At 57.5% G+C, this 55,230-nt stretch carries 63 protein-coding genes (2 of these 63 running past the window's edge); 25 read left to right on the top strand and 38 right to left on the bottom strand.

All coding sequences use genetic code 11. The annotated features are described in order from the left end of the window. Positions 1–505, bottom strand: partial view of an enoyl-CoA hydratase gene (locus tag ACR0AD_RS15165; RefSeq protein WP_267363125.1) — the 5' portion only. The gene continues 272 nt to the left of window position 1, outside the view; the window shows 505 of its 777 coding nt (coding positions 1–505); it begins with the start codon at positions 503–505; the stop codon falls past the left edge of the window. Between the two features lie 66 nt (positions 506–571). Beyond that, positions 572–1,423: a bifunctional DNA-formamidopyrimidine glycosylase/DNA-(apurinic or apyrimidinic site) lyase gene (mutM, locus tag ACR0AD_RS15160; protein ID WP_480488106.1), complete on the bottom strand. Its 852-nt coding sequence runs from the start codon at positions 1,421–1,423 to the stop codon at positions 572–574. 86 nt (positions 1,424–1,509) lie between these two features. On the opposite strand from mutM, the gene ubiE reads away from it, so the two are divergent. Then, the gene (ubiE, locus tag ACR0AD_RS15155; RefSeq protein ID WP_480474807.1) at positions 1,510–2,262 is read left to right on the top strand and encodes a bifunctional demethylmenaquinone methyltransferase/2-methoxy-6-polyprenyl-1,4-benzoquinol methylase UbiE; all 753 of its coding nucleotides are present in this window, start codon (positions 1,510–1,512) and stop codon (positions 2,260–2,262) included. Positions 2,263–2,265: 3 nt separating this feature from the next. Then, positions 2,266–3,795, top strand: a complete 1,530-nt coding sequence (gene ubiB, locus ACR0AD_RS15150; RefSeq protein ID WP_480483942.1) for a 2-polyprenylphenol 6-hydroxylase — start codon at positions 2,266–2,268, stop codon at positions 3,793–3,795. A 96-nt stretch (positions 3,796–3,891) separates the two neighbouring features. Here ubiB and ACR0AD_RS15145 read toward each other — a convergent pair whose 3' ends face one another. After that, the gene (locus ACR0AD_RS15145; protein WP_480488107.1) at positions 3,892–5,067 is read right to left on the bottom strand and encodes an acetyl-CoA C-acyltransferase family protein; all 1,176 of its coding nucleotides are present in this window, start codon (positions 5,065–5,067) and stop codon (positions 3,892–3,894) included. 116 nt (positions 5,068–5,183) lie between these two features. Between ACR0AD_RS15145 and ACR0AD_RS15140 the strand changes: the two genes are divergently transcribed. From ACR0AD_RS15140 to ACR0AD_RS15120, 5 genes are all read left to right on the top strand, one after another. Next, positions 5,184–5,747 (top strand): helix-turn-helix domain-containing protein, encoded by a 564-nt coding sequence (locus ACR0AD_RS15140; protein WP_267363118.1) that lies wholly within the window; start codon positions 5,184–5,186, stop codon positions 5,745–5,747. Between the two features lie 110 nt (positions 5,748–5,857). Then, a complete protein-coding gene (locus ACR0AD_RS15135) occupies positions 5,858–7,042 on the top strand; it encodes a glycine C-acetyltransferase (protein WP_480483939.1) in 1,185 nt (394 codons plus the stop codon). Between the two features lie 14 nt (positions 7,043–7,056). Beyond that, entirely contained in the window at positions 7,057–8,085 is a 1,029-nt protein-coding gene (gene tdh / locus ACR0AD_RS15130) for an L-threonine 3-dehydrogenase (protein ID WP_480488190.1), read from the top strand. A 64-nt stretch (positions 8,086–8,149) separates the two neighbouring features. Further along, positions 8,150–9,034: a tryptophan 2,3-dioxygenase gene (locus tag ACR0AD_RS15125; RefSeq protein WP_480483938.1), complete on the top strand. Its 885-nt coding sequence runs from the start codon at positions 8,150–8,152 to the stop codon at positions 9,032–9,034. Positions 9,035–9,094: 60 nt separating this feature from the next. Beyond that, positions 9,095–9,865, top strand: coding sequence for an alpha/beta hydrolase (locus tag ACR0AD_RS15120; RefSeq protein WP_480488109.1), 771 nt, complete (start codon positions 9,095–9,097; stop codon positions 9,863–9,865). 66 nt (positions 9,866–9,931) lie between these two features. On the opposite strand, the gene infB is transcribed toward ACR0AD_RS15120, so the two are convergent. The 6 genes from infB to pip form a co-directional block, all read right to left on the bottom strand. After that, the gene (gene infB, locus ACR0AD_RS15115) at positions 9,932–12,418 is read right to left on the bottom strand and encodes a translation initiation factor IF-2 (RefSeq protein ID WP_480488111.1); all 2,487 of its coding nucleotides are present in this window, start codon (positions 12,416–12,418) and stop codon (positions 9,932–9,934) included. A gap of 8 nt (positions 12,419–12,426) precedes the next feature. Continuing rightward, positions 12,427–13,050: an RNA-binding protein gene (locus ACR0AD_RS15110; RefSeq protein WP_480488113.1), complete on the bottom strand. Its 624-nt coding sequence runs from the start codon at positions 13,048–13,050 to the stop codon at positions 12,427–12,429. A 22-nt stretch (positions 13,051–13,072) separates the two neighbouring features. Then, positions 13,073–14,692 (bottom strand): transcription termination factor NusA, encoded by a 1,620-nt coding sequence (gene nusA / locus ACR0AD_RS15105; RefSeq protein WP_480488115.1) that lies wholly within the window; start codon positions 14,690–14,692, stop codon positions 13,073–13,075. Continuing rightward, a complete protein-coding gene (gene rimP, locus ACR0AD_RS15100; protein ID WP_267363111.1) occupies positions 14,692–15,282 on the bottom strand; it encodes a ribosome maturation factor RimP in 591 nt (196 codons plus the stop codon). Before rimP ends, nusA begins: the two co-directional genes overlap by 1 nt. 160 nt (positions 15,283–15,442) lie before the next feature. Next, positions 15,443–16,264, bottom strand: coding sequence for an ABC transporter substrate-binding protein (locus tag ACR0AD_RS15095; protein ID WP_267363110.1), 822 nt, complete (start codon positions 16,262–16,264; stop codon positions 15,443–15,445). Further along, entirely contained in the window at positions 16,261–17,238 is a 978-nt protein-coding gene (gene pip, locus ACR0AD_RS15090; RefSeq protein WP_267363109.1) for a prolyl aminopeptidase, read from the bottom strand. The genes ACR0AD_RS15095 and pip overlap by 4 nt, the downstream gene beginning before the upstream one ends. A 48-nt stretch (positions 17,239–17,286) precedes the next feature. On the opposite strand from pip, the gene ubiG reads away from it, so the two are divergent. Beyond that, positions 17,287–18,033, top strand: a complete 747-nt coding sequence (ubiG, locus tag ACR0AD_RS15085; protein WP_480488117.1) for a bifunctional 2-polyprenyl-6-hydroxyphenol methylase/3-demethylubiquinol 3-O-methyltransferase UbiG — start codon at positions 17,287–17,289, stop codon at positions 18,031–18,033. Between the two features lie 3 nt (positions 18,034–18,036). Here ubiG and ACR0AD_RS15080 read toward each other — a convergent pair whose 3' ends face one another. The 4 genes from ACR0AD_RS15080 to ACR0AD_RS15065 are packed head-to-tail and all read right to left on the bottom strand — an operon-like array spanning position 18,037 to position 20,380. Next, entirely contained in the window at positions 18,037–18,477 is a 441-nt protein-coding gene (locus tag ACR0AD_RS15080; RefSeq protein ID WP_267363106.1) for a MarR family winged helix-turn-helix transcriptional regulator, read from the bottom strand. 12 nt (positions 18,478–18,489) lie between these two features. Further along, the gene (locus tag ACR0AD_RS15075; RefSeq protein ID WP_480488119.1) at positions 18,490–19,320 is read right to left on the bottom strand and encodes a carbon-nitrogen hydrolase family protein; all 831 of its coding nucleotides are present in this window, start codon (positions 19,318–19,320) and stop codon (positions 18,490–18,492) included. After that, the gene (gene grxC / locus ACR0AD_RS15070; RefSeq protein WP_480483930.1) at positions 19,320–19,577 is read right to left on the bottom strand and encodes a glutaredoxin 3; all 258 of its coding nucleotides are present in this window, start codon (positions 19,575–19,577) and stop codon (positions 19,320–19,322) included. Before grxC ends, ACR0AD_RS15075 begins: the two co-directional genes overlap by 1 nt. A 38-nt stretch (positions 19,578–19,615) precedes the next feature. Further along, positions 19,616–20,380, bottom strand: coding sequence for a double zinc ribbon domain-containing protein (locus ACR0AD_RS15065; RefSeq protein WP_480488121.1), 765 nt, complete (start codon positions 20,378–20,380; stop codon positions 19,616–19,618). On the opposite strand from ACR0AD_RS15065, the gene ACR0AD_RS15060 reads away from it, so the two are divergent. Next, the gene (locus ACR0AD_RS15060; protein WP_480488123.1) at positions 20,361–21,191 is read left to right on the top strand and encodes a methyltransferase domain-containing protein; all 831 of its coding nucleotides are present in this window, start codon (positions 20,361–20,363) and stop codon (positions 21,189–21,191) included. The two genes, ACR0AD_RS15065 and ACR0AD_RS15060, sit on opposite strands and share 20 nt — an antisense overlap. Before the next feature lie 57 nt (positions 21,192–21,248). Then, positions 21,249–22,298 carry a ferrochelatase gene (hemH, locus tag ACR0AD_RS15055; protein WP_480488125.1) on the top strand — a complete coding sequence of 350 codons (1,050 nt, stop codon included), beginning with the start codon at positions 21,249–21,251 and terminating at the stop codon, positions 22,296–22,298. A 160-nt stretch (positions 22,299–22,458) separates the two neighbouring features. On the opposite strand, the gene ACR0AD_RS15050 is transcribed toward hemH, so the two are convergent. Continuing rightward, positions 22,459–22,641 carry a hypothetical protein gene (locus ACR0AD_RS15050; protein ID WP_117870963.1) on the bottom strand — a complete coding sequence of 61 codons (183 nt, stop codon included), beginning with the start codon at positions 22,639–22,641 and terminating at the stop codon, positions 22,459–22,461. A 139-nt stretch (positions 22,642–22,780) separates the two neighbouring features. After that, positions 22,781–23,380, bottom strand: a complete 600-nt coding sequence (locus ACR0AD_RS15045) for a L,D-transpeptidase (protein ID WP_267363097.1) — start codon at positions 23,378–23,380, stop codon at positions 22,781–22,783. Positions 23,381–23,549: 169 nt separating this feature from the next. Here ACR0AD_RS15045 and dalA point away from each other — a divergent pair, with 169 nt between their 5' ends. Beyond that, positions 23,550–24,065, top strand: a complete 516-nt coding sequence (dalA, locus tag ACR0AD_RS15040) for a divisome-associated lipoprotein DalA (protein ID WP_267363096.1) — start codon at positions 23,550–23,552, stop codon at positions 24,063–24,065. Between the two features lie 54 nt (positions 24,066–24,119). Here dalA and ACR0AD_RS15035 read toward each other — a convergent pair whose 3' ends face one another. From ACR0AD_RS15035 to ACR0AD_RS15005, 7 genes are all read right to left on the bottom strand, one after another. Further along, complete coding sequence (locus tag ACR0AD_RS15035) at positions 24,120–24,584, bottom strand: PTS sugar transporter subunit IIA (RefSeq protein ID WP_267363095.1); 465 nt, start codon at positions 24,582–24,584, stop codon at positions 24,120–24,122. Positions 24,585–24,641: 57 nt separating this feature from the next. Next, complete coding sequence (gene hpf, locus ACR0AD_RS15030) at positions 24,642–25,205, bottom strand: ribosome hibernation-promoting factor, HPF/YfiA family (RefSeq protein WP_480483926.1); 564 nt, start codon at positions 25,203–25,205, stop codon at positions 24,642–24,644. 252 nt (positions 25,206–25,457) lie between these two features. Further along, on the bottom strand, positions 25,458–26,216 hold the full coding sequence (gene lptB / locus ACR0AD_RS15025) for an LPS export ABC transporter ATP-binding protein (RefSeq protein ID WP_480474775.1): 759 nt from the start codon (positions 26,214–26,216) through the stop codon (positions 25,458–25,460). Further along, a complete protein-coding gene (locus ACR0AD_RS15020) occupies positions 26,216–26,707 on the bottom strand; it encodes an LptA/OstA family protein (RefSeq protein WP_480483925.1) in 492 nt (163 codons plus the stop codon). Before ACR0AD_RS15020 ends, lptB begins: the two co-directional genes overlap by 1 nt. Before the next feature lie 3 nt (positions 26,708–26,710). Then, positions 26,711–27,310 carry an LPS export ABC transporter periplasmic protein LptC gene (gene lptC / locus ACR0AD_RS15015; protein WP_267363092.1) on the bottom strand — a complete coding sequence of 200 codons (600 nt, stop codon included), beginning with the start codon at positions 27,308–27,310 and terminating at the stop codon, positions 26,711–26,713. Between the two features lie 11 nt (positions 27,311–27,321). Beyond that, complete coding sequence (locus tag ACR0AD_RS15010) at positions 27,322–28,290, bottom strand: KpsF/GutQ family sugar-phosphate isomerase (RefSeq protein ID WP_480488127.1); 969 nt, start codon at positions 28,288–28,290, stop codon at positions 27,322–27,324. Beyond that, positions 28,287–28,901, bottom strand: a complete 615-nt coding sequence (locus ACR0AD_RS15005) for a ribonuclease D (protein ID WP_480488129.1) — start codon at positions 28,899–28,901, stop codon at positions 28,287–28,289. The genes ACR0AD_RS15010 and ACR0AD_RS15005 overlap by 4 nt, the downstream gene beginning before the upstream one ends. Positions 28,902–29,034: 133 nt before the next feature. On the opposite strand from ACR0AD_RS15005, the gene ACR0AD_RS15000 reads away from it, so the two are divergent. The 8 genes from ACR0AD_RS15000 (at position 29,035) to ACR0AD_RS14965 (ending at position 36,199) form a co-directional block, all read left to right on the top strand. After that, positions 29,035–29,292: a metal-sensing transcriptional repressor gene (locus ACR0AD_RS15000; protein WP_480474768.1), complete on the top strand. Its 258-nt coding sequence runs from the start codon at positions 29,035–29,037 to the stop codon at positions 29,290–29,292. Positions 29,293–29,295: 3 nt separating this feature from the next. Continuing rightward, positions 29,296–30,615: an MFS transporter gene (locus ACR0AD_RS14995; RefSeq protein WP_480488131.1), complete on the top strand. Its 1,320-nt coding sequence runs from the start codon at positions 29,296–29,298 to the stop codon at positions 30,613–30,615. A gap of 52 nt (positions 30,616–30,667) precedes the next feature. After that, positions 30,668–31,096 (top strand): Lrp/AsnC family transcriptional regulator, encoded by a 429-nt coding sequence (locus tag ACR0AD_RS14990; protein ID WP_480474766.1) that lies wholly within the window; start codon positions 30,668–30,670, stop codon positions 31,094–31,096. 72 nt (positions 31,097–31,168) lie between these two features. Further along, on the top strand, positions 31,169–31,867 hold the full coding sequence (locus ACR0AD_RS14985) for a transglycosylase SLT domain-containing protein (RefSeq protein ID WP_480483921.1): 699 nt from the start codon (positions 31,169–31,171) through the stop codon (positions 31,865–31,867). Positions 31,868–31,936: 69 nt separating this feature from the next. Beyond that, on the top strand, positions 31,937–33,964 hold the full coding sequence (gene flhA, locus ACR0AD_RS14980) for a flagellar biosynthesis protein FlhA (RefSeq protein WP_480483965.1): 2,028 nt from the start codon (positions 31,937–31,939) through the stop codon (positions 33,962–33,964). After that, the gene (locus ACR0AD_RS14975; protein WP_480483920.1) at positions 33,961–34,734 is read left to right on the top strand and encodes a flagellar biosynthetic protein FliR; all 774 of its coding nucleotides are present in this window, start codon (positions 33,961–33,963) and stop codon (positions 34,732–34,734) included. The genes flhA and ACR0AD_RS14975 overlap by 4 nt, the downstream gene beginning before the upstream one ends. Further along, positions 34,731–35,819: an EscU/YscU/HrcU family type III secretion system export apparatus switch protein gene (locus ACR0AD_RS14970; RefSeq protein ID WP_480488133.1), complete on the top strand. Its 1,089-nt coding sequence runs from the start codon at positions 34,731–34,733 to the stop codon at positions 35,817–35,819. The genes ACR0AD_RS14975 and ACR0AD_RS14970 overlap by 4 nt, the downstream gene beginning before the upstream one ends. Then, positions 35,816–36,199: a hypothetical protein gene (locus tag ACR0AD_RS14965; RefSeq protein ID WP_480488135.1), complete on the top strand. Its 384-nt coding sequence runs from the start codon at positions 35,816–35,818 to the stop codon at positions 36,197–36,199. The genes ACR0AD_RS14970 and ACR0AD_RS14965 overlap by 4 nt, the downstream gene beginning before the upstream one ends. Positions 36,200–36,233: 34 nt before the next feature. On the opposite strand, the gene ACR0AD_RS14960 is transcribed toward ACR0AD_RS14965, so the two are convergent. From ACR0AD_RS14960 to ACR0AD_RS14920, 9 genes are read right to left on the bottom strand one after another with little or no spacing between them, the layout of a single operon-like run. Continuing rightward, positions 36,234–36,734 (bottom strand): flagellar basal body-associated protein FliL, encoded by a 501-nt coding sequence (locus ACR0AD_RS14960; RefSeq protein WP_480488137.1) that lies wholly within the window; start codon positions 36,732–36,734, stop codon positions 36,234–36,236. A 9-nt stretch (positions 36,735–36,743) separates the two neighbouring features. Continuing rightward, complete coding sequence (gene flgH, locus ACR0AD_RS14955) at positions 36,744–37,475, bottom strand: flagellar basal body L-ring protein FlgH (protein ID WP_480488139.1); 732 nt, start codon at positions 37,473–37,475, stop codon at positions 36,744–36,746. Further along, the gene (gene flgA / locus ACR0AD_RS14950; protein WP_480488191.1) at positions 37,475–37,891 is read right to left on the bottom strand and encodes a flagellar basal body P-ring formation chaperone FlgA; all 417 of its coding nucleotides are present in this window, start codon (positions 37,889–37,891) and stop codon (positions 37,475–37,477) included. Before flgA ends, flgH begins: the two co-directional genes overlap by 1 nt. Next, on the bottom strand, positions 37,891–38,676 hold the full coding sequence (gene flgG / locus ACR0AD_RS14945) for a flagellar basal-body rod protein FlgG (protein ID WP_480483915.1): 786 nt from the start codon (positions 38,674–38,676) through the stop codon (positions 37,891–37,893). The genes flgA and flgG overlap by 1 nt, the downstream gene beginning before the upstream one ends. 21 nt (positions 38,677–38,697) lie before the next feature. Beyond that, positions 38,698–39,408, bottom strand: coding sequence for a flagellar hook-basal body complex protein (locus ACR0AD_RS14940; RefSeq protein ID WP_480483914.1), 711 nt, complete (start codon positions 39,406–39,408; stop codon positions 38,698–38,700). After that, positions 39,408–39,680: a flagellar biosynthetic protein FliQ gene (locus tag ACR0AD_RS14935; protein WP_480488141.1), complete on the bottom strand. Its 273-nt coding sequence runs from the start codon at positions 39,678–39,680 to the stop codon at positions 39,408–39,410. The genes ACR0AD_RS14940 and ACR0AD_RS14935 overlap by 1 nt, the downstream gene beginning before the upstream one ends. A 4-nt stretch (positions 39,681–39,684) precedes the next feature. Continuing rightward, a complete protein-coding gene (gene fliE, locus ACR0AD_RS14930; protein ID WP_480483912.1) occupies positions 39,685–39,975 on the bottom strand; it encodes a flagellar hook-basal body complex protein FliE in 291 nt (96 codons plus the stop codon). A gap of 11 nt (positions 39,976–39,986) precedes the next feature. Further along, positions 39,987–40,373, bottom strand: a complete 387-nt coding sequence (flgC, locus tag ACR0AD_RS14925; protein WP_480488143.1) for a flagellar basal body rod protein FlgC — start codon at positions 40,371–40,373, stop codon at positions 39,987–39,989. 12 nt (positions 40,374–40,385) lie between these two features. Beyond that, positions 40,386–40,772: a FlgB family protein gene (locus tag ACR0AD_RS14920; protein WP_480488145.1), complete on the bottom strand. Its 387-nt coding sequence runs from the start codon at positions 40,770–40,772 to the stop codon at positions 40,386–40,388. An 87-nt stretch (positions 40,773–40,859) separates the two neighbouring features. Here ACR0AD_RS14920 and ACR0AD_RS14915 point away from each other — a divergent pair, with 87 nt between their 5' ends. From ACR0AD_RS14915 to ACR0AD_RS14890, 6 genes are all read left to right on the top strand, one after another. Continuing rightward, positions 40,860–42,197, top strand: coding sequence for a FliI/YscN family ATPase (locus ACR0AD_RS14915; RefSeq protein ID WP_480488147.1), 1,338 nt, complete (start codon positions 40,860–40,862; stop codon positions 42,195–42,197). An 88-nt stretch (positions 42,198–42,285) separates the two neighbouring features. After that, positions 42,286–43,125 (top strand): flagellar motor protein MotB, encoded by an 840-nt coding sequence (locus ACR0AD_RS14910; RefSeq protein ID WP_480483908.1) that lies wholly within the window; start codon positions 42,286–42,288, stop codon positions 43,123–43,125. A 91-nt stretch (positions 43,126–43,216) separates the two neighbouring features. Beyond that, on the top strand, positions 43,217–44,512 hold the full coding sequence (locus ACR0AD_RS14905) for a flagellar hook protein FlgE (RefSeq protein WP_267366907.1): 1,296 nt from the start codon (positions 43,217–43,219) through the stop codon (positions 44,510–44,512). A gap of 33 nt (positions 44,513–44,545) precedes the next feature. Then, positions 44,546–45,997, top strand: a complete 1,452-nt coding sequence (gene flgK, locus ACR0AD_RS14900) for a flagellar hook-associated protein FlgK (protein WP_480483907.1) — start codon at positions 44,546–44,548, stop codon at positions 45,995–45,997. Between the two features lie 2 nt (positions 45,998–45,999). Then, positions 46,000–47,007, top strand: coding sequence for a flagellin (locus tag ACR0AD_RS14895; RefSeq protein ID WP_480483906.1), 1,008 nt, complete (start codon positions 46,000–46,002; stop codon positions 47,005–47,007). Then, complete coding sequence (locus ACR0AD_RS14890) at positions 47,004–48,098, top strand: flagellar basal body P-ring protein FlgI (RefSeq protein ID WP_480488149.1); 1,095 nt, start codon at positions 47,004–47,006, stop codon at positions 48,096–48,098. The genes ACR0AD_RS14895 and ACR0AD_RS14890 overlap by 4 nt, the downstream gene beginning before the upstream one ends. 53 nt (positions 48,099–48,151) lie before the next feature. On the opposite strand, the gene ACR0AD_RS14885 is transcribed toward ACR0AD_RS14890, so the two are convergent. The 7 genes from ACR0AD_RS14885 to ACR0AD_RS14855 all read right to left on the bottom strand — a co-directional run. Next, positions 48,152–48,796 (bottom strand): DUF1523 family protein, encoded by a 645-nt coding sequence (locus ACR0AD_RS14885; RefSeq protein WP_480488151.1) that lies wholly within the window; start codon positions 48,794–48,796, stop codon positions 48,152–48,154. A gap of 10 nt (positions 48,797–48,806) precedes the next feature. Continuing rightward, positions 48,807–49,073, bottom strand: a complete 267-nt coding sequence (locus ACR0AD_RS14880) for a hypothetical protein (protein ID WP_480488153.1) — start codon at positions 49,071–49,073, stop codon at positions 48,807–48,809. A 1-nt stretch (position 49,074) separates the two neighbouring features. Next, entirely contained in the window at positions 49,075–50,412 is a 1,338-nt protein-coding gene (locus ACR0AD_RS14875) for a DUF6638 family protein (RefSeq protein ID WP_480488154.1), read from the bottom strand. Further along, positions 50,409–50,867, bottom strand: coding sequence for a hypothetical protein (locus tag ACR0AD_RS14870; protein ID WP_480488156.1), 459 nt, complete (start codon positions 50,865–50,867; stop codon positions 50,409–50,411). Before ACR0AD_RS14870 ends, ACR0AD_RS14875 begins: the two co-directional genes overlap by 4 nt. Then, positions 50,864–52,795, bottom strand: coding sequence for an AAA family ATPase (locus tag ACR0AD_RS14865; RefSeq protein ID WP_480488158.1), 1,932 nt, complete (start codon positions 52,793–52,795; stop codon positions 50,864–50,866). The genes ACR0AD_RS14870 and ACR0AD_RS14865 overlap by 4 nt, the downstream gene beginning before the upstream one ends. Before the next feature lie 55 nt (positions 52,796–52,850). Continuing rightward, entirely contained in the window at positions 52,851–53,972 is a 1,122-nt protein-coding gene (locus ACR0AD_RS14860; RefSeq protein ID WP_480488160.1) for a hypothetical protein, read from the bottom strand. 414 nt (positions 53,973–54,386) lie between these two features. Continuing rightward, positions 54,387–55,230, bottom strand: the 3' portion of a protein-coding gene (locus ACR0AD_RS14855; RefSeq protein WP_267365200.1) for a coiled-coil domain-containing protein. Its footprint extends 236 nt past the window's final position; only the last 844 of its 1,080 coding nucleotides appear in the window; the start codon falls outside the window, past its right edge; its stop codon occupies positions 54,387–54,389.

Raw genomic sequence — 55,230 nt, 5'->3', positions numbered from 1 at the left:
CCGCGTCCATAAACCGACCAGTCAGGTTCATGTCCATCGCCTTGGACTTGCCGACAAAGCGCGTCAAACGCTGGGTGCCGCCCAACCCGGCTATGACGCCAAGGTTGATTTCAGGCTGGCCGAATTTTGCAGTGTCCGCCGCAATGATGAAATCGCAAAGCATTGCCAACTCGCATCCCCCACCCAGAGCATAGCCCGCAACCGCGGCGATGATCGGTTTGCGAATCGCCAAAACCCGGTTGTTTGCATCAGCAAAAAGGTTGGTGGTGTAGACATCGACAAAGCTCATCTCGGACATTTCCCTGATGTCCGCGCCTGCGGCAAAGGCCTTGTCCGATCCGGTGATGACGATGCAACGCACCTTGTCGTTGCTGTCCGCCTCTTCCAGCGCGGTACACAACTCACCCAGCAACTGGGAGTTCAGCGCATTCAACGCATCCGGTCTGTCGAGTTTGATTAAGGCGACGTGGTCTTCGATTTCGACGATGATCGTCTCAAAAGCCATGAGAAAAAAGCTTCCGGTTGTTCCGTTCAGTTACGAGTCCTTACCACGCGAATTCTCTGGATCAAGCTATCTTTGGCATTGCGCACAGTAGAAGGATGAGCGACCGGACTGGGTGATTCTCTGGATCAGACCAGTGCAACCTTCGGTGCGGCAGGGCTTTCCTTCGCGACCGTAGACATCAAAGCTGTGCTGAAAATATCCAAGTTCTCCATCAGCTTGGCGGAAATCCCGCAGGGATGATCCGCCTGCTTCGATCGCGTCCTGCAACACCCTCCGAATGATGGGAACCAGCGATGCGACACGTGCCGCAGATATTTGCCCTGCTTTGCGACGTGGCGACACCTTGCCGCGATAAAGTGCCTCGCAAACATAGATATTCCCCAATCCGGCAACGATTCCCTGATCCAGCAGAGCTGATTTGACTGGGGTATTCCTGCCTTTGAGCGCCTCAATCAGGTGTTGCTCGTGGAAATCATTGCCCAAGGGCTCTGGTCCCAGAACCGCCAGAAGCTTGTGATCCTCGGCTGTGGCTGTGGGCAGCAGGTCCATCGCTCCGAACCGGCGTGGATCGTTAAAGGTGATACGCGTCCCGTTGGCCATGTGAAAAACAACATGGTCATGTTTCTCAGCGGCAGGATGTTCGCGCAGGAAATGACCTAGTGGATCCCCTGACACCGTCATTCGCCCGGACATCCCCAGATGGATCAACAATGTCTCGCCGCTGCTGAGATCGGCCAGGATATATTTTGATCGCCGCCGTAACCGATCCACGCGCTGCCCGGTCAGCCGTTCTGCCATGCGTTCGGGAAATGGACAGCGCAGATCCGGGCGATTCACATCGGCGCGTTCGATCTCGACCCCCTCCATCGCAAGGCTCAGGCCGCGTCTTACGGTCTCGACCTCGGGCAATTCTGGCATTACAGGGCTCCTATTCCAAAGGGCCGCATTGTGCCCCGCTTCCAGAGCCCTATAACAGAAGCGAAATTCGATAAACGGCAAGGCTTATGTCCGACAACAGCGACAACACCACCCATTTCGGGTTCGAAACCGTACGCGAGGCTGACAAGGCCGGGCGCGTGCAGGGCGTGTTCAACTCGGTCGCCTCGAAATATGACGTGATGAACGACGTCATGTCGATGGGTATCCACCGGGTCTGGAAAGACGCGATGATGGACTGGCTGGCACCACGTCCCGGTCAGCGTTTGCTGGATGTTGCAGGCGGAACCGGTGACATTTCCTTTCGCTTTCTGAAACGTGCAGGCTATGGCCATGCCACGGTTCTTGATCTGACAGAACCTATGCTGGTCGAAGGCCGGCAACGCGCCGAAGCCGACCAGATGGCCGATAGCCTGAACTGGGTGGTGGGCGATGCCATGGCCCTGCCGTTCGAGGACAACACCTTTGACGTCTACACGATTTCTTTCGGCATCCGGAACGTGACCCGCCCGCAAGAGGCCCTGAACGAAGCCTTTCGCGTGCTGAAACCCGGTGGCCGCCTGATGGTACTGGAGTTCAGTCAGCTTCCCAATGACGGGCTGCAGAAGCTCTATGACCTCTACAGCTTCAATGTCATTCCACGCATGGGAAAGCTGATCGCGAATGATTACGACAGCTATCAGTATCTGGTGGAGTCGATCCGCAAGTTCCCCGATCAGGAAACCTTCCTGAACATGGTCCGAACTGCTGGCTTCGAAAACGCCAAATACCGCAATCTCAGCATGGGTATCGCCGCGCTGCATTCCGGCTGGAAGATCTGACGCATGCGTGGTCCCCACAACTTCATCCGCCTGATCCGTACAGGCGCAACGCTTGAGCGCACCGGTGCCATGAACGTGGTCCTCGACGCGTTCGAGGCGCCAAGGGCTATCCGGTTTCTTGCCCACGCTCTAGGCAAACCGTTTTGGTGGCTGGGGTACAAGGGCGACCCGGAAATGCCGCCTGCAACACGTGCACTCACCGCTTTGGGCCCGGCCTACATCAAGTTTGGTCAGGTGCTTTCGACGCGCCCGGATGTAGTAGGCGATGAACTGGCTGTGCAACTTCGTGTTTTGCAGGACAAGCTGCCGCCGTTCTCGAAAGCCGTGGCTTTGGCCGAAGTGGAAAAGGAACTGGGGCAGCCTGTTGCCGAGATATTCTGCGATTTCAGTGAACCCATTGCAGCCGCGTCCATTGCTCAGGTCCACAAAGCCAAACTTGTTAGCACGGGCGAGGATGTCGCCGTCAAAGTTCTGCGCCCAGGGATTGAGCGCGCATTTCGCAAGGACGTGGACGCGTTTTATTTCGCCGCTCGCATAGTCGATTTGTTTGCGCCCGGTGCTCGCCGATTGCGTCCGATGGAGGTCATTGAACATTTCGATGGCGTTGTACGGGGTGAACTGGATCTGCGTCTGGAAAGCGCTGCTGCCTCGGAATATGCGGCCAACACAAAAGACGACAAAGGGTTCTGGCTGCCGCCTATATTGTGGTCACTGTCGGCACGGCGCGTGATGACACTCAGCTGGGCCGACGGTGTTCCATTGGGTGAAAATGACGCACTGGACGCCGCTGGCCACGATCGCCGCGATCTGGCTGAACGTGTGCTGCGCCTGTTCCTTCTTCACGCTCTGCGCGACGGCTATTTCCACGCCGATATGCATCAGGGCAACCTCAAGGTCGCCGCCAACGGTGATATCATCGCTTATGATTACGGTATCATGGGCCATATCGACGAATACACGCGCCGGGTCTACGCCGAGATTCTGTTCGGTTTCATCCGCCGCGACTACAAGCGCGTAGCCGAAGTGCATTTCGAAGCCGGTTACGTTCCTGCACACCAGGACGTCGATGAATTCGCCCGCGCCCTGCGTGCGGTTGGTGAGCCCATCTTCGGTATGGATGCCTCGCATATTTCGATGGGCCGTTTGCTAAGCTATCTGTTCGAAGTGACAGAGCGTTTTGGCATGGAAACCCGAACCGAGCTGATCCTTCTACAGCGCACGATGGTCGTGGTTGAAGGCGTTGCCCGGTCACTGGACGACCACATCAATATCTGGGAAGTTGCCCGCCCCGTGGTCGAAGATTACATCAAACAATCCATCGGCCCGCGCGCCGCGCTTCGTGACTTTGCCAAAACCGCTATGGTTCTGGCACGCTTTGGTCCGCGCCTGCCGACATTGGTCGAAAACGCGTTGATTGCACAGACGCACAAAGAAGAACCGGAAAACTCGGGTCTGTTGCCAAAAATCCTACCCGCCGCTCTCGGTGCGGTTGCCGGCGCAGCCATAGTTCTGTTGATCACTACACTCGGCTGATTGTGATCCGCAGGTTCATCTGGCTAAAAATATCCTCGGGGGGAATCGCGCCTTGCGCGATGGGGGGCAGACAGCCCCCCTTTGCCCAGACCCGGATCAGAGCCGCTCGATGGCAATGGCGATCCCCTGACCACCACCAATACACATGGTGATCAACCCTTTTGATCCGCCTGTGCGCTCCAGCTCATAAAGCGTCTTCATGGTAATGATGGCGCCCGTCGCACCGACAGGATGCCCCAGCGCAATCGCACCTCCATTCGGGTTCACCTTCGCTGCATTCAACCCAAGCTCCTGGTTGACGGCCAGCGCCTGCGCGGCAAATGCTTCGTTGCTTTCGATCACATCAAAGTCTTCCACTGACAAACCCGTCCTCCTGAGCAGGTTTTGCACAGCCGGTACCGGGCCAATACCCATGACTTCGGGGCGCACGCCAGCATGTGCATATCCGATCACGCGCGCTTTTGGCTTCAACCCGGCCTTTTCCGCCGCGTCTGCCGTTGCCAGCACCATCGCCGCCGCACCGTCGTTGATGCCCGAGGCATTGCCCGCCGTCACACGCCCATCTTTCTTGAACACTGGTCGCAACCCGGCCAGCGCATCGGCTGTCGTCGCTTTGGGATGCTCATCAACTTTGAAATCCACCATGTCGCGCTTGACCTTCACCTGAACGGGCACGATCTGGCTTTCGAAATATCCGGCTTCAATTGCGGCTGCCGCGCGGGTCTGGCTGGTCAGGGCGAAGTCGTCCATCTGTTCACGGCTGATCTGGTGTTCATCGGCAACGTTCTCGGCCGTCACACCCATGTGCCCTGTGCCAAAGGGGCAGTTCAACGCACCCAGCATCATGTCCAGCGAAGTGACATCACCCATTTTCGCGCCCCAGCGTGCCTGTGGAACAATGTAAGGGCTGCGCGACATGCTTTCTGCGCCACCTGCCACAGCGAAATCGGCATCGCCAAGCATCAAGGACTGCATCGCCGACACGATCGCCTGTGCGCCCGAGCCACACAGACGGTTTACATTCATCGCAGGGGTGCCATTCGGAATCCCAGCCTGCATCGCGGCAACACGCGACAGGTACATGTCCCGAGGCTCGGTATTGATGACGTGGCCAAATACAACATGCCCGATTTGCGCACCTTCTACCCCTGACCGTTCTAAGGCCGCTTCGGTGACCACCGTCGCCAGATCAATGGGTGCGGTTGACGCAAGTGCGCCACCGAAAGTTCCAATCGCGGTGCGCGCACCATCCAGCAATACGATGTCTGTCATGTCTTTCTCCTCTTGGAATCGTCGTCAGTATGCACATGCAGCATGATCCTGTCCTATAGGACGTGCCGTCACGGATGGAATTGACAAGCCGGGTCCCAACACGCATGGATTCCGTCATGACGGAGAATACAGACGATATCCTGAACCTTTTGCCTGCTCGCCTGAAAGAAGCACGCCGGGCCAAAGGACTGTCGCTGGAAGCAGTCGCAAACCTGAGCGGCGTATCCAGATCCATGGTAAGCCAGATCGAACGCGGTGAAAGCAGCCCGACGATCTCGACCCTCTGGAACCTGACCCGTGCATTACAGGTGGATTTTGCCGGTCTTCTGGAAGGATCAAAAGCCAGTGATCAGATCGAGGTGCTGCGCGCGTCCGAAGTGCCCAGCATCGACAATATGGGGCAGAACTGCCGCATTCGCATCCTGTCCCCACCGGAAGAGGCCGGTGGTCATGAGGTTTATGATATCGAGTTCGACAAAGGCGGGGCCTTGAACAGCCAGCCGCATGCGCGCGGCGCGCGTGAGCAGCTGACCGTGCTGGAAGGCGCCGTCAAAGTTAAATCGGGCAGTGCCGTGTCGGATCTGAGCCAAGGGGACACCGCCCGCTATGCCGCGGATATCGTGCATTCCATCTCAGCCAAAGAACCAGCGCGGGTGTTTTTGATCGTAAAGAACGCCTGACGTCAGCAAATTTCCGCCTTCACGGAAAATTTTCCTGTATATTGAAATTCCCCTATTTGGGAAATTCATCCGCTATGTTAGATGTGCGACTCAGTTGAACGGAGGTCGCCATGGCAGATGCATTCCTGTCCCACATCACGGACACACTCGCACAGATCGAATCCGAGGGGCTGTATAAACGCGAACGAATGATCACCTCGCCTCAGGGCGGTGAGATTACGGTGGGCGGCAAACGGGTGATCAACCTGTGCGCCAACAACTATCTGGGTCTTGCGGATCACCCCGCGCTGATCGAGGCCGCAACAAATGCGATGGGTCCGAAAGGATTCGGCATGGCCTCGGTCCGGTTCATTTGCGGAACGCAGGATATTCACCGTGAACTGGAACAGCGGTTGGCGATATTCCTGAACAAGGATGATGCGATCCTGTTCGCGGCCTGTTTTGATGCCAATGGCGGGTTGTTCGAACCGTTGCTGGGGCCTGAAGATGCCATCATTTCGGACAGTCTGAACCACGCCTCTATCATTGACGGGGTGCGGCTGTGCAAGGCCAAGCGCTATCGCTATCTGAACAATGACATGAACGACCTGGAAGCGTGGCTGAAGCAGGCGCGCGAGGATGGCGCGCGTCATATCATGATCGCAACCGATGGCGTGTTCTCGATGGATGGCTATTTGGCCAACTTGCCGAAAATTCGCGAACTGGCTGATAAATACGATGCCATCGTCATGGTCGATGATTGCCATGCAACCGGCTTCATGGGCCCGCGCGGCGCCGGAACACCGGATCACTTTGGTGTTGATGTCGACATTCTGACAGGAACTTTGGGCAAGGCACTTGGGGGGGCAATCGGCGGCTACATCGCCGGGCCGCAGCCAGTGATCGACCTGCTGCGGCAGCGGGCGCGGCCCTATCTGTTCTCGAACTCGCTGCCGCCATCCATCGTCGCCGCAGGACTTGAGGCAATCCGCCTGGTCGAAGAAGGCGACATTCTACGCGCGCAGTTATTCGGAAACGCAAAGTACTGGCGTGCCGGTCTGGAAAAGCTTGGCTTTGACCTTTTGCCCGGTGAACATCCGATTATCCCTGTCATGCTGGGCGATGCAACGCTGGCACAAGAGATGGCCGCCAAGCTGTTTGACGAGGGCGTGTATGTCTCGGGCTTCTTCTTTCCTGTTGTTCCCCGCGGACAGGCGCGGATCAGAACGCAGATGAACGCCGCCCTGACACGGGACGAACTGGACCGCGCGCTGGCGGCCTTTGGCAAGGTTGGCAAGGAACTGGGGGTGATCTGATGCGACCCAACACGATGAAAGCGCTGGAAAAGTCGAAACCTGAAGAAGGGTTGTGGATGGTACAGGCCCCGGTCCCTGAAATCGGGCCTGATGAGGTACTGATCAAGATCAACAAGACCGGAATTTGCGGTACCGACATTCACATCTGGAACTGGGATGAGTGGGCCTCTCACACCGTTCCGGTTCCGATGATCACTGGTCATGAGTTCGCCGGGGAAATCGTCGAAGTTGGGCGCAACGTCACCGGGCTGGACGTTGGGCAGCGCTGTTCCGGCGAAGGGCATCTGATCGGCACTGAAAGCCGTCAAAGCCGCGCAGGCAAATTTCACCTCGACCCCGGTACGCGCGGGATCGGGGTGAATGAACAGGGCGCGTTTGCGCAATACCTGAAATTGCCTGCCTTCAACGTTGTTCCCCTGCCGGACGATATCCCGGATGAGATCGGGGCAATCCTTGATCCGCTGGGCAATGCTGTACACACCGCGCTAAGCTTTGACCTTCTGGGCGAGGACGTCCTGATCACCGGCGCAGGACCCATCGGCATCATGGCCGCCGCCGTTGCCCGCCATGCAGGCGCCCGCAATGTTGTGATCACAGACATTAACGCCGAACGGTTGAAACTGGCGGAACATGTGGTGCCATCGGTGCGGACCGTTGATGTTTCCAAACAAGATTTGCACGATGTCATCGCACAGCTTGGAATGAAAGAAGGCTTTGATGTGGGGCTTGAAATGTCCGGCTCACAAGCCGCGCTTGACCAGATGGTCGAGGCGCTTGTGATGGGTGGGAAAATCGCCCTGCTGGGGATACCGCCGGGGAAATCTCCGGTCGACTGGTCGCGTATCGTTTTCAAGGCGATCACAATCAAGGGTGTCTATGGTCGCGAGATGTTCGAGACCTGGTACAAGATGATCGCCATGCTGCAAAACGGTTTGGATGTGTCCCGCGTGATCACGCATCGCTTTGAGGTTGATGATTTTGCGGATGGATTTGCCGCGATGAAATCCGGCCTCTCTGGCAAGGTTGTCCTTGACTGGACCTAACCCGCTGGAAAGTTACGAACTCAACGCCTAGACAGGTGCAAGGATCGCACAAGGGAGGCATGAGATGGGCGCGAACAAAGACGATCGTCTGTTGCAAAGAGGTGTCGAAGACACTCTGGTCACTGATTTCGCCGAGACACATCGCAAAAGCTATGGAGATTTTCTGCAACTCAAAACACTGCTGAACCTGCAAAAGACCTTTCAGGACCCCGCGCAGCCGGACGAGATGCTGTTCATTATCATCCATCAGGTTAGCGAACTGTGGCTGAAACTGATGCATCACCAACTGGTCGAGGTGCGCCGTTTTTTGCAACAGGATGAATTTGGCCCAGCGATGAAAAACCTCGACCGCATCAAGGCCATTCAGCGGCAGCTGATTGCGGCCTGGGAAACCCTTCTGACCATGACGCCTGCCGACTATTTAACGTTTCGGCAGGCACTGGGCAGCTCGTCAGGGTTTCAGAGCTACGGGTATCGGCAGATTGAGTTCATTCTTGGCAACAAGGATGCGTCAACACTGAAGGTCCATGCGCATGACCCAGAGGTGATGGAGATGCTGAATGCCGCTCTGACCAAACCGTCGCTTTATGACGAAGTGTTGCACATGCTGGCCCGTCAAGGGTTCGACGTGCCCAAGGATCTGATCGAACGCGATTACGCCCAACCCTATTGCGGCGATTCGCGCGTGGTACAAATCTGGGTGGAGGTATTCCGCAACACTGAAAAATACTGGGATCTTTATGCTTTGGCCGAAAAACTGATGGATGTGGAAAGCCTGTTTCAACGCTGGCGCTTTGATCATGCCACCGCAGTTGAGCGCGTGATCGGGATGCAACCCGGCACTGGTGGCTCAAGCGGCGTGGCCTTTTTGCGAAAGGCGCTAGAGCTGCGGTTTTTCCACGACCTTTACGACGTGCGCACCGAATTGATGTACAGCGGGCAAACCTAAGACATGTTGTATCGAGGATTTTCGCAATCCGAGCTGGAGCGGGAGTACTCCCCCAGCACAATGATCGGCGGCGACCTAAGCCCGTATCTTGCCAGCTATAAGGCGCTAAGCGCTCAGGCGCGGGCCGACTATCCGGTACGGGAAAACCTGGCTTATGGTGACAGCCCCGTACAAGTCCTTGATTTCTTTCCCGCTCGCGATGACAAGGCACCCCTGCACGTCTTCATTCACGGCGGGTACTGGCAGGCGCTCAGCCAGAATGAATCGTCTCTGATGGCACCAGGTCTGGTAGAACACGGGCAAGCTTTTGCGACTGTAAACTACACGCTGGCACCCGATGCCCGGGTTGGCGACATGATCGACGAATGCCGTGACGCGTTGTTGTGGCTGGCGGCCAAGGCGGGGGAGTTGGGGTTCGATCCGTCGCGGATCACCCTGTCAGGTCACAGTGCAGGCGCGCATCTGGCGGCGATGGTGATGGCAACCTCATCAGATGCCCTTGCCAAAGCGGGGCTCCGGGTGCGGGATGTGATTCTGATCAGCGGAATATACGACCTGGAACCGATCAGCCTGATGTCGGTGAACGATCCACTGCAATTGACGCCGGTCGAGGTCAACGATCTGTCACCCATCCGCAATCTGCCCCGGCCCGGTCCTCGATACCATGTTTCGGTAGCCGAACGGGATACAGGTGAGTTCATTCGCCAAAGCCGCGACTATGCTGAAAGGCTGCGAAAGGCCGGACACTCTGTCAGCTTTATGCTCGCGCAAGGAATGCATCATTTCGATATCATCATGCATTCAGATGCGTTTCTGCCCCAGACAAAATAAGCGCTTCGGTAAAAGAAAACAGCGGCCTAAGGGGGCCGCTGTTTTTCGTTTTCATCCTTTGCCGGGCTAGTCCAGCGTGCGGGTGACTTCTTCGCGCTCGAAGATTTCGATCACGTCGCCTGCGCGGATATCGTCGTAGTTTTCGAACGCCATACCGCATTCCTGACCCGACTGAACCTCGGCCACTTCGTCCTTGAAACGCTTCAGCGTCTTCAGCGTGCCTTCGTGAATCACCACGTTGTCGCGCAGCAAGCGGACACCGGCAGAACGACGCGCCACGCCTTCGGTGACCAGACAGCCAGCAACCTTGCCAACGCCAGTAACCTTGAAGACTTCGCGAATCTCGGCGTAGCCAATGAACTTCTCGCGAATTTCGGCGCTCAACAGGCCGGATGCGGCTGCTTTTACGTCGTCTACGAGGTCATAAATCACCGAGTAATAGCGAATCTCGACGCCCTTCTGGTTTGCGGTATTCCGTGCTGAGGCATTGGCCCGCACGTTGAAGCCAAAGATTGGAGCGCCCGACGCTTCAGCCAGACCGACATCCGTTTCAGTAATGGCACCAACACCCGAATGCAGAACGCGCACGCGTACTTCTTCGTTGCCGATCTTCTCCATTGCCTGAACGATGGCTTCCGCCGAACCCTGAACGTCTGCTTTCATCAGAATGGGCAACTCGGTGACGTTTTCGTCTTCCTTTGCCTTCTGCATCAACTGTTCAAGGGTCGTTGCGGCACCAGCGGCAGCGCGTTTGTCCTTGGCGGCCTGTTCACGGTAGGCGGCGATTTCACGGGCTTGTGCTTCGGTCTCGGTCACGTTCAGAACATCGCCTGCTTCAGGCGTACCGTTCAGACCAAGAACCTCAACGGGAACCGACGGGCCAGCTTCCTTGACGCGCTCACCCTTGTCGTTGATCAGAGCACGGACCTTACCATACTGCTCACCCACGACAAAGATATCGCCCTGACGCAATGTACCGTTCTGAACCAGAACCGTAGCGACCGGGCCGCGGCCCACGTCCAGCTGTGCCTCGATCACGGCACCCTGGGCAGCGCGATCAGGGTTGGCTTTCAGTTCCAGAATCTCGGCCTGCAATGCGATGGCTTCCAGCAACTCGTCCAGACCTTGACCGGTGATGGCAGACACTTCTACGTCCTGAACCTCACCCGACATTTTCTCGACGATCACTTCGTGTTGCAGCAGATCGGTGCGCACCTTGTCCGGATTTGCATCATGTTTGTCGATCTTGTTGATCGCCACGATCATCGGCACCTTGGCTGCCTTCGCGTGATTGATCGCCTCAATTGTCTGCGGCATGACCGCGTCATCGGCAGCGACGACCAGAACCACGATGTCGGTCACCTGGGCACCACGCGAGCGCATCGAGGTGAAGGCCGCGTGTCCGGGTGTATCCAGGAAGGTCAGCGTCGAGCCGCCATCGGTTTTCACCTGATAGGCGCCGATATGCTGGGTGATGCCACCGGCCTCACCAGCCACAACACGCGCATCGCGGATTGCATCCAGCAGCGATGTTTTCCCGTGGTCGACGTGACCCATGATGGTGATGACGGGCGGACGAGGCTTCAGATCGGCTTCGCTGTCTTCGACCTCTTTGATGACGTCCTCAACATCCGAATCAGAGACGCGGGTGACCTTATGGCCAAACTCTTCGATAATCAGCTCGGCAGTATCAGCGTCGATGGTCTGGTTCTGCGTGACCATCATGCCCATCTGCATAAGTGATTTGACCACGTCAGCCACGCGCTCGGCCATACGGTTGGCCAGTTCCGAGACCATGATCGCCTCAGGCAGTTGTACGTCGCGGATCACCTTTTCCCGCTCGACCGAACCGCCCATGGCTTTCTGACGGGCGCGTTCCTGCTTGCGCTTCATCGCTGCCATCGACCGCTGGCGGCTGCCTTCGTCACCGGTGGCCTGACCCAGTGTCAGCTTGCCCGAACGACGGTTGTCTTCACGACCCTTGCCACGACCGCGCTGTTCGCGTTCGCGATCCTGCTTGCGAGGTGCGGCAGCAGGCGCAGGTTTGCTGGCCGGGCTGCGTGCAGCTTTGGCTTCTTCAGGGGCCGGCGAAGCGGCAGCAGCAACAGCGGCACGCTTGGCTTCTTCTTCAGCCTCCACGCGCTTGCGCTCTTCATCTTCGGCTTTCTGACGCGCGCGCTCTTCCGCTTCACGCTGCTCGCGTTCTTTCGCTTCCTGTTCCGCGCGGCGGCGCACGCGCTCTTCTTCGCGTGCCTTTTCAGCGGCTTCGCGTTCAGCGGCCTCTTCGACCTCGCGGGCCTTGGCAGCCTGCAAAGCCTTCATACGGCGCGCCATTTCCGCGTCCGAAATACCTGCGGGACGACGCGACGGATCACCCGAAGGGGCGGCACCGCCACCCGGCTTTGCCGCGCCCGGCTTGGGGACCACCACGCGCTTGCGTTTGGTTTCCACCACGACATTCTTGGTGCGTCCGTGGCTGAAACTCTGTTTCACATTTCCGGGGCGTGCCCCGCCACGAAGACCCAATGTCTTTTTGCCGTCACTATCGCTCATAAAGCTTCTTACCCTTCCGCGCGGCCCTTGCCGCCGTCATCCGTTTCGCGCAAGCCACGCAGGCGCTGCGCTTCCTCTACAACACGTTTGGCGAGTCCGCCAGAGGCCAAGGCCGCATGAATCACCGTTTGGCGCCCAAATGCCTGCCCTAATTCGTCTGCCGTCAGCCAACCGATGTATTTTCCGAAGTGCGGCGTACTGAGCTTCGACTTGCCGCGCCCCGATCCATCAGTGGCCTGAATCAGCACCTGAGCCTCTTCCCGGTCCAGCCACGACTTGACCTTTTCATACCCGGCAACCGCGTCGCCGGACTTGCGCGCCAGACTGAGCAACTCAATCACACGGCGCGCGATCTGCTTTTCAACTTCTGTCGCGAGGTTCTGAGGCACAGTCACCTGTGCCTTGAACCCCCGCGCAAACAGTTTCTTACCAATGGCCTTGTCCAGCGCAGCACGATCCGCCGCCACATAAACGCCCCGTCCCGGCAACTTTGCCGCGACATCCGGAAAGACCTGACCGTCCGGGCCCGTCACAAAGCGGATCAAGCCATATTTAGGCTGAACCTCGCCTGTGGCGATGCACTTGCGTTCGGGTCCGTCAGACCGATCCTTATGGACGCCACCGCGACCCATACGCGCCACCCGAGACCTGAGATCAGGCCTCGACCTCCTCGTCTGCTGCGTCGCCGTCGATGTCTTCTTCCGCCTGCTCCAACTCGGCCGGATCAACCCAACCCAACAGGATACGCGCAGTCATGACCATGTCTTGTGCTTCTTCGAGCGTGACGCCAAAGGGCTCCAGCACGCCATCATCCTTGACGCGTTCACCGTCGACCGTGGTCCAGCCACCGGCCAGTTCCCAGTCTGCACAGGTTGCGAAATCTTCCAGCGTCTTTACATCGTCCTTGGCCAGCGCCTCTACCATCTGGGGGGTCAGGCCTTCGAATTCAATGAGGCTGTCCTCGGCACCCAGTGCGCGCGCCGCATCCAGAGCGGCTTTGGCCTGGGCTTCCAGGAACTCGCGCGCCCGGGTCTGAAGTTCCTGCGCAGTGCCTTCGTCGACGCCGTCAATGACCAGAAGTTCATCAATCTCGACATAGGCAACTTCTTCGAGGTTGGTGAAGCCTTCGGAAACCAGCAGTTGCGCAAAGAACTCGTCCAGATCCAGACTGTCCATGAACAGTTTGGTACGAGATTCGAATTCCTTCTGACGACGCGCCGATTCTTCAGCTTCGGTCATGATGTCGATATCCAGCCCGGTCAGTTGGCTTGCCAGACGCACGTTCTGACCGCGACGACCGATTGCAAGAGACAACTGCTCTTCCGGAACGACAACCTCGATCTTGCCTGCTTCTTCGTCCAGAACAACCTTCGAAACCTCGGCAGGTTGCAGCGCGTTCACCAGGAAGGTCGGTTGGTCTTCGTTCCACGGGATGATGTCAATCTTCTCACCCTGCAGTTCGTTCACAACGGCCTGCACGCGGCTGCCGCGCATACCAACGCAGGCGCCAACAGGGTCGATCGAGCCGTCATACGAGATCACGGCGATTTTGGCGCGAGAACCGGGGTCACGGGCCACGGCCTTGACCTCGATGATACCGTCATAGATTTCCGGCACTTCCATCTTGAACAGCTCGGCCATGAACTCTGGCGCGGTACGCGACAGGAAGATCTGGTGGCCACGCACTTCGCGGCGGACTTCCTTGATATACGCGCGCACACGATCATTCGGGCGATAGCTTTCGCGACCGATCTTGTCATTGCGGCGCAGAACAGCCTCAGCACCGCCGAGATCGACGATGACATTGCCGAATTCTTCGCGCTTGACGGCACCGTTGATGATGGTGCCCGCACGATCCTTGAATTCCTCATACTGACGATCACGCTCGGCTTCGCGGACCTTTTGCAGGATCACTTGCTTGGCGGACTGCGCCGCAATCCGGCCCATTTCGACCGGCGGCACTTCTTCAACAAAAACGTCACCGACCTGTGGATCTTCCATGTACTGCTTGGCTTGTTCGACGGTGAACTCGGCCTGATAGTTCTCAAGCTCCTCATCCTCGACCACGGTTCGCACACGGGTGAAAGTCGCCTTGCCGGTCTTGCGGTCGATGGACACGCGGATGTCCATCTCGGCACCGTAGCGGCTCTTGGCAGCGCGGGCGAGCGATTCCTCCATCGCTTCGACAACCAGACCGGGGTCGATCATCTTTTCGCGGGCCACGGCCTCGGCAGTCTGCAGCAGCTCCAGCTGGTTGGCTGAGGTAATTGCCATCAGTTCGTCTCCTCTTCGGACCCTTCGGTCTCAATCTCGTCGAAAGCGTTTTCGTTCAGGGCACCGGCGTCCTTGCGCTGGCGCAGCATTTCCTTGATCAGGTCATCGGTCAGGACCAGCTTGGCATCACTCAGCCAGTCGAATTGCAGGCCGATGGTGATCGTCTCGGACCCTTCGGGGATATTGATCAGAACCTCTTCCCCTTCAATCCCGGCCAGTTCCCCTTTGAACCGGCGGCGGCCATCGATCAGTTCAGAAGTTTCGATCTTGGCCTCATACCCCTCGAAAGTCTCGAAATCCTTGAGGCGGGTCAGGGGGCGGTCGATACCGGGGCTGGACACCTCAAGCGTATAGGCGTCAAGGATCGGGTCCTCGACATCCAGGGTGGCGCTGACCGCATTCGAAATCTCGGCGCAGTCATCCACTTCGATGCCGCCTTCGGGTTTGTCAGCCATGATTTGCAGCGTGGTCTGCTTACCACTCATCAGCCGGACACGGACCAGCTCATACCCCAGATCTTCGATCACCGGGGTGATGATCTCGGCAAGTCGCCGGTCGATGGCAGCTTTGGCTATCAGGTCGTTTGTCATCAGGTTCTCTACCCTGTCAGTCGGGCACAAAAAAACGGGCGCGCGGCCCGTCGAATTTTCCGGTGGAGCCTTGGACCGGAAGTCCAACGCACCGCTGTTGAAACTGCATATACGCAGGATGATCCGAGTCTGCAACCCCCGACAGAAGTGTCACCCGAAATTACACGATCCACCACCGTTCAGCGATACGACCGTCGTCCAGAACCGTGCGTCCGGCAATCTGCCGCGGCAATCCCACCGCCCCAGAGACGGCCAGTGCCATATCGGTCTCGGAAGGATAGTAGCGAAGACCGCGCGTACCGCGGATCTCTGACGAATCGGGGAAGGCGGCGACATCGACATAGCCATCACGCAATGCCTCGGCGCGGACACGGGCATCGGGAATAACGATCACTTCGAATGCATCGACCCAACCGGCCTGACCGTCCTTGTAATGCCCCAAAACACGGCGACCCAGGAAATGCCGCCCGTCTTCGGCGCGTTCGACACGGTAGCAACCCGTGCCATTGGCGTTGTGTAGCGGCGTGACGCCTTCGCCATTGCGGGCAATGATAAAACGACTGTCCGCCAAAAGGAATGGAAGGCCCGGATTTGCCTCGGCCAGTTCCAGCCGCAAACGGTTGGCAGTCAATGCCTCGGTATGCCCGACCTCGGCCAATACGGCCGCAACATCTGCGATGTCCAAAAACGCGCCGTCGTGGAACACCGCATCGTTGCGCAGATCAAAGCTCCAGACCCTCGCATCGGCGTCGGTTTGCCAGCCCGTCGCAAGCTCGCCCCGCAAAGTGCCATCCGGGGCGATCTCGGTCAGCGTGTCGAAAACCGCACCGCGCGCCACCTGCTCAAGACTGTCGTCGCGCGGTACGGCCAATCGCAGCGTGCCGCCTTTCTCAGGTCTGTCCGCCAGGGACGCGCCTGTCGCGGCAAGCAGCGCGGCGGCGGCACCCGAGGCAAACAAGGCACGGCGGTCGATGCGTGTCATGCCAAACCCTCCGCTACGCGATCCATGATCCGGATGAGTTCTGCGCTGATCCCGGGTTCAGAAAGCGCATGACCGGCCTGACGTACCATCTTGATCTCGGCATTCGGCCAGCGTTCGCTCAGCGACCAGGCGGCCTGCGGCGGGCAAATCATGTCGTATCGCCCCTGCACGATGTGACCCGGGATATGAGCGATCCGGTCCATTTGATCTAGGATCTGCCCATCCGTTTCCAGGAACGCCTTATTGTAGAAATAGTGATTCTCGAGCCGGGCAAATGTACGAGCGTATTCGCCGGGGCTTTCGCCCACTGATCCGTTCGTGTGGATCGACGCCAGCGCATTTTCCCAGTGCGACCATGCCCGCGCATACAGGGTCTCGGTCGCGCGGTCCCCCGAGAACAGGCGTTTATTGTAGGCGGTGATGGTGTCCTTCAGCTCCACCTCGGGCAACAGTGAGGTAAATTTCTGCCACTGTTCCGGCCAGAAACGTCCCGCTCCGCCGCCATAAAACCAGTCAAGTTCAGCGTCAGTTGCCAGGAACACACCGCGCAGCACCAATCGGCTGACCCGGTCTGGATGCGACTGCGCATAGATCAACGCAAGGGTCGCGCCCCAGCTGCCGCCAAAAGCAATCCATTCATCAATCTCGAACAGGTCGCGCAACCGTTCAATATCGGCCACCAAATGCCATGTCGTGTTGTTTTCAACCGAAGCCGTGGGGCGAGACCGGCCACACCCACGCTGATCAAATAGAATCACCCTGTAGGCCTGTGGATCAAAATAACGCCGCATTGCGGGGCTACAGCCACCGCCTGGACCGCCATGCAGGATCACCACCGGTATGCCTTCGGGGTTGCCGCATTGTTCCACATAGATACGGTGCCCGTCGCCCATATCGACCATACGCTGATCGAACGGATCGATCGGCGGGTACAGATATTGAACTGCGCGCTTTTGGTCCGGGTACTTGTCCATTATGGCCCTATATAGTCCTTAAGCGTAAAAGAGCATACGGAGACAGGAATGCAAGCGCATCCGAACACGGTGGATCCATCCGAGATCGCAAAATTCGAAGCGATGGCGGCGGAATGGTGGAATCCTCATGGGAAATTCAAACCCTTGCACATGCTGAATCCTTGCCGTTTGGATTATATCACACAGCAGATCGCCGGTGAATTCGACCGCGATCTGAAAGCGCGGAAACCGTTCGAAGGGCTGCGCCTGCTGGATATCGGTTGTGGCGGTGGTCTGCTGAGCGAACCCATGGCACGTCTGGGGGCCGAGGTCGTTGGGGCCGATGCCGCCGGAGGCAACCTGCCTGTTGCGCGTATCCATGCCGAGCAATCCGGTTTGCAGATCGACTATCGCCACACCACAGCCGAAGACATGGCCGCCGCAGGTGAGCAGTTCGACGTGGTCCTGAACATGGAAGTGGTCGAGCATGTGGCCGACCCACAGGGTTTCCTGACCGCCTCGCAACAATTGCTCAAGCCGGGCGGGCTGCTGATCTGCTCAACCATCAACCGCAACCCAAAATCCTATGCCACGGCGATTTTCGGGGCCGAGGTCGTCATGCGCTGGCTGCCGCGCGGCACGCATGAGTGGAACAAGTTTATCACCCCTGATGAGTTGTTCGACCTGCTGCGTCAGGCCGGGATGGACCCGGTGGACCGCAAGGGGTTCGTCTTCAACCCGATCCTCTGGAGTTGGTCGATCTCGGACCGGGATTTAAGCGTGAACTATGTGACGGCGAGTGTGAAGCCGGGCTGAGGGTTATTCCCCTTCCAGCTGTTTTCTCAGATCGCGCAGCACTGGCAATGTCGACCGAACACGGTCGTCCCCCAACTCTCCGACCACGCGGTTGATCAACGGAGCAATCGAGGAAATCGCCTGATCCCGCGCGCGTTTACCGGCGGGGCTGATCGCGACCATCTTGCGGCGGGCATCGTCCCAGTCGGGGCGGATGTGGATGTATCCGGCCCATTCCAGCTTGGCCAAGGTGTTGGTCATCGCCCCTCGGGTCACGTGGAACGTGTTGGCCAGCTGCGCCGGGCTACGCTCATCCGCGACAAAAGCCAGGTGGTTCAGAACCGAGAAATGCGAGATTTCCATGCCCTTGGGCAGCACCCGGCTAAGCCGGTTCCGCAATAGCTGGTCGGCGGTCAGGATCTCGCTGAACAGCGTGACCGCAAGGGCATTGGTGTCGTCTGTCATTGTTCCGTTCTGTCAGGGTCCGTCGAAGGAACGGCGGTGGTGCAGTGAAGGGACACGTCGCCGTGCCTCAGTCACAGAACTATCATCCAAATCGAAAATGTGAATGCCTGGATCGGTCCCTGCGTCGATCAGCACCTTTCCCCACGGGTCGACGACCATGCTGTGACCGTGAGTATAGCGTGTTTTTCCGCCGGTTTTTGGATGTTCGCCTGTTTGGGCCGGGGCCAGCACCCAGCACCCGGTTTCGATTGCACGTGTGCGTAGCAAGGCTTCCCAATGCGCGGCACCTGTGACCGGCGAGAACGCGGCCGGGACGGTCAGAATGCGCGCGCCCGCCTGCGCCAGTGCCGCGTGCAAATATGGAAAGCGGATATCGTAACAGATGGTCAGACCAACCTTGCCGAAATCCGTTTCGGCGATGACCGCTTTTTCGCCTGGGCGGTAATTCTTTGATTCGCGGAACGTCTCGGTCTCGGTGACCTGCACATCGAACATATGGATTTTGTCATACCGCGCCACGATCTGACCTTGCGATCCGATCATAAAGCAACGATTGGCAAAACGACCGTCATTGTCATGAGTCTTGAGCCCCAACGAGCCGATCAGAAGCCAAACACCCAGATCAGCAGCCTGTTCGCGCAGGCCCGTCAAAGTGATGTCATCTTCTTCATGTTGTAAAACCGCGCGCTGCCGTGTGGTGCTGGTCGAAACGCAATTCGTAACCTCTGGCGTCAGAACAAAGCGGGCGCCCTGTTCTGCCGCTTCGGCCATCATGCCTCGGACCATCCCGAGGTTTTCTGCCGGATCGTCCGACGAGGTGATTTGCAGCAGCGCGGTTTTCATCAGGCCGCAAGCAGACGGTCAAGCTTGCCCTGACGCTCCAACTCGTACAAATCATCACAACCGCCGACATGCGTGGCGCCGATGAAAATCTGGGGGACCGTGCGTTTGCCTCCGGCACGTTGAATCATTTCAGGTTTGCGTTTGGGGTGCATCAGCACGTCGATCTCCTTGAACTCGACACCTTTCTGCTTCAGCAGGCGTTTGGCTGCATGACAATACCCGCACAGTGGCGATGTATAGATCTCTACCGACTTCATTTTCCGTTCCCTTCGGATTTCGCGCAATCTTGGGCGAATTAGACATCCTTGGCAACGCGCGCCAGAGCCAACACGAAAATATGATTTGCCCCCGCCGCCTGACAGGCACGAGTGCATGCGGCCAGTGTTGCCCCGGACGTCATCACATCGTCCACCAGCAAAACGTTCCGGCCCGTCAGATGGCGGGCATTTCGGGGGTGAAGGCATATCGCGTCGCCCAAAATCTGTGCCCGCTCGGCAGCTGTTTTGCCGTCCAGTACCGGCGTCTTGTTTTTGCGAATCAACAGATCGGGCACACATTCCAATCCTGTCTCGCGCGCCAGGTTCTGCGCCAACAGCGCTGACTGGTTGTATCGCCTTTTCAGCAATCGAGACCAATGCAAAGGAACCGGAACAATCACCATATCCGGTCGCAACAATGGGCGCCCTGCCTGCACCATCCACTGCGCGGCAGGGCGGGCCAGTTCGGGCCGATCACCATGTTTCAACGCCAGGATCAGTGACCGCGCCTTGCCGTCATACAAAAGCGCGGCGCGGCCTGCCCTCCAGGGGCGCGCGGTCTTCAGGCAATCATCGCACTCGGTCCGAAACTCGTCCTGCCCCCCGATCAGGGGCAGACCGCAACTTTCACAGACCGTGCCGCCAATGAATGGCGTTTCCCGCCAGCATGGACCACACAGGCCAAAATCGGACTCGGTCAGGTCGCCGCACCCCATGCAACGTGGTGGATAAATCAGCGCAAGTGCGGTTTGAATCCGTTGCGCGATGCGATACTTGCCAGCTATGAAACTGCCCGAACCCACTGCACCCTCACTTTTTGACCGTGCCGCCATTCTGCGTCATCGCAGCCGCGTGCAGGATGACGCCCTTTTTCTGCACCGCGCCGCGATGGACGAGGTTCAGGATCGGCTCTCCATGGTTAACAAAACCTTTACGGCGGCAGCGATCGTGACCGCATACCCGCAGCTTTGGACGGACGCGTTTCCCGAAGCCTCGATCATTGCGGATGACGACGTGCTGGCACTGCAACCCGGCGTACATGACCTTGTGATCCACGCCATGACACTGCACTGCGCAAACGATCCGGTGGGCCAGTTGATCCAATGCCACCGCGCGCTGAAACCCGACGGGTTGTTGCTGGTTGTTTGTCTGGGCGGCGAAACGCTGCACGAATTGCGCGCGGCGTTGGGTCAGGCCGAGATTGACGTTACCGGTGGCCTCAGCCCCCGCATCGCCCCGATGGCCGGGTTGCGAGACATGGGCGGTTTGTTGCAGCGGGCAGGTCTGGCCTTGCCAGTCGCAGACTCGGTGCCGCTCACGGCTGAGTACCGTGACATCTGGCACCTGATGCACGATCTGCGGCATATGGGTGAGGCCAATGCGTTATCCGGGCGACTGAAACACCCGACCAAACGCGCAGTATTTGAGGCCGCGCAAAACATCTACGCGTCTCATTTCACCACAGAGTCGGGACGTCTGGCAGCCACGTTCGAACTGATCTGCCTGACCGGATGGTCCCCCCACGACAGTCAACCCAAACCACTGCGTCCTGGGTCGGCGCAAGCACGTTTGGCTGACGCCTTGCGCACGGACGAGGGCAAACTGCCCGATTGACGCGCGACCAAATCCCCTTATTTCAGGCCCTAACGCAAGAAATTCAGGAAGCCTCATATGTTTGATGCCACGCGACCCGCTCACGCTCCTACGGATCACCCCAAGATCAGGATGGGGCGCGTCGGCATATTGCTGGCCAATCTGGGCACGCCGGACGACTACACATATTGGCCGATGCGCCGATATCTGAATGAGTTTTTGTCGGACCAGCGTGTCATCGATTATCCAAAGTGGAAATGGCAACCGATTCTACAGGCGATCATCCTGACCAAGCGACCTTTCAGTTCCGGCGAGGCTTACAAATCGATCTGGAACCAGGAAAAAGGCGAAAGCCCGCTGATGACCATCACCAAGGACCAGACCGCCAAGCTAAGCCAGACGATGCACGCACGATACGGTGATCAGGTCATGGTCGATTTCTGTATGCGTTACGGCAACCCGTCGACCAAATCCAAAGTGCGCGCGATGGTAGCGGCAGGGTGCGATCGCATCTTGTTTTTTCCGCTTTACCCTCAATACGCTGGCGCAACGACGGCCACCGCCAACGACCAGTTCTTTCGCGCACTGATGGACGAAGCCTGGCAGCCCGCGACGCGAACCGTTCCGGCCTATTTCGATGAACCCATATATATCGATGCGCTGGCACAGTCTGTTGAACGCGCATACGAGGCTATGGAGACAAAGCCCGACATTCTTGTCTGCTCATATCACGGGATGCCCGAGCGGTATCTTCAGCAGGGCGATCCCTATCACTGCCAATGCGCTAAAACGACGAGGCTGTTAAAGGAGCGGCTGGGCTGGACAGATGATCAATTGGTATCGACCTTCCAGTCGCGCTTCGGCCCCGAAGAATGGTTGAAACCTTACACGGTGGATCACGTGGCCGACCTGGCGAAGCAAGGCAAAAAGAACATTGCAGTTATTGCCCCGGCGTTTTCTGCTGACTGCATCGAAACGCTTGAAGAGATTAACGAAGAAATCAAAGAAAGCTTCGAAGAAGCAGGCGGGGAGGCGTTTACCTATATATCATGCCTTAACGATGACGACGCCCATATCGCGGCACTTGGAAAAGTGATCGAAGACAATCTGTGCGGGTGGCTGGAGTAAAGCGTTTACAGAACGCAACCCGCATTTCCTATGAGAACGTTAGGCTCGGCTTGATACTGGCCTGTCAGTATCCCCCGGCGCGCAACAGGCTTGAAGACCTGTTGGAATTAAAAAAGGCGGTGGATTGCTCCACCGCCTTTTTCATGAATTCCGTGTCGGATTAGCTTGCAGCAACAGCAGCAGCAACAACGACCAGCAGGATCAGCGGCAGCAGAATGCCCTGCGACGAACCCTGAGTTTCTTCAACAACAACTGGTGCTTCAACAACCGGCTCTTCCAGGTTGCCAGCATATGCAGTCGAAGCTGCTGCAGTCAGAGCTGCGGCGAGAACGAGTTTCTTCATATTAACCTCCAGAATTTGCACGGCTCCAATATCCAGAGCCGCACATCTAAGACTTACCTCGTAGTTTTTTCTAATCAGCATTAGAGCGGGAATGCAATTGCAACTTGACCGGTGAGCGGGTTCGTACACGAAAATGTCGTCAAATTAGCAACACTTGCGTGCCAACCTTCGCCATCGAAAACAGCTCGGCGATGTCTTCGTTGAAAAGGCCGATGCAGCCGTTCGAAGATCTGCGGCCGATTTTGCGTGTATCGTGCGTCCCGTGAATGCGATAATACTTCCAGCTCAGGTATAAAGCGTGTGTTCCCAATGGGTTATCAGGACCCGGAGGAATGTAGTCCGGCCATTCCGGATTTCTCTTCTTCATCGACGGCGTCGGAGACCAGCTTGGGCCTTCGACCTTGCGGATCACACTGGTGCGCCCGCGCCGGGTGAGTTCTTCGGTCAGCGGAACCGACGACGGGTACAATTTATAGACTGTTTGGTCATCCGACCAGTAATGCAGCGCTCTTGAGACGGTGTCGACCAATATGGCGCCATTTCTGGTGTTCGAGAAATACGGTTGCCAATCCAATGCCCGGAACCCGGATACGTTGCGGCGAACCGCCGGTTCGGTTTCGGGTGCAGGGCGCAGCGGGTCGCCCGGGATATATTGCGCCAGTGCCGGTGTAGCCAGAGTGGCGGTAGCCCCTGCCAGAAACCCCCTGCGGGTGGGCGAATGAATGCGCTTCTTGACCATGACGACGGGTCCTGTGTTTAGGTGAGGTCTGAAATCAGAGGCATTCTATTGCCAGAATGCTTCAGTCGCAAACCAAACCGGCAGAATCACGCAAGTTGTGGCCATTGCGCGTTTGCTCAGAACAAGCAGGCGCGCTATGCCCTGTTGAGATACAATAATCAGGTCGAACATGACGCGCATCGTTTCTTTACTGTTGATTTGCTTTGTCGCACTTGCGGCATGTACCAACACTGGCTCAACCACTCTGGGATCTGATGGTCGCCCATTGCCGACCGTGTACAAGATCCGCGGCAATCCGGAAAAGCTGCAGTTCCGCATGCTTGATTCGGTCAATGCTTTGCGTCAGGCTCAGGGGTTGCAGCCCGTACAGCTGAACGCGCAGCTGAACGCAGCGGCAGCGACACATTCGAAGGATATGTCGCGGCAGAACCGGCCCTGGCATTTTGGGTCAGACGGTTCATCACCAATCGACCGGGCAGCGCGTGTCGGCTATTTCGGAACGTTCCTTGGGGAAGCCATTTCCGAAACCTACGAGACCGAGACGGAAACACTTGCCGCATGGATGCAGGAACCTGGACCAAGGTCTGTCATCATGGACGCCAAAGCCACCCAAATGGGATTCGCCTGGCATCAGGAAGGCGGTGGTAAAATCTGGTGGACGCTGGAAATGGGAACCGGTGGTTGATCCGGTCAAATGAAAAGAAAAAAGCCCCCGGTTTTCGGGGGCTTTTTTTGTTAATCAGGCGGCTTGCATAGACTGCGCCTCAGTCAGGATCGCATAGAGCTTTACCGGATCAGGGTTCGCCCGGAGCTTGGTGCAAACCGAAGTATCCCGCAATGTGCGAGACACCAGCGCCAGAGCTTTGAGGTGATCAACACCCGCCTCTTCCGGTGCAAACAGCGCGAAGGCGATGTCCACAGGCTGGCGATCAACTGAACCGAAATCGATGGGCTTCTCAAGCATGACAAAAACACCTGAAACCGAATCAAGATCGGGCAGGCGCGCATGCGGCAGCGCCACACCATGGCCGACACCGGTCGGTCCAAGGCTTTCCCGCTCCAGCAGGAAATCAACTGCTTCCTGAGGATCGATGCCCAGCGTCGCCGCGGCGACGTCACCGATTTCCTGAAACAGCCGCTTCTTGCTGGAAGCCGCGGACAATACACGCACCGCTTCAGGCTTCAGTATGCTCGAAAGCTCCATGATCACGCTCCATGGCACGCACCCGCATCAGCGGGTGCAGCCCCGTATCCTTGCCTGTTACGGATCAATCCAGCCGATATTACCGTCTTCGCGACGATAAACGACATTCAATCCGTCCTTGTTTTCATTTCTGAACACCAGTACTGGCGCACCGGCAAGTTCCATTTGCATAACGGCCTCTCCAACGCTCAAAGATGGGATTTTTGTTTCCATCTCAGCCACAATCATTGGCTGAAGCGATTCGGGTTCTTCGACCGACTCCGATTCATTAGAAGCGAGGATATAAGAGGACGCCCCAAAGAGTTCAACCGGTTCGGCCCGATCCTTGTGGTGGTCCTTCAGGCGGCGCTTGTAACGACGCAACTGTTTTTCCATTTTATCACAGCATGCCTCAAATGCCGCGTAGATCTCGGTTGCATGGGCCTTGGCCTGCGCCGTCAGGCCAGTGGACAGGTGCACCGTTGTTTCGCATACATATTCATGCGCCGAACGGGAAAAGACGACGTTGGCATCCGTAGGCCGCTGCGCATACTTGCCCACGACCTCATTCAGTTCGGTCTGCACGTGTGTCTGCAACGCCGCACCGATGTCGATCTGTTTTCCGCTGATTTGGTAACGCATGTGATCTCCTTCACAATTCACACCCATTCTGACGCCGCGAAACGCGGCGAGCTTGTTTTTATCGGGTGGGGGGTAGAGACATTTTCCGCGGTTGCCTTGTTTCCAGCCCTTCGAAGAAGGGACATCGAGATCCAGACTGGAACCGGGTAAATGCCATAAGCCAATTGAGGCAAGAGACGAGGGAAGAGTCAATCAAAACAGATGTGTATATACGCGATTTCCGCCATGCAATTGGCACAACTCCGCGCAAGGTTATGAAATGCGGAAATTCTCGCCCAGATAGACGCGGCGCACATTCTCGTTTTCGACAACCTCATCAGGTGTGCCGGACATCAAAACCTGACCGTCATGCAGGATATAGGCCCGGTCGACAATTTCCAGCGTTTCCCGGACGTTGTGATCGGTGATCAGCACACCAATACCGCGTTTTTTCAAATCCGCGACCAGATGGCGAATATCCCCAACACTGATCGGGTCAACGCCTGCAAACGGTTCATCCAGCAGCAGGTATTTGGGGTCTGCGGCCAAACAGCGCGCGATCTCAACACGGCGGCGCTCGCCGCCTGACAACGCCAGAGCCGGGGCCCGGCGCAAGTGTTCGATCGAGAAGTCAGACAACAGCTCTTCCAAACGCTCTTTGCGCTTATGCGCATGAGAGACCGTGATATCCAGAACGGCAGCAATGTTGTCCTCGACGCTCATGCCGCGAAAGATCGACATCTCCTGCGGCAAATAGCCGATCCCCATCCGTGCCCGCCGGTACATCGGCAACGTAGTCACATTCTGGCCGTCTATCGTGACTTTTCCCGCCTCTGGGAACACAAGGCCCGCAACTGAATAGAACGTTGTGGTTTTACCAGACCCGTTCGGCCCCAGCAGCGCCACCACTTCGGACCGGCCCAACGTCATCGAAACATCGCGGATCACCGTCTTTTTTTTGTAGGACTTCCGCAGCTTCTCGATGCGCAGCCCGGAACTGCCCTCGGTCAGTTTCAGGTCGGGACGCGCCATCAGTTGTTTCCCTGCTGCAAGATCGTTTTGACCCGCCCGGTCATTGTCGCAGTGCCCGATGTCAGGTTGGCGTTCATCTGATCGCCACTGATGATGCTGGGGCCCTGTGTCAGCAGGACATTGCCCTTCATGACAATCTCACCCGAGCCGATCTTGTATTCAGCCCAGTCGCCTTCCGCTGCATCCGGCGGGCTGACCAGAACCACATTCTCGGTCGCCTCCATTCGCTCGATCGCCGAGCGTTCCTGATTGTAGATAACCAGCACGCGTTCGGCTGTCAGGCGCATTTCACCCTGTACGACGATGACATTCCCGATGAACTCGGCCGATCCGTCCTCTTGATTGACGTTCAGGGTTTCCGATGTCACCTCGACCGGCAGGCTCGGATCGGCATTCGCGGACCCAAAAGCCACCTGCGCCTCTTGCGCAGTCACGGGCGCGGCGCCCGCGATCAAGGCGAGGCACAAAGGAACAAATCGAAAATCGAACACAAGTTATCTTTCTGCTTTTTCAGGCTCGTATACCAGCTTCACACCGTCTGTAAAAACAATATGGACCGGCCCGTCCGTTTTTTCAGTGCCAAAGGTCATACGCCCCGCGGAAAAGTTACCGATCGGACCGGTTCCGTTCACCTGCCCCGGCGTATCGCCCCGGACTTCGTCCAACGAGGTATTGAGCAGATCCGTCGTAACCTTGAGCCCATCCGCCGTGGTGATGACCACGTCACCAACAAAGGTTGCTGTTCCACTATCCGGACGGATCAGGCCGGAATTCGAATCCAGCGTAATTGTGCCGCCATTGAGCAGCCCAAAGCGGCCGCGAAACTCGGACGCGGTCGGAACCGACGCCTCGGTGCCCTGCGTGGCTTGCACCGCCTCGATATGCACGGTCTCTCCCTTGCGGGTCGTTCCGCGGTAATCCGGCCGCGTTACCACCTGTTGTGCCAGTCTCTCATCAATGTCTTTCTGCGCGAAAGGTACGGAAACGTTTGTTTCGATGCTGCGGGACAGCAGGAATACCGTGGACAACATCACAATAGCCGCAAGCGGCAACAGCACCTTCAGGAACTGCACCATGCGGGAATATCTGTCCACTTCAGCCTCCCTCAGCCCAGACCGACGCGCAGGCAGTCGTGGATATGAAGCAGCCCCAAAGCCTGACCTGATGTCGCCTCGTCAACCACGAAGAGCGAGGTGATCTTACGGTCATTCATGATTGCAACCGCTTCTTCCGCCAACGCACCCGGGGATATGGTTGTGGGGTTGGGGGTCATGACCTGCTCGGTCGTTTTGTTCAGCAGCCCATCCATGTGGCGCCGCAAGTCACCGTCCGTAATGATCCCTGCCAATTGACCCTGCGGGTCTGTTACGCCAGCAACACCAAACCCCTTCTGGCTGATTTCGATCAGCGCATCGCTCATCGGAGTATGTGCCGCAACCAAAGGAAGGGCCTCTCCGACATGCATCAGGTCGCGCACCGTGCTCAGCCGAGCGCCCAGTTTGCCGCCGGGATGGAAGGCACGGAAATCCTCGGGCCGGAAATCACGGTATTTCATGAGGGCAATCGCCAGTGCATCCCCTATGGCAAGGGTCAGCGTTGTGGAGATCGACGGCACCATACCAAAACCGCAGGCCTCGCCCATCGACGGGATCAGAAGATGTACGTCGGCCTGTTTCATCAATGTGCTGTCAGGTTTGCTGGACAATCCAATCAGCGGAATGCCAAAGCGGCGCGTAAAGGCCAGCAGATTGGCAAGTTCCGGTGCCTCGCCCGAATTCGAAATCGCCAGAACCACATCACCCTTGGAGACCATGCCAAGATCACCATGGCTGGCCTCGGCCGGATGCACGAAATAGGCAGGCGTTCCGGTGCTGGCCAGCGTGGCCGCAATCTTGTGACCTATGTGGCCTGACTTGCCGATGCCGCTGATGATGATGCGCCCGGTGGCCTGAAGGATCAGCTGCACGGCTTCAGCAAAATGCGCGTCCAGACTGTCGGCAAGTACGTCCAGCGCGCGGGCTTCGTCAGTCACCACCTGACGGGCGGTTTTCAGGAATGCTTCGGGATCGGTCATGAGTGCGCAAAGATATCCGTTTCGAGCCAACCGGCGAGGTCCAGTTTCGCACGCATCGGCAGGAAGTCAAAACAGGCCTGCGCCATTTCAGTCCGGTCCTCGCGAGCCAGCCGAATGTTTAGCGCATCGCGCAGCTGATGCAGATAAAGAACGTCAGACGCAGCATAATCCAATTGAGCGTCCGTTAATGAGGTTGCGCCCCAGTCGCTCATTTGTTGCTGTTTGGAAATATCGACACCGATGAGTTCCTGACACAGGTTCTTGAGCCCATGCCGGTCGGTATAGGTCCGCACCAGGCGGCTGGCAATCTTGGTGCAATAGACCGGCGCGGCCAGAGCACCAAATGTATGGTACATGGCGGCGATGTCGAAGCGCCCGAAATGGAACAGCTTCAGAATGTCAGGGTTTTCCAGCATGGCACATAGGTTCGGCGCCTCAGTCTGGCCTTTTTCCACCTGCACGATATGGCTGTTGCCGTCACCACCCGACATCTGAATCACGCACAAGCGGTCCCGATGTGGGTTCAGACCCATGGTTTCACAGTCAATGGCCACAACAGGGCCCAGATCCAGCCCGTCCGGCAGGTCGTTTTTGTACAAATGGTTCGCCACCCGACTATTCCTTTGTGCGGTATCGCCTCCGAGATAGGCGGTTTGGTCCATAAACTCAACGCCGTCCAAAAGTCACGGGCAAATCCCCGCACCAGGATTGACAATATCCCCATGGGGAGGATAGGGATACATCATGACAAATTTACCCCGCGAGTCGCATCCGCATATCACGGCAAGGCTGAAACGGGCCCACGGGCATCTGGCAAAGGTCATTGCCATGCTTGAAGGTCAGGCGCCCTGTTCTGACATCGCCCAACAGCTGTTTGCCGTTGAAAAAGCGGTCACCAACGCCAAGCGCGCCTTGATCCATGATCACATCGACCATTGCCTGTCTTCCGATGGCGATAGCGGCGGGATCGAGGATTTCAAAGCCATTACGAAATACCTCTGAACCATGCTGAGCATTCTAAAAAACCGGACCTACCGCCACCTGTTTGCTGCCCAGATCGTCGCCCTGACCGGAACCGGGCTGGCCACAGTCGCGCTTGGGCTGCTGGCCTTTGATCTGGCCGGAGACGCTGCTGGCCTTGTGCTGGGCACCGCGCTAACGATCAAGATGGTGGCCTATGTCACCGTGGCCCCCCTGGCCGCTGCATTTGCCGAGCGGCTGGACCGTCGGAAGATGCTGGTTCTTCTGGACCTGATCCGCGCCGCAGTCGCGGTATGCCTGCCTTTCGTGACCGAGGTCTGGCAAATCTATGTGCTGATCTTCGTGCTACAATCCGCCTCGGCAGGCTTTACGCCTGCTTTTCAGGCAACGATCCCGGACGTCTTGCCGGACGAAAACGAGTATACCCGCGCTTTGTCACTGTCACGTCTTGCCTACGACATGGAAAGCCTGCTGAGCCCGATGTTTGCCGCGGCACTTCTGTTGCTGGTCAGCTTCAACAGCCTGTTCTGGGGCACAGCGCTGGGGTTTGTTGCCTCGGCATTGCTGGTGGTCTCGGTCGTCCTGCCCTCGCCCAAGCCCAGCAAACCACGCGGAATCTATGACCGCACGACACGCGGAATTCGCATCTACCTGAAAACGCCCCGGCTAAGGGGGCTGCTTGCGCTTAATTGGAGCGCCGCAGCGCTGAGTTCGATGGTAATCGTCAACACAGTGGTCATCGTGCGGGCCACCCTTGGCCTGTCAGAAAGCGCCGTGGCCATTGCACTGGCCGGATTTGGCGGCGGGTCGATGCTGGCGGCGTTTACTCTGCCCCGACTGCTGGATCGGATCGAGGATCGCAAGGTTATGCTGTCCGGAGCCATTCTTGCGTCGGGCGCTATGGCCGTCGCCTCGGTTCTGACCGCGACGATCCCGCTTACGCTGGGTGTCCTTGCCGTTTTTTGGGCTTTTACTGGCTTTGGGTATTCTACAACCCTTACGCCTTCGGGTCGTTTGTTGACCCGTTCGGCCCATCCCGAAGACCGCCCAGCTGTCTTTGCCGCACAGTTTACTCTGTCACACGGTTGCTGGTTGGTGCTGTATCCGCTGGCTGGATGGATAATGACCGTCTATGGGCCGACTGTTGCGCTCGGCAGTATGTCCATTCTGTCCGTGGCAGGCGTGATTGTGGCAGTCAGCCTTTGGCCGCGTGACGATCAGGAACCGGTTGTTCACACTCACCCCGATCTGCCAGCCGATCATCCGCATCTGGCCGGGGCGGGCCCGCACGCGCACCCGATCATAATCGACGACCTGCACCCACGCATACCGCGTGAGCCTTGAGAAAGGGCGTCAATCTGATCTAAACCCGGACTTACCGCAAACCGGAGCCCCAATGGACCAGCTAGACCGCCGTATCATCGCCGCCCTGCAAGCCAATGCGCGTGCCTCGACCACGCAGATCGCGGCCTCGCTGGGTGTGGCCCGCACAACTGTGCATGAACGGATCAGTCGGCTGGAGCATCGCGGCGTAATCACGGGATACACCGTGCGCCTTGGGTCCACAGAAGACACGCCCAAAGTGCAGGTCATCGTCATGCTGGAAGTGCAGCAGAAGGAAACCAACCGGATCCTTAAACGGCTCGAGGCCTATCCCGAGGTCAAACTGTGCCTGTCGATCAACGGCGAATTCGATCTGATGCTGACCGCAGATGCCCCGAGGCTGGAGGATCTGGACATTCTGGTGGACGATCTGGCGAAGATCCCCGGCGTCCTGCGCACCAATACAAGCGTTGTTTTCGGGCGCAGGATCGACCGAAACTGAGGCTGCGATAACCCTCTGTAAACCGATCGGCGGCTAGCTTGGCCGGGAACACCAGAATCCCGGACCGGCAGAATGCCAATTCGCAGAATACCGATTGCTTTCATGATACTGCTTGTGCTGTTGGCGCAGGCGGGTTCTGCTACGCACGCAGCACCGACAGGCGGGCTTTGTGATCAGGCCGCGCACCGTGCGGCACTGTCCGAAGATGTTCCGCTGGACGTGCTGCGCGCCATAACTCGCGTCGAAACCGGCCGACAGATAGACGGGCAGTTGCAGCCCTGGCCTTGGGCCATAAATGCCGAAGGTCAGGGGTATTGGTTCAAGTCCGAGGCCGAGGCCAAGGCCTATGTTTTCAAAATTTTCAAAGCAGGCTCTCGCAGCTTTGACGTCGGGTGTTTCCAGGTCAATTATCGCTGGCATGGCAAGGCCTTCCGCTCGATCGATGCGATGTTTGATCCGGATGCGAACGCAACCTACGCCGCCCGCTTCCTGAAAGACCTTTATTTCGAGCTTGGTTCGTGGCCGGCTGCGGCCGGGGCGTATCATTCCCGAACGAATGCTCTGGCCGAAGCTTATCGTGGTCGGTTCCAGACAGTGATGGCTCAATTGGACAACCCGCCCTCGCACGGGTTTTCTGGCAAGTCACCCGATCCGTTCACAAGGGCCGGAACGCCCTTGATTCCGATGCTAGTGGCCGCACCCGCCACCACTGCCCTGGGCTCTCTGGTGCCGACCAACGACACAGTTACTGCCTTCATCCCTTTCAATTAGGAAACCTTCGTGCCCCAGTTTGACATCCGGTCCCTGTTTTCACCCACTGTCCTGCTGGCGCTGGCGCTGATGACCGTCATCGTCATGATGATCCTGCCCATGCCTGCCTGGGTGCTGGATGTGGGGCTAGCCGCCTCTTTCGCGCTGGCCATCCTGATTTTCACTCTGACGCTGTTCATCGAACGTCCGCTGGATTTCTCGTCCTTCCCAACGATCCTGCTGGCATCGCTGATGCTGCGCCTGTCGCTGAACGTCTCGTCGACCAAACTGATCATCGGTCAGGGGCATACTGGACCCAACGCAGCTGGTGACGTGATTGAAGGGTTCGCCAATTTCGTCATGGGCGGCAGCATCTTTCTGGGTCTTGTGGTTTTCGGCGTACTGCTGATCGTGAATTTCATGGTCATCACCAAAGGGGCCGCCCGTATGGCCGAGGTCGGCGCGCGCTTTGCCTTGGACGGGATGCCGGGCAAGCAGCTTGCCATCGACAGCGACATGTCAGCCGGGGCCATCGACCATCAGCAAGCCAAGGAACGGCGAGAACGCGAACAGCAGGAAACGACATTCTTCGGCTCGCTCGACGGTGCGTCGAAATTTGTCAAAGGTGATGCCGTTGCCGGCCTTCTGATCACTCTTTTGAACCTTGTTATGGGTTTGGTCATGGGGGTGATCGTGCACGGAATGCCGGTGGCTTTCGCGTTCGAGACTTATGCAATCCTGACCGTCGGTGATGGTCTGGTCTCGCAAATCCCTGCGGTTATCATCTCGATTGCCTCTGCATTGCTGCTGGCGCGCGGCGGAACACAGGGTGCCACCGACAATGCCATTTTCTCCCAACTCGGGCGGCATCCGGCTGCGCTGTCTACCGTGGCGGTTCTTATGGTTCTGTTTGCGCTGGTGCCCGGCCTGCCTTTCCTGCCGTTCATCCTCGGTGCAGCTGTACTTGGTTATGCGGCCTACAGAGTTCGGAAAAAGCAGAAAGAAACAGACCCGTCATTGCATTCGCAGGCGACCGAAACCGAGGTGTCGGTCTCGCAGGCTATTGGTGATATTCTGGACTTGGATGACGTGCACCTTGAATTCGCACCCGATCTGGTAAGCTTGGTTTTGAATCCCGGAACCGGGTTGGATGCCCGCATCGCCAATATGCGCAACTACGTGGCGTCTACCTTCGGATTGATCCTGCCCGAAATTCGCCTGACTGATCGAGCCGACCTGCCAACCGGAACCTATGTGATCAAGGTTCAGGGGGTCGAACAGGCGCGCGGCGTTCTGAACCCCGATCTGGTTCTGGCTCTGGTTCAGGACGGGTTCGATCTGTTGCCCGAAGGCAATGACGTGACCGAGCCGGTTTACGGCGCGCCTGCCCGCTGGATCCTGCCCAAACATCAGGAGGACGCAGCGCTGAACGGGGCCACTATCGTCTCACCGCCCGAGATCCTGGCCACGCATCTGCTAGAGATTATCAAGCAGAACTTCTCGCGCTTGCTGACGTTGAAATCCCTGCGCCGCCTGCTGACCGAAATGACCCGCCTGAGCGACCCAGTTCGGGCTGAGGCAAACCGCAAGTTGCTGGATGAATTGATCCCCGACAAAGTGCCAATGGACACATTGCACGCCGTTCTGCGACTGCTTCTGGAGGAACGGGTTTCGATCCGGAACATGGCCCTGATCCTTGAAAGCGTTGCCGAAGCACGGCTGACAACCACCCAGCCTGAAGGCATCTGCGAATTGGTACGCCAGCGTCTCGGATTTCAACTGGTCGCCGATATGAAGCGTGAGGATGGCTCGATCCCGCTGATCCAACTGGCCCCCGAGTGGGAGGAAACGTTCACCACCTATCAGGTCGACGCGCCCAGCGCCGGACTGGATGTCGCGCTACCGCCGAACCTGTTTAACAAGCTGGCCGACGGCATGGTCAGCTGTATCGCCAGATCTGCTGATAACGGTTTGTTTCCTGCTGTCGTGACCTCGACCCGGCGACGCCGGTTGTTGCGTACGATCATGCATGCGCGCGGTGTTCCAAACCCGGTCCTTTCTTTTGAGGAAATCGGGTTGGAAGCCAAACCCGCGCTGGTAGGAACTGTTCCCGCGTGATCGCTCTGCCGCCAGAATTGTTGACGCAGCTGGTCGAACCGCTCTGGCAGGCCTTCGCGGTTTTTCTGCGCGTCTCTGCTTTGGTTTCGCTGCTGCCTGCTTTCGGCGAGCGCAGCATTCCAACACGGATGAAACTGGGGATATCCGTCGCCTTTACCCTGATCATTTTTCCGGCAACCCAACCTTTGGACCTGTCTCTCAACCTGTGGACGCTGGGGCGGTTGGTTGGGACAGAAATCCTGATTGGGCTGGCGCTTGGAACCGGGCTGCGGCTGTTTGTTTTGGCGCTGCAAACCGCCGGATCCATTGCCGCGCAATCCACGTCATTGTCGCAATTGCTGGGTGCGGCGGCCACTGATCCTGTTCCGGCAATGGGATACCTGCTAACGATCGCGGGGCTAACGCTTGCCGTCATCATGGGCTTGCACGTACGGGCCGCGCAATTCCTGATCCAGAGTTATGCCCTATTCCCCATGGGGTTGGTGCCAAGCTCGGCAGATTTGTCCCATTGGGGAGTGCGACAAATCTCACGCAGCTTTGGGTTGGCCTTCTCGCTGGCAACGCCATTCGTCATCGCCTCGTTGATCTACAATCTTGCACTTGGGGTTATCAACCGGGCCATGCCGCAATTGATGGTCGCCTTCGTGGGCGCGCCAGCAATAACGTTTGCCGGGCTGTTTCTGCTGTTTACGGGCGCACCATTGATCCTCTCTGTTTGGTCTGACGCGCTGATTGCCTTCTTCATGAACCCGATCGGAGGCCAGCGATGAGCGGTGCCGATGACGACAGCGACAAGTCATACGAGCCGACGCCGCAAAAGCTCCAAAAAGCCCGTGAAAAGGGTGAAGTTCCCAAGTCCAACGACTTGTCGGTTGTTGCGGCATATACCGGACTGCTGATCGCATTGTTGGCGGCAGGGCAGTACGCGGTCGCGCAATTGGGAACTCTGTTCATGGTCCTGATCGACCAATCCGACCAGATCGCGAACCTTCTGAACATGGGACCTGCGACAGCGACGGTTGCCGGAATTCTGAGTGGCGCGTTACCACCCATTGCCGTGCTTTTCTGCCTGCCCGCGGTGGCCGTTCTGCTAAACCTGATTGCCCAACGCACGCTGGTGTTCGCCCCCAGCAAACTGAAACCAAAGCTTTCGCGGATTTCCCTTGTTTCGAATGCCAAAAACAAGTTCGGGCGCGGTGGCTTGTTCGAGTTCGCCAAGAGTGCAACCAAACTGGCGATTTACAGCCTGTGCCTCGCACTTTTCATCAAGTCGAATCTGGCCGAAATTCTGTCTGCCAGCGCGGCCCCGGCAAAGTCATCCATACTGCTGATGATGAACCTGTTGTTTCGCTTCCTGTTCATTGTGGTTGCCATCGCACTCGGCATCGGCGTTATCGACTTTCTGTGGCAATACGCCGAGCACATGCGCAAGAACCGCATGTCGCGCAAAGAGATCCAGGATGAAACTAAGGACGCCGAAGGCGACCCGTATGTAAAGCAACACCGCCGTCAACGTGCACAGGAGATCGCCTCGAGCCAGATGATGGCAGATGTTCCGGGCGCGGATGTTGTTATCGTAAACCCCACCCATTTTGCTGTTGCACTGAAATGGACCAGGGCTACTGGCAGCGCACCTGTTTGTGTTGCCAAAGGTGTGGATGCAGTAGCCGCTTCCATCCGTTCTGCTGCGGCTCAGGCCGGCGTTCCGATCCGCTCGGATCCTCCGACGGCGCGTGCGCTTCACGCAACTGTCGACATCGGGCAGGAGATCTCCGAAGAACATTTTCGCCCCGTTGCCGCTGCAATCAGGTTCGCCGAAGCGATGCGGAAACGTGCAAAGGAGCAGATCCGATGAAGGACACTCAGTTAAGCGGGCTGGACAAAATAGCCGACGTCGCTTTCCAGAAGCAATTTCAGACACTCCGCCCAATCCTCGAGGCCGAGGCCAGAATTCAGCACCAATTGGCGAAACTGGATCATCAGCTTGACCAGATGCGCAAAGCCAGCGGTTTGACTGAAGGATATCAGATATCGGGGGGCGACATTCTTTGGCGTGGCTGGGAATCTGCCACGCGCCGCGCGTTGAACATGCGACTTGCCCAAACGCGCGCTCAGAAACTTGCCGGTATGGAGGCGCTCAGAATTGCTTTTGGACGCAAACAAGCCGTCGCAACCCTGCGAGAGCAGCAGCTGAAAAGCCATCGGCAGGCCGTTGCCCGAAAGCAAACCCGTTAATGCTGGCCGGATCCGCACCGTGAAGCGAACTTCGTCAGGTATCTTGACGGTTCACGCTCATGATCAGCACTTTTGAAACATCTTCACCCAGTTCTTTTTTTGCCTCTTCCAACAGGGACTTACGCAAGACATCCAGATTTCGGGATTCGGTGAACGTCCCATCAAAACCCCCGGTATTTGCGTGATCAAACAGAACCTGAAGAAAGCCATCCCGCAGCTTGGGTTCAATGGAATAAAACGTTTCTTCAATTGCTGTGTTCGCCTCAATGCTGAGAGACAAAGTGACCATCGCTTCGATTTCGTCGTCCGCAACCACCGGAACGACAAAATGCTTGGTCAACTTTAAGTACGCATAGGCGGGCTTTTTTTCCTTGGACTTTTCAGACTTCCCGTGATCGGCTTTCTCTTCTTTTGCCACTTCTTTTTCGGCGGTTGTTTTGTCGGGCTCGCCCGAAGGTGACAGAAACAGCCCGGCACCGATACCCGCACCCAGGCCGACAATCAGGAAAACGACTGGAACCAGTTTTGCAATCACGGTCGCACCTCAGAACGGCAAGAGTGAATCAAGAACTTGCTGGCCGTATCGGGGTTGCTGGACATCCGTAATCTGACCTCTTCCACCATAAGACACCCGCGCCGAGGCGATCTTGTCGTAGGTGACTTCGTTTTGTCGCGAGATATCCTGAGGGCGGACATACCCGGCTACCAAAAGCTCGCGCAGTTCAAAATTAACCCGCAATTCCTGCGAGCCGGATATCGAAAGAACCCCGTTCGGCAGAACATCCAGGACCGTCGCGGCGACACGCAGTGTCAGTTTCTCGTTTCGCCTCACAGATCCCCGCCCGGAACTTGAGGAATCCGCTTCGATTGACACGGCTTCATCCAGTGATGCCCCGTCAGGTAAGTGTTTTTGCACGCGCTGGGGCAAACCAAAGAGGCCAGGAACCTCAAGGTTTTCCGAGCCTGATCTGGACCGTCTGGTGTTGTTTGATATCTCAGCTTTTTCATCCAGCTCGATGACTACGGTCAGGATGTCACCTTTCTTGATCGCCCGCTGATCGCCCAGCAAGGATTGCTGCCCTCCGCTCCAAAGAGATGAGCGGTCAACGGTGCGTTGTGGTTGCGTGTGCAAGGGCAGACCCGGCCACAGCATGGCAACCTGCTCGGGAGATTCTTCGTTTGGTGTAAAACTCGGGGGCTTGCCAAGATGATCCAGACGACCACACGCGGCCAAAGACAAAGCTATGAGAAGGAGAGTTTTCGACAGTCCGGTCATCACTTAACCTCGACTTGGCCATCCGCGCGGATTTGGCCGGTTACAGTTGTTCTGGACGACAGGTTCATGACCCGGATGCGATCCCCAGCAGCGCCACGCCCCAAGGCGCGGCCTTCCGCAGTTATCGACAAGGCTTGGCGGTCAAATATCAGGACAACCAGATCGTTGCGGTCAACGATGGCGGGGGGGCCTACATCAACTTCTCGGACCGGCCTGCCGGGATACAGTGCCACCCGCGCCTCTTGCCCGATCAGAAAATCAGGGTCAGTCACCGCACCGGAGACATCCGTCGGGCTTGTTTTCAAATCAGTTGCAGAAATGATCTCCTTGGCCCGGATCGTGCGGGTTGGGACCACAATGTCAGCCTGTGCTGCGATTGGAGCCAGTAGTGCCAAATATATGCCGAGTCCTCGCATCATCGCACCTGCGTTGTCGCGCTCATCATTTGATCCACAGCCGAGATGACTTTGGCATTCATCTCGTAGCCGCGCTGCGCCTCGATAAGTTCGGTTACCTCGCGCACTGCATCGACCGAGCTGTCTTCCAGATAACCCTGCCGCAATGTGCCCAGCCCATCACTTCCCGGAGTTCCCAGCACCGGGGCACCCGACGCCTCGGTCTCCTTGAACAGATTGCTGCCAATGGCTTCCAGCCCCTTGGCGTTCGAAAAGCTGGCAAGGACAAACTCACCCAGCAACTGCCCCTCGGGAGAGTCGTCGAAATAAGCATAGACCTCACCCGCGGCATTGATCGAAATTGACCGTGCGTCGTCGGGAACGGTGAGTTCCGGCGAAACCGCATAACCATCGGAGGTTACAATCAGACCCTCTGCCGACCGCTTGAGGCTGCCGTCACGCGTATACGCCGACTGACCGCTGGGCAGCGTGACTTCCAGATATCCGCGCCCCTCGATCGCCACGTCCAGATCACTGCCGGTGGCTGACAAAGCACCTTGTTCCAGTTGCACGGTAACAGCTGCGGGCCGCACGCCCAGACCAAGTTGAATACCCGTCGGCAATACTGTTCCGTCCGAGGCGTTTACGGTTCCGGCGCGCGCCATCTGTTGATAATGCAAATCGGCAAATTCGGCCCGGCGGGCGTTGTAGCCGGTGGTGTTCATGTTTGCCAGGTTGTTCGAAATCGTTTCGACCCGCATCTGTTGCGCGGTCATTCCGGTGGCGGCAATTTTCAGGGCTCTCATGTCAAACTCTCCTTTTACCGTTCAGCGCATCAGCGCCTTGAGCGCCCCGCGCACGCGTTCGTCTTCGCTGTCAAGAAAGCTTTGTCCCAGCTCATAGGCGCGCTGGATTTCCACCAAGCGGGTCACCTGCTGCATAGCGTTGACGTTCGAACCTTCGAGAAAGCGATGCAAAACAACGGGTTCATCAACCGGGTCTATCGCACCATTGGCACGAAACCGCGTATTTCCTTCGCGGACCAGCTCCTGCGGATCAGCGACATTGAAAACGCCCAACTGGCCCAGAAACTGGCCGTTGACACTCAACGTCCCATCACTGCCGACATCAATCGAAGCTGCATCGGGCGGGATAAAGACCGGGGCACCGTTGGCATCCAGAACACGCGCACCATCCATCGCAACCAGATCGCCTTCGGCATTTGGCGAGAAACTGCCCGCACGCGTCAGCCGGTTGCCATCCGGGGTTTCAACCATGAAAAACCCGTCCCCTTCGATGGCGAAATCAAACTGCCCTCCGGTTTTCGTAAGCACACCTTGTTGCAACGATGTGTTGCGCGCCTCGGCCCGGCTCATGGAGAGGGACGGATTGTTCGGAATGTCCCGCACGTATTCCGAAAACACCAGCCCCTGCTGGCGATATCCGGTCGTGTTGGCATTTGCGATGTTATTCGCCACCAGTCGCATTTCATTCATTAGCCCGGACTGGCGGGACAGGGTGACGTAAGCCGTGTCCATCAGCGGCCTCCTGCAATCAAGGGAACAAGCGTTCCGGTAAAAAACGTAACAAGGGTCTGAGTCATGAACCCCATCGAAATCCAGAACACGATGACAATGGCGATCAATTTGGGAACGAAGGTCAGGGTCATCTCTTGTATCGAGGTCAGCGCCTGGAACAGACCGACAATCAGGCCAGAAACCAGAGCCACGGCAAGGATCGGGACGGATGTAATGACCGCAACCCACAACGCCTGACGAACGATGTCATAAAAAAGCCCTTCGCTGAGCATCGGGTCAGACCGGCATTCTCAGGATTTCCTGATAGGCTTCGACCACTTTGTTGCGGACGATCACTGCGGTTTCTACCGCCAGTTCGGTCTGGGCCAGCGCCTGAACCAGTGCATGGGGATCAGCCTGACCGACCATCGCAGACTGAGACATCTGTTCGCTGTGTCTGAGCGTGGCTGCAAAGTCCTGAAAGGTCGCCCTCAATCCTTGTGCCGCCCCGCCATGATCGGGATCGGCCTGTGTGGCAGAGCGTGCGCCGGCATAATTCTGCGCGGCGTTGAGTGATCGGATATCCATTCTGGCAGTCCTTATTTTCTGAGCAATTCCATCAGCGACGACGACATCTGCCGCGTCTGATCAAACATCTTTAGGTTGGCCTCATAACTGCGCTGGGCTTCCCGCGCGTCCGCGATTTCAATCATCAAATCGACGTTTGAGCCTTGGAAGTGACCACTTGCATCTGCCAACGGATGACCGGGGTCGTAGATGCGGCTCAGCGAACGCTGGTCAAGCGTCACACGGCCGGCCTGCACCATGTCCCCACCGTTTTTCTGCACGGTTTCAAACGGTACGGTTTTGCGTCGATAGCCGGGCGTGTCCGCGTTCGAGATGTTTTCGGACACATGCCGCAAACGCGCGGATTGCGCGCGCAAAGCACTGGCTGACGCAGCAAGGGAATGGGAAAAATCGCTCATACCTGCCGCCCCTTATCCGCGACCCAAACTGGTTCGCAGAATGTCCATTGAGGATTTGTAGATCGCCAGCGCTCGGTCGTGCTGTCGTTTGACCTCGACCGATTTAAGCATCTCTTCCTCAAGCGACACACCATTGCCATTGGGATCACCTGATGGGACAGCTTCAACCTCAGCCCAGTTTTGCGCACCGATACTGCCATGCAGATGGCCCGGCCGCGTGGCGTCCATGGTCACGTCATGCCCGGTGGTTTCGAAAGCTTTCTGAAAGGCCTCGATATCGCGCGGCTGATAGCCCGGCGTATCCGCATTGGCCATGTTGCGTGCAATGACCGCTTGCCGTTGCCCGGCATGGGTTGCCATTGCGTACGCTGTCTTAAAGACGTTCAGGTCATAGAACATCGGGGCTTCTCCCTCGATCAATTTCAATCAAGGCTTAACCCTGATTCCTTTAGAAACCGTTTTCAGAACTCAGTTGGAGACTCCACGATGTCTGATCTCGACCCGGTACTTCTGAAACACGAACTCGACAGGATGACCGCAGTCCGTCACGTGGGGCTGGTTACCGGCGTCGCACAGGGTCTGATCGAAATCGGTGGTTTGAACACGCATGCCCGGGTCGGGGATTTGCTGACATTGCGGCGGCGCGTCGGGTCCGATCTTGCGGGCGAGGTGCTTCATGTCGGTTCTGGCCATATCAAAATGCTTCCCAATGCGGCGCCCGACGGCGTGAGCCTGGGGGATCGCGTCTACCTTGACCCATCACCGGATTTTGCACCAGGATTGCACTGGCTTGGACGGGTAATCGACCCCTTTGGCAGACCCTTGGATGGAAAACCGTTGCTGAGCGGATCGCAGACGCGCGATATCATGCAGGCCCCTCCACCAGCCGTGGCACGCAAACCTTTGGGGCAGAGGATGGCCACCGGCTTGTCGGTTCTCAACACTGTGTTGCCCGTCGTACGCGGGCAGCGGGTGGGGTTGTTTGCCGGGTCGGGTGTCGGTAAGTCGACCCTGCTTTCCACACTGGCCCGGTCCATGCAGGCCGATGTCGTCGTAGTCGCTCTGATTGGCGAGCGCGGACGCGAGGTGAATGAATTTGTCGCGCAGGCCATTGGCCCCGAAGCCATGAAACGCACAATCGTGGTCGCCGCCACCTCTGACCAGTCGGCATTGGCGCGCAGGCGGTGTGCCTGGTCGGCCATGTCGACAGCCGAGTATCTGCGGGATCTGGGTTTGAACGTTCTTTTTCTGGCTGATTCCGTGACCCGCTTCGCCGAGGCGCATCGTGAAATCGCTGTTTCTATGGGGGAATCCCCGTCTTTGCGGGGATATCCACCCTCTGTCACCCCCCTGATCGCCAGTCTTTGCGAACGCGCAGGTCCCGGAACGCAGGAACAGGGGGATATTACTGCGGTATTCAGCGTTTTGGTGGCCGGTTCGGACATGGATGAACCCATCGCTGACATTCTGCGCGGCGTTTTGGACGGGCACATTGTACTCAGCCGCGACATCGCCGAACGGGGGCGTTTCCCGGCCATTGACGTCAGCAGATCTGTGTCGCGGAGCCTGCCGGGAGCCGCATCCGAGGCCGAGAACCAGATGATCACAGAAACCCGAAAACTCGTGGGCAGTTACGAGCAGTCCGAAGTGATGATCAAGGCCGGGCTATACGCCGAAGGGTCTGATCCGCTGCTGGATCAGGCCGTTCGCGTTCACGAGGAATTGGACGCCTTTTTTGCCAAACCGGAAGCTGAGGGAATCGAAAACAGCTTTAACCGCTTGTCATTGATACTGCGTCGTGCATCGATCAGCTTGCCACGCTAGGCAGAATTCCAAACAGTTTTAAGTATTAAGGCCACCTTAAGACCTGCGCTGCTAGGCAAAAAGTCGGGTGATAATATAGGTGGTGGAGATGGGTGCGCAGACCAATGCGGCGCCAATCATCATCAAGAAGAAGCGTGTGTCGGGTGGTGATGGTCACCACGGCGGTGCGTGGAAAGTTGCATATGCCGACTTTGTCACGGCCATGATGGCCTTCTTCATGTTGATGTGGCTGCTGAACGCGACAACTGAACAGCAACGCAAAGGGTTGGCGGATTACTTCGCCCCGACAATCCCCCTGAGCCCCGAATCCGGCGGCGGAGACGGTGCTTTTGGCGGCGACAGCATGTTGTCGGAAAAGACATTGCTGCGGGATGGTGCCGGGGCCAGCACCAAACACGCAACTGAATCCCGTCAGGCACGCGGGTCAACCGGTTTGGATGCCATCGGTGGTGGCAAAGGTGACACCGAAGACTTCTCGACGCTTGAAGCTCAGCTTTTGGGGCGAACCGGTGAAAGCGAGGTGTCGGACAAGCTTCTCAGGCATATCGTGACACGCGTCACCGACGAAGGATTCGTTGTTGAGCTATTCGATACGGACACCCAGCCACTGTTCGACCCCGGTTCAGGGAAACCAACCGGGATCTTGCGGGCGCTTGCTTTGATCATAGCGCGTTCTTCGGATCTCGTGACCAACCCGATTGCTGTCACAGGCCATGTCAGCGCATCTCCTGTTGTGCAGGTTCGCAATACCGCCTGGGAACTGTCCACTGCCCGGGCGCAATCAGTCCGCCAGCTGTTACAGGACAAAGGCGTAGCGGCAAGCCGGATGGATCGCGTCACAGGTCATGCTGACCGAAAACTCTTCACCGACAATCCGATGGCGGTTCGGAACAACAGAATCGAAGTGATATTTCTGCGGCGACCCTAAAGGATAGAACGCATTTTACCTGTTAGCGCGCTGTTAAGGGGCAGCGCGTTACCTGTTGCATCGAAGCTTGACGCAACAGAAGGGCGCGCCAATGACAATTTCCTCTTCGCTGAATGCCGGTGTGGCGGCGTTGAAGGCCAACGCCAACAGGTTGGCAACGATTTCCGACAACATCGCAAACTCTTCGACCTACGGATACAAACGAGTGGAAACTGACTTTCATTCGATGGTCACGTCTGGCCAGGGTGGCAGTTACTCGGCAGGGGGCGTGCGCACGACCAGCCAGCGCATGATTGATCAGCGCGGATCACTGGTGACCACCAGCAACTCTACCGATCTTGCAGTGCGCGGACGCGGCATGTTGCCGGTACGATCCAGCTCGCAGGTCGGCGCAAATTCGAACGAGATGTTGCTGACGACCACAGGTTCCTTCCGGACTAACGACGAAGGATATCTGGTGACCGAATCCGGCCTTGTTCTTTTGGGATGGCGTGCTGCGGCAGACGGGTCCATCCCGCCCGTTCCACGCGACACGCCCGCCGCGCTTGAACCAATTCAGTTGAGCGTCAACCAGTTGTCCGGTGCCCCGACAACAAAGATGAACCTGCGTATGAACCTTCCCGCAACGGCAACAGATGCGGGTGCGCCGGGCGACACACAGCCTTTATCGGTCGAGTATTTCGACAATCTCGGGAAATCCGAAAGTATTGATATTCAGCTGATCCCGACCGTTCCCGCAACTGGCAGCAGCAATGAATGGACCATGGTTCTGCGCGATTCAGCATCCGGTGGCGCGATTATCGGGGAGTACACTTTGACCTTTACCGATAATCGAACGGCTGGTGGTACGCTGGCCAGCGTCACTCCTGTATCCGGTGGCGCTTACGATCCAGTAACCGGCAGTGTCATGGTCAATGTCGCTGGCGGCCCGATGGAGGTCAATATCGGACTGATCGGCGATTCCGATGGCATTACTCAGCTATCCGATACATTTGCTCCGGTTTCAATCACGCGCGATGGATCTGCCGTTGGTACGATGACCAGCGTTCAGGTCGATGAAAGTGGCTATGTCTATGCATTCTACGATACCGGTGTCAGCCGCCGAATGTTCCAGATCCCGCTGGCCGATGTTCCCAATCCCAACGGCCTGACAGCGCTGGACAGTCAAACCTACGCGCCTTCCCGCGAAAGCGGCACGTTCTTTCTGTGGAACGCGGGCGAAGGCCCAACCGGTGATATCGTTTCCTTCGCACGCGAAGAATCCACCACGGATGTGGCAACCGAGCTGACATCTCTGATCCAGACACAACGCGCCTATTCATCCAGTGCCACGGTGATCCAGACGGTGGACGAGATGCTTCAGGAAACGACCAACTTGAAGCGCTGATCCAGGCGCTGACCAAAGGAAAGGAGCGGCCTCATGAATATGTCGACGGCACTCAATAACGCATTGGGTGGGCTGACAGCGGCCAGTCGCGGGGCGGCTGTGGTCTCGGGGAATATCGCGAATGCCCTGACACCGGGCTATGCGCGCAGGTCCCTTGAACTGGCGACAAGTCCCATATCTGGCAATGGCGTGCGTGCGGTTGGGGTAATCCGGCATCAGGACCCGGTTCTGACGGCCAACAGACGGTCGTCAGACGCCGAGCTTGCCTTTCAATCCTCCATTTCGGATTTCCGCTCACGGTTCGAAAACCTTGTAGGAACAGCAGACAGCACGCCATCCCTTGCCAGCCGTATGTCTGCCTTGGAAAACAGCTTCATCACCGCAGCCAGTCTACCCGACTCGATCGAAAGACTTGATCAAGTGGCGCGCGCGGCGCGCGACCTTACGGCAGAGCTTAACGCGGCTTCTGAGGGTGTGCGACAGGCACGCTCGGACGCGGACCGCAAGATAGGCGATCAGATCGAAAGCCTGAACCTGGTTCTGAAAGACATCGAAGTTCTGAACGCAAAGATTCCGGCCATTCAAAATTCCGGCGGCGATATCGGGGCCTTGCTGGATCAACGGCAAGTCCTGATCGATCAGGTCAATACTTTGATCCCGGTCAACGTTGTGCCACGTGCCAACGATCAGGTATCGCTCTATTCAGACGGCGGGTTGATACTTCTTGAAGGTAAGGCGTCCGAGTTCACCTTTTCCACGACCGGTGAGACGAAACCCCACATGACGGTTGCAAATGGTCTCCTGTCCGGATTGGCTATGAACGGCAACCCGGTACGCACCAGCGGGGACACTGCGCAAATCCGTGGCGGCGCGTTGATGGCCCAGTTTTCAATTCGCGATGAATTGGCGGTTGAGGCGCAGCTGCAGCTTGATACCGTTGCCCGCGATCTTATCGAACGATTTGAAACGCCGGGCTTGGATCCCACGGCACTTGCGACAGATCCCGGTCTGTTCACAGACAACGGAAATCGGTTCGACCCGACAACCTTTGTCGGGCTGTCATCGCGCATTTCGATGAATTCGGTTGCGGACCCCGACAACGGCGGGAACAGCTGGAAGCTCCGCGCCGGGCTGGGTGCCGCAACGCCGGGCGATCCCGGACAAGCGTCGCAACTGCGTGCTTTCGGTGCCATTCTGAATGATGCGCGCACCGTACCTGGCGGGCTGTTTGGCACTGGAAACATGCGCGCCGCCGAGTTGACCGAGGCGCTTATGTCGAAAGCCGGGGCGCAATCCCACGCTGCAGAGCAGCGGAAGGTTTTTGCCAGCAACAGCCAACAACAAATGTCACAGATTGAGGCCGAACAAGGCGTCGATACGGATCAGGAATTACAGCGCCTCATGCAGATCGAACAGACATACGCAGCAAACGCGCGTGTCATTTCGGTCGTCGATGAGCTTATGGAAACGCTTCTGAGGTTATGAGCATGAACTTGACTGCTATCGGCGATCTGGCGCGCGGTATGACCCTTCGCACCCGCGCCACTGAAATCAAAACACAGATTGAAACTCTCTCTTACGAGATGTCCACCGGCAAAGTGCAGGACATATCCGGCCGACTTGGCGGAGATTACTCTCAGATCCTGGACCTGGACCGTTCGCTTGCCAGACTCGACGCCTTTGGCATCGCCACAGCCGAAGCGGCCCTGTTCACGGATGCCATGCAGTTGAGCCTGAAGACATTTGGAGATTCGGTTGGCGAAATAACCGCGTCTCTGTTGGCCTACGGAACGGCCAATCAGCCGGTAAATCATGCGCAGGCGTCAGATCATGCCAGGAATGAGCTCGACACGATGGTATCGGCGCTCAACACGCGAGTTGGTGGGCGCAGTCTGTTTTCGGGTACAGCCACGGATGTCTCGCCACTGCCCTCGACTGACACGCTGTTGGCTGCGTTGAAGACACAACTGACGGGGGCTGTGACCGTCGCCGACATACGCTTGGCTGCCGACACATGGTTCAATAGCCCTGCCGGGTTTGACGCCATGATTTATCAGGGTGCGAGCACCACACTCTCTCCTATGCAGATCTCGGAAAATGAAAGCGTTACGCTGCCACTCACGGCAACCGACCCGGCATTCAAGGCGGCCCTAAGGGATGTTGCAACAGCGGCATTAGCCACCGACAATACGTTGGCTCTTTCTTCCGACCAGCGCACCGCCCTGTTCACCCAGCTGGGCGTCGATCTGGCCAACGCACAGGATGCCACAGTAAACTTGCGGGCCCAGGTCGGCAGCGCCGAGGGCCGCATCGAACAGGCCGCCACGCGAAATTCGATGGCCCGAACCAGTCTGGAATTCAGCCGGAACGAGCTGATCGCAGCAGATCCTTATGAAACAGCGGCGAAATTGCAAACGGTGCAGTTTCAGTTGGAAAGCCTCTATTCGGTAACCGTTCGCAATGCGAACCTTTCGCTGGTGAATTTCCTGAGATGAGGGCGCTGATACTTCTCCTGATCCTTGTTCCCGGTATAGCCTGGGCGGGGGCAATCCGCCTCAAGGACCTTGTCGATTTCGACGGTGTACGGGGTAATGATCTTGTGGGTTATGGCCTGGTTGTCGGTTTGAACGGAACCGGCGACGGATTGCGCAACTCTCCTTTCACCGAAGAGATCATGTCCAACATCTTGGAGCGTTTGGGTGTCAACGTAACGGGCGAGGATTTCCGGCCCAAGAATGTGGCAGCGGTTTTGGTGACAGCCAGTCTGCCGCCTTTCGCCAGAGTCGGCGGCCAAATTGATGTAACGGTTTCGGCGATAGGCGATTCAAACAGTCTGTTGGGTGGGACACTGGTTATGACCCCGCTAAACGCAGCAGACGGGCAAATCTATGCGGTTGCACAAGGCACAATCCTTGCAGGTGGCGTTTCCGCTGAAGGAGAGGCTGCGTCGATCGTGCGTGGGGTACCAACCTCGGGTGTGATCCCGTCCGGCGCGCGTGTTGAGCGTGAAATTGAGTTCGACTTGTCAACTTTAACCCAAATGCGCCTTGCGTTGAGAGAACCCGATTTCACCACGGCCGCGCGTATCGAATTCGCCATAAACACCGAGTTCAACAGAGCTGTGGCAATCATGCGCGATTCAGGCACGGTTGAACTCAACATTGCTGCAACTCAGGCAGTGTCGACGGCCCATGCCATTGGGCGTATCGAGAATATTCTGGTCGAGCCGGAAGCAAAGGCGCGTGTGGTGGTCGATCAGCGCTCTGGCACCATCGTAATGGGGCAGGAAGTCCGGATATCGCGTGTGGCTGTCTCTCAGGGTAATCTGACCCTGACAGTTCAGGAAGCACCGATTGCCGTGCAACCCAATCCGTTTGCCAGGGGCGAAACAGTGGTCGTTCCGCGCACTATTGCAGGGATCGAAGAGGAAGAAGGAACCGGCCTTGCCGAAATCCCCGAAGCTACGACCCTGTCCGAGGTTGTCGCAGGCCTGAATGCGCTGGGGGTATCGCCCCAGGATATGATCGATATCTTGAAAACCATCAAAGCGGCGGGCGCCTTGCACGCAGAATTTGTTGTCAGGTAGCCGATATCTTTGGTCCTACGGGCGTGCCACAAACACGCCCGTGACGTTAAGGCCTATTTCGATTTCCAGCTGTCCAGCCAGCGCTGAAATCTGTTTCGGCGTTCTTCAATCGCGTCACCGGCCGCATAAAAGCCGTCTTCCACATTCTCGATCATCGGATCAATTCGGGCCTTTCGGAACCTGCGCCAGCGCACCCAAACCGCCCAGACCAGCGCGGCGAAAATTGTCAGGAAAATGATGTTGAACCAGGGAATGACCTGCACATCCGGCCCTTCCACATGTTTGATGAAAATGGCGTTGGGAAAGATCGACATGAACTCGTTTCGCCATCCGTAATGGGTCACGACCACCCATTTCGGGTTTTCCTTGGTCGATTTCGCATCATTGGCTTCGGTGTAAAGGTTCGCCGTGTCGAACTTGAAGTAGGGTGGCCACCCCCACCCGGTGTCTTCGTTTCGGTACACGATCGGCTTGCCATTTTCGCGCACGGCCTGAATGAATTGCACATCCCGGTTGGACAGGCTGGTGGATTGGTCTTCGGGTTCGGACCAGAAAATCCGTGTCCAGTCGTTCAGATCCTGCCGCTCTTCGTAGGTGTTTACGATACGCACAACATCATGTTGCGGCAGCGAGTATTGCAGGACCGCCGCGATCGTTCCCCAGAAGATGATGATGAACGCCCATTTCACATAGGCCATGCCTAAACCCTCACATGTAATTCACGATGTAGATCAGCGCGCCAATCGCCACCCATGGCACAATATAGACACCCAGGATCAGTTTGCGCCGGAACGAATTGTCATACACATGCAATCCGCGTTCGACAAAAGCGTCCTTGTTGCCCGTCTTGCCCTTCTCATCCCACCAGCTTTCCAGTTTGCGACGGCGTATCCCGCGCGAGTAGAAAGACAGCGCGGCATAGGCGATCGTCTGGATCACCAACAAGATCAGCAAAAGGCGCAATAACCCGAACATTTCAGCCTTTCCTTACCGAACCCCACGGACCGACCCGCGCGATTATGTCATCGCTGACCCGGTCTTCGCCGCTCATATCCGGCTCATGGCCGAACAGCGCGGCACGGGCCCCTTGCTTGTCCACCTGATACTCGCGCGCGAGGAAGTCGGCAACATAGGCTTTCTTGCTCTCGGGCCATCTGGAATAGGTGCTATAGAACAGCTCTTTGTGGCAAATGAACATCTGGCGCGGGTCCAGCGGGGCCAGTTCGGCCAGCAGCATGTTCACCAGATCACGGTTCGGCGTGTCAGCGGCGCGCAAAGTGTAGAAATAAGCCGGATGATCCGACGTGATACGCGGCCACGGCCCCCCGTCGCTTGCCCAGCGCAACAGTTGCGCAAGGCCGTGATAGGCTTCGGGCAAGCCATCCGAGTGATTGCGCGCCAACCGCCGCATATCGCTTCGGTCCAGCCCGGTCAGGTCGACATCCGCATCCGCCGCCGCATCGACAGTCAGGAAATCCATCTTCTGCTGCAGGATTGCGGCGGCGTCTACACCGCGCGCCTTGACGATGGGTTCGACCAGATCATTGTAATCCAGAAACTTTGCAACCTGGTTCCGCTGCGACGGGTCAAAAACGTATTTGATCGGCAAATCGTCAGGCTTGTCACCCATACAGATCGCCGCCGGGTGATCCAGGTCCGGGAACAGGTACAGCCCGCCGAAATGCGCCGTCCAGAAGTTGCGTTGCTCAAAATCCGTGTGGCGCAGATGGACGGGGTTGCGCGTAACGTCGCCGGTCTCCTTGGCGGTCTCGATCATCCTGGCGATCAGCACATCGTCGAACCAGGCGTCCTCGGCGGTTTTGAACTGTTCGACCATGCCCGCCAGCTGCTGCGCCTTGCGCAAGGTGCCGCCTGCGGTGTCGGCCTCAATCTCGATTTTGCGCAGATTAAACAAATTACGGGGACTGCTGAGCTTGAAGACCGAGTTCACCAGCTCTCCGGCCACCGCGTCGGTGGCGGTCAGGGCAAACAGTTGCGCCTCATTCATCTCGATGAATTCCCGCAGGATATCGCGCGAGGTCGAGAATTTGACGTTCAGCAACGGTGCGCGTTTCTGCTCGGTCGTCAGCAGGATAAACTGCCGGTTGACCCCGTTGGGGTTAAGGTAGAGCTCGTCCTCCAGCTCAATCCCCACCTCCGGCGAATAACCCGAGATATCGACATGGAAATCCCTCAGCGCCGTGGTCTTGCCCGCCAGATGCTGCAGCGCGCGGTTATACCGCTCGACTAAGGCCGGGCTGGAGATGTGGACGAGGTTGCCGAACATCAGGCCTTTTTCGATAAGGCGGATCATTGGCGCTCTTTCTGTTGGGTAATCGTTTCTTCGATGTTCCAGAGAAATTCTTCCTGTTGAGCCATTCGGACCAAATTATGTTTCGAAAACATGTCACTATTGCCGGAACGTCGACGGCTGATCGAAAGCGTTGCCAGACAAAACAAGAGACTCAAGACCAGTATTGCCCACACTCCAACAATTCCGGACATAATAGAAACAAGAACAATGAATATGGAAACTGCCCACATGCTTAGAAAGTAGTCTAAGCTCTCTACACCTCCCGTCAAAACGATTGATACCACTACTGGGACAAAAGGGATGATTGTGAAAAACAAAGCCACAGTAATCAATACTGCGCGAAGCCTAAGTCGATTTAGTTTTTCTGAACCTGTTTTTCCTGTCCACCAGCCAACAAGGCAGGACACCACCATGCTGGAAACGACGAACATAAAAACTTCCAGACCGCCGGTCACACCTTCCCCTCCAGATACCGCCGCTTGGCCTCTTCCATCCGGCCCATCTCGCGGACGGCGTTTTCGATTGCGACCTCATCGCTCTTGTCGGCATAGCGGAACTCGCTGTCGGCGTAGCGGTTGATTTCCTGCATAACCATCTCGACCGTGATCGGCTGGCGCAGATCCTCGATCATGGCCTTCTTGGTGTCGTAGTCGCGGAACAGGAACAGGTCGGGGTTCTCCATCCATTCGTCGGGCAGTTCGAAATCCATCGCGCGGACCTTGACCGCGTCGGTGATGTTCTTGATCGCGCGGCCGGTGAACCGCTCATCCGCCTGCTGGATCGCCTTGAGGTATGTGCCCAGCTTGGCGATCGTGTCCATTTCGCCGATCTTGCCAGACACCCGGTCATAGACCTGCAGCAAAGCGTCCTCATGCGGGCGGGAATGGCTTTCGAAACTGGCGGCGACGGCCTTTTTGATTTCCTGCGCGGCATAGGCCTCGTGTTCGCCCAGCGGAATGTCGTGGTTGCGGCCCATCAACAGGTGCAGGATGTCGATGTAATCCTCGCGCGTCTGCGGCCCATCGACCAGGAACCGCGCGCCCGCCCGCTGGCGCAGGGCGTCGTCCACATTCTCAGGGTAGTTCGAGAACATACCAAAGGTGCAGTTGCCGCGCACGACGGTGTTGGCACCGGCAAAGCTCTCCATCAGTACGGCGGTGATCTCCAACTGCCCGGCTGACGACTGCCGGTCACCGCGCTTACCCGCCAGCTGGTCGATATCGTCGATGGTGCCAAAGCCGATGACCGAGGGGTCGATGATCGTGTTGATAAACGCCTTGGCGTTCTGGCCGGATTTGCCCTGATAGCTGTCGATATTGTCGGTGCTCAGGTTCTGATAGCGGAACGGATAGCCTGCGTTCTGGCAATACTCGTTGATCAGCCCGGCCATCATCTGGATCAGCGTGGTCTTACCGGTGCCCGGCTTTCCGTCACCCATGAAGGTAAAGATGAACCCGCCAAGTTCCGCAAACGGGTTCAGGCGGCGGTCGAAATCATAGGCCATCACCATCTTGGCCAGCTTCATCGCCTGATATTTGGCGATATGGTTGCCGACCACTTCGTTCGGCTTCTTGAACGTCATGGTCAAGGTGGTGGATTTGGCCTTGGAGGCCGGCTCGAACCCCCGGATCGTCAGATCGTCGGCCTCGATATGCCAGGCTGCGTTCTGGAACGGGGCCAGGTAACCTGCGGACCCTGCGCGCAGGGCTGACTTCTCCATCAGTTGCTCGGCATAGGCACTGGTGGCGGCGATCAGGTGGGCATCGTCCGAGGCGTATTTGGCCAGCGTCTGGTCCAGTTCCCACAACGCGCCGTGCAGGGCAAGTTGGCCGTTGTCTGTCAGGACCTCTTCGATCTCACCAATATCAACCGTGGTCTCACCCAGATGCGAGGACAACAGATAGGCCAGCGCATTGCCGAACGTGTGCATCGTGATCAGCGCTTCGGCTGTCAGAACCTCTGAAAACTCGGTCTTCCGCGCGGTAGGCAGATCCCCGGCAAGGTTCGCGCGTTTCAGATCCGCAAGCGGGGTCTGTTCCGCATAAGTGTCGGCCACGGCCAAAGCTATTGCGATGGCGCGGCGGATCGCCTGTTGTGCAGTTGCCTGCGGCGGCGAAACCAAGGCGTCACCATCGTCCGAGGCTTCGATCCTCTCAACCAGATGCACCCCGTCTGCGCGCACGGTCCGGCGTGTCACCAACCCCGGTGTCGTCGAGCGAAACCGCCGACCAGTCGAAACACCTGGTGAGCGTTCAACGGTAGATTCCACGGCTTTGGCGATCCGCGGCGCGTGTTCGAACCCGTTCAGCAAAGCGGTCGCTGCCGGATAATGCTTGCGAATGTCGTCTTCGCGCAATTCCATCTGATCTGACGTCAAACTCATCTAACAAACCGCCCTTGCTTCATCTTTTCAAAAATACTCTCGCCGAAGGCGAAAATTAGTACCTCAATACCTGCCCGGCATTGCTGACGACGAACTTGCGCACATCTGCAAACCCCGGCGGGTTACGTTCGGCCAGCACCTGAAACGGGCGCTGTGGCAGGATGATCGACCGTTGGGTGCGGGTGGCGCCGGTTTCGGCCCCCTGCCCGCCGAAAGGATCCAGCGCAAAGACCTCGCGCTCGACAGTTGAAAACCAGCCGGCGCGTTCCTCGATGACCTCTTCGCTGTGCAGCTCTTCGGTGGTCCAGGCCAGCGCCCAATCCTGACCTTGCGGGGATTGCGCATCCTCCAGCACCTGCCGCAAGGGGCCGGATTGTTCGGTAAACGCCGAAGAATACATCGGCCCCACATGGATGCGACGCAGGTGTTTGGGGTGCAGGTCATCGAAATCCTGATCAAAGCCCTTGGCTATGGTCACCAGTTTCAGCCCGCCCAAAGACTGCGCCATCAGATGCGCCTGCACTTCGGGCCAGCGGCGTTGATCCTTGGGCAGGGCGGATTTGCCTGTGTCCTCCAGCTGCATCAGATATATGACGGGCAGGTTGACCTGACTGTCATAGACCGCCCAGTGGATCATGAACTTGCGCCGCTCGCCCTCATTCCCGATCCAGTGGCATTCGGGATCGTTCCGGGCCCAGAACAGCTGACCTTTTAGCAACTCTTCGTAATAGAGCCTTTGCGACAGCGCGAATTGCAGCTTGGTGGGGATTTCCCGGTCCCCAATGATCGTGCGGACCATGTCGGTTTTCAGGTCATCTTCCGAGGGCATATTCGCCAAATGCACCTGCGCCTGTTGCGCGTCATTGGCCATGGTCAGCAACTCAGCCGCCACTGGAAAGCCGCTGTCGCGCTTGTCCATGGCGAGGCTGCCAAAGAACCGCCCCGTATCGCGCCCAACCAGCAGGTATTTCATGCTAAGCGCGCGAAAGGTGTAGAGCAGCCCCGAGAGGTAGCGCGACACGATCCGCACCTCTTGCTTCGAGATCGCACCCTCCGCCTCCATCGTCGCAGCCACGCGCAACAGGTGGACAGTGATCACCTCGAATTTGCGGAAATACCGGCGCGAAGCGAAAGTGTCGGTCAGGCCAACATGGTCTTTGGTGGGGTCAGCTACCAATTGCTTTCTCCCACAGTCTAAGAAAGTCCGCAGACGCTACCTGGCGCTGTTTGCGAACAGAACCAAGCAAATCCGCTGGAGAGAAATGGTGAGCGCGCTGCCAGATAATTCCACATTTCTGAATTATGCCAACATAAGCAGGGCCTACAAACCTCGCTACTTGCCAAACGAGAAACGCCAAAGAAATTGGCGACAGCAATATTAGTGAAATTCCCATGGCAGTTTCGTTGCCACCGGTAATCCAAAACGTAACCGCAAAGCTAATGGCAAATGCCACCATCAAAGGTAGCGCAAAGAGAAAGTACCACCCCCCGATATATGCCACCGCAAGCACTGCACCGAAGATACCATTAACCCAACGAAGGGGCGACCAACCAAACTGCTCTGACCGGCTTATATTCAATCGGCCCAACCTCAACCCCCATACAAATTCTTATCATGCTTCTCGACAATCGAGGCGAACCGGCGGGCAAAGCGTTCATCCGCCTTGGCCTTTTTCTCCAGCACGTCGCGAGCAAAGACCATGTGGTCCTCGTGTGCCTCAAGCATGTCGGCCATCTTCTGGTTGGTCGCTGTGCCGATGGCGGCCATCGCCGTCTGCGCCTCTTGGTCCGTCTGCACACCGATCTCGTTGATGCGGTGGGCCACGTCCTGCTGCTGCGCGGTTTTCAGCGATTTGGTCAGGGCGTCATACAGCACCACGCGCTGCTGCGTGTCTGTCTGCAGCTTGTTGATCAGCACCATCTGCGTCGCCGCCTGGTTCTGCAGTGAATCGACCCAGGTCTTACCCTTTTCGATATAACGCTCCAGCGTCTGAGACTTGGCCAACTTGACCTGCTCTTCCTGAACCTTGGCGTTGTATTGCTTGTTCAGCTCGGCCAGCTGAGTTTCCAGCTGGGTGCGCGCGGCGGCGTCCTGTTCGACACTGATCTTGTTTTCCAGCGTGATAATCGCCGGGTCCATGCCCTGGATCTCGGCCCGCAGTGCTTCCAGTTCGGCCACGGTTGCCTCGCGATCGTCCAGCGTGCCTGTCAGGTTATCCTCGACCTTTACGCGTTGCTCTTCCAGCACAGTCAGCTGCCCTTGCAACAGCTTCACGATCACATCGGATTTGGCGATCAGGTCCTGCAATTTGTCGTCGATATTGGCCGTTCGCATCCGCTCTTGCCGAAGCGACTCGGATTTTCCCTTGGAAAAGATGCCGACAAACGACTCCCACCCGGTTTTCGAGCGCATCTCGTCGAAATCCTTGGAAAAC

It is taken from the genome of Ruegeria sp. BH8, from assembly GCF_056538065.1.
This window is presented reverse-complemented; position numbering and strand designations above follow the sequence as displayed.

Coding starts and splice junctions, on each gene's coding strand:
- ACR0AD_RS14965 (WP_480488135.1), top strand. CDS start 35,816: ATGAAGGACACTCAGTTAAGCGGGCTGGACAAAATAGCCGACGTCGCT.
- ACR0AD_RS15010 (WP_480488127.1), bottom strand. CDS start 28,290: ATGACCGATCCCGAAGCATTCCTGAAAACCGCCCGTCAGGTGGTGACT.
- ubiE (WP_480474807.1), top strand. CDS start 1,510: ATGTCCGACAACAGCGACAACACCACCCATTTCGGGTTCGAAACCGTA.
- ubiG (WP_480488117.1), top strand. CDS start 17,287: ATGCAAGCGCATCCGAACACGGTGGATCCATCCGAGATCGCAAAATTC.
- ACR0AD_RS15075 (WP_480488119.1), bottom strand. CDS start 19,320: ATGAAAACCGCGCTGCTGCAAATCACCTCGTCGGACGATCCGGCAGAA.
- hemH (WP_480488125.1), top strand. CDS start 21,249: ATGTTTGATGCCACGCGACCCGCTCACGCTCCTACGGATCACCCCAAG.
- infB (WP_480488111.1), bottom strand. CDS start 12,418: ATGAGCGATAGTGACGGCAAAAAGACATTGGGTCTTCGTGGCGGGGCA.
- ACR0AD_RS14910 (WP_480483908.1), top strand. CDS start 42,286: ATGGGTGCGCAGACCAATGCGGCGCCAATCATCATCAAGAAGAAGCGT.
- hpf (WP_480483926.1), bottom strand. CDS start 25,205: ATGCGTTACCAAATCAGCGGAAAACAGATCGACATCGGTGCGGCGTTG.
- ACR0AD_RS15125 (WP_480483938.1), top strand. CDS start 8,150: ATGGGCGCGAACAAAGACGATCGTCTGTTGCAAAGAGGTGTCGAAGAC.
- flhA (WP_480483965.1), top strand. CDS start 31,937: ATGACCGTCATCGTCATGATGATCCTGCCCATGCCTGCCTGGGTGCTG.
- ACR0AD_RS15140 (WP_267363118.1), top strand. CDS start 5,184: ATGACGGAGAATACAGACGATATCCTGAACCTTTTGCCTGCTCGCCTG.
- ACR0AD_RS15135 (WP_480483939.1), top strand. CDS start 5,858: ATGGCAGATGCATTCCTGTCCCACATCACGGACACACTCGCACAGATC.
- flgH (WP_480488139.1), bottom strand. CDS start 37,475: ATGACCGGACTGTCGAAAACTCTCCTTCTCATAGCTTTGTCTTTGGCC.
- flgK (WP_480483907.1), top strand. CDS start 44,546: ATGAATATGTCGACGGCACTCAATAACGCATTGGGTGGGCTGACAGCG.
- ACR0AD_RS15080 (WP_267363106.1), bottom strand. CDS start 18,477: ATGACAGACGACACCAATGCCCTTGCGGTCACGCTGTTCAGCGAGATC.
- ubiB (WP_480483942.1), top strand. CDS start 2,266: ATGCGTGGTCCCCACAACTTCATCCGCCTGATCCGTACAGGCGCAACG.
- ACR0AD_RS14935 (WP_480488141.1), bottom strand. CDS start 39,680: ATGCTCAGCGAAGGGCTTTTTTATGACATCGTTCGTCAGGCGTTGTGG.
- ACR0AD_RS14940 (WP_480483914.1), bottom strand. CDS start 39,408: ATGGACACGGCTTACGTCACCCTGTCCCGCCAGTCCGGGCTAATGAAT.
- ACR0AD_RS15060 (WP_480488123.1), top strand. CDS start 20,361: ATGAAACTGCCCGAACCCACTGCACCCTCACTTTTTGACCGTGCCGCC.
- ACR0AD_RS14865 (WP_480488158.1), bottom strand. CDS start 52,795: ATGAGTTTGACGTCAGATCAGATGGAATTGCGCGAAGACGACATTCGC.
- dalA (WP_267363096.1), top strand. CDS start 23,550: ATGACGCGCATCGTTTCTTTACTGTTGATTTGCTTTGTCGCACTTGCG.
- ACR0AD_RS14985 (WP_480483921.1), top strand. CDS start 31,169: ATGCCAATTCGCAGAATACCGATTGCTTTCATGATACTGCTTGTGCTG.
- ACR0AD_RS15110 (WP_480488113.1), bottom strand. CDS start 13,050: ATGGGTCGCGGTGGCGTCCATAAGGATCGGTCTGACGGACCCGAACGC.
- ACR0AD_RS14990 (WP_480474766.1), top strand. CDS start 30,668: ATGGACCAGCTAGACCGCCGTATCATCGCCGCCCTGCAAGCCAATGCG.
- grxC (WP_480483930.1), bottom strand. CDS start 19,577: ATGAAGTCGGTAGAGATCTATACATCGCCACTGTGCGGGTATTGTCAT.
- pip (WP_267363109.1), bottom strand. CDS start 17,238: ATGGACAAGTACCCGGACCAAAAGCGCGCAGTTCAATATCTGTACCCG.
- flgC (WP_480488143.1), bottom strand. CDS start 40,373: ATGAGCGATTTTTCCCATTCCCTTGCTGCGTCAGCCAGTGCTTTGCGC.
- fliE (WP_480483912.1), bottom strand. CDS start 39,975: ATGGATATCCGATCACTCAACGCCGCGCAGAATTATGCCGGCGCACGC.
- mutM (WP_480488106.1), bottom strand. CDS start 1,423: ATGCCAGAATTGCCCGAGGTCGAGACCGTAAGACGCGGCCTGAGCCTT.
- ACR0AD_RS15050 (WP_117870963.1), bottom strand. CDS start 22,641: ATGAAGAAACTCGTTCTCGCCGCAGCTCTGACTGCAGCAGCTTCGACT.
- rimP (WP_267363111.1), bottom strand. CDS start 15,282: ATGACAAACGACCTGATAGCCAAAGCTGCCATCGACCGGCGACTTGCC.
- ACR0AD_RS14875 (WP_480488154.1), bottom strand. CDS start 50,412: ATGATCCGCCTTATCGAAAAAGGCCTGATGTTCGGCAACCTCGTCCAC.
- ACR0AD_RS14915 (WP_480488147.1), top strand. CDS start 40,860: ATGTCTGATCTCGACCCGGTACTTCTGAAACACGAACTCGACAGGATG.
- nusA (WP_480488115.1), bottom strand. CDS start 14,692: ATGGCAATTACCTCAGCCAACCAGCTGGAGCTGCTGCAGACTGCCGAG.
- ACR0AD_RS15095 (WP_267363110.1), bottom strand. CDS start 16,264: ATGACACGCATCGACCGCCGTGCCTTGTTTGCCTCGGGTGCCGCCGCC.
- flgG (WP_480483915.1), bottom strand. CDS start 38,676: ATGAGAGCCCTGAAAATTGCCGCCACCGGAATGACCGCGCAACAGATG.
- ACR0AD_RS15045 (WP_267363097.1), bottom strand. CDS start 23,380: ATGGTCAAGAAGCGCATTCATTCGCCCACCCGCAGGGGGTTTCTGGCA.
- tdh (WP_480488190.1), top strand. CDS start 7,057: ATGAAAGCGCTGGAAAAGTCGAAACCTGAAGAAGGGTTGTGGATGGTA.
- ACR0AD_RS15000 (WP_480474768.1), top strand. CDS start 29,035: ATGACAAATTTACCCCGCGAGTCGCATCCGCATATCACGGCAAGGCTG.
- ACR0AD_RS14905 (WP_267366907.1), top strand. CDS start 43,217: ATGACAATTTCCTCTTCGCTGAATGCCGGTGTGGCGGCGTTGAAGGCC.
- ACR0AD_RS14890 (WP_480488149.1), top strand. CDS start 47,004: ATGAGGGCGCTGATACTTCTCCTGATCCTTGTTCCCGGTATAGCCTGG.
- ACR0AD_RS14885 (WP_480488151.1), bottom strand. CDS start 48,796: ATGGCCTATGTGAAATGGGCGTTCATCATCATCTTCTGGGGAACGATC.
- ACR0AD_RS15120 (WP_480488109.1), top strand. CDS start 9,095: ATGATCGGCGGCGACCTAAGCCCGTATCTTGCCAGCTATAAGGCGCTA.
- ACR0AD_RS14895 (WP_480483906.1), top strand. CDS start 46,000: ATGAACTTGACTGCTATCGGCGATCTGGCGCGCGGTATGACCCTTCGC.
- ACR0AD_RS15035 (WP_267363095.1), bottom strand. CDS start 24,584: ATGGAGCTTTCGAGCATACTGAAGCCTGAAGCGGTGCGTGTATTGTCC.
- lptB (WP_480474775.1), bottom strand. CDS start 26,216: ATGGCGCGTCCCGACCTGAAACTGACCGAGGGCAGTTCCGGGCTGCGC.
- flgA (WP_480488191.1), bottom strand. CDS start 37,891: ATGCGAGGACTCGGCATATATTTGGCACTACTGGCTCCAATCGCAGCA.
- ACR0AD_RS14970 (WP_480488133.1), top strand. CDS start 34,731: ATGAGCGGTGCCGATGACGACAGCGACAAGTCATACGAGCCGACGCCG.
- ACR0AD_RS14995 (WP_480488131.1), top strand. CDS start 29,296: ATGCTGAGCATTCTAAAAAACCGGACCTACCGCCACCTGTTTGCTGCC.
- ACR0AD_RS15145 (WP_480488107.1), bottom strand. CDS start 5,067: ATGACAGACATCGTATTGCTGGATGGTGCGCGCACCGCGATTGGAACT.
- ACR0AD_RS14880 (WP_480488153.1), bottom strand. CDS start 49,073: ATGTTCGGGTTATTGCGCCTTTTGCTGATCTTGTTGGTGATCCAGACG.
- ACR0AD_RS14920 (WP_480488145.1), bottom strand. CDS start 40,772: ATGTTCTATGACCTGAACGTCTTTAAGACAGCGTACGCAATGGCAACC.